The 55,151-nt window shown below is 68.6% G+C and carries 54 protein-coding genes and 1 other RNA gene (1 of these 55 running past the window's edge); 33 read left to right on the top strand and 22 right to left on the bottom strand.

What is annotated here, in order from left to right; all coding sequences use genetic code 11:
• The 6 genes in view from ACK4SE_RS10990 to ACK4SE_RS10965 are tightly spaced (at most 57 nt apart) and all read right to left on the bottom strand, a layout consistent with a single transcriptional unit that may run on beyond the window.
• Positions 1-348 carry the 5' end (the start) of a DNA recombination protein RmuC gene (locus ACK4SE_RS10990; RefSeq protein WP_409692429.1) on the bottom strand. Its footprint begins 885 nt before the window's first position, so the window shows 348 of its 1,233 coding nt (coding positions 1-348); the start codon lies at positions 346-348; the stop codon falls past the left edge of the window.
• A gap of 36 nt (positions 349-384) precedes the next feature.
• A complete protein-coding gene (gene recR, locus ACK4SE_RS10985) occupies positions 385-987 on the bottom strand; it encodes a recombination mediator RecR (RefSeq protein ID WP_409692426.1) in 603 nt (200 codons plus the stop codon).
• A gap of 6 nt (positions 988-993) precedes the next feature.
• A complete protein-coding gene (locus tag ACK4SE_RS10980) occupies positions 994-1,323 on the bottom strand; it encodes a YbaB/EbfC family nucleoid-associated protein (protein WP_409692424.1) in 330 nt (109 codons plus the stop codon).
• Positions 1,324-1,380: 57 nt separating this feature from the next.
• Positions 1,381-1,911, bottom strand: a complete 531-nt coding sequence (locus ACK4SE_RS10975; RefSeq protein ID WP_409692421.1) for a TadE/TadG family type IV pilus assembly protein — start codon at positions 1,909-1,911, stop codon at positions 1,381-1,383.
• 23 nt (positions 1,912-1,934) lie between these two features.
• Positions 1,935-2,495: a TadE/TadG family type IV pilus assembly protein gene (locus ACK4SE_RS10970; protein ID WP_409692418.1), complete on the bottom strand. Its 561-nt coding sequence runs from the start codon at positions 2,493-2,495 to the stop codon at positions 1,935-1,937.
• A gap of 20 nt (positions 2,496-2,515) precedes the next feature.
• Entirely contained in the window at positions 2,516-2,932 is a 417-nt protein-coding gene (locus tag ACK4SE_RS10965) for a pilus assembly protein N-terminal domain-containing protein (RefSeq protein ID WP_409692415.1), read from the bottom strand.
• Positions 2,933-3,213: 281 nt separating this feature from the next.
• Here ACK4SE_RS10965 and ACK4SE_RS10960 point away from each other — a divergent pair, with 281 nt between their 5' ends.
• The 9 genes from ACK4SE_RS10960 to ACK4SE_RS10920 all read left to right on the top strand — a co-directional run bounded on the left by ACK4SE_RS10960 (position 3,214) and on the right by ACK4SE_RS10920 (position 12,178).
• On the top strand, positions 3,214-3,384 hold the full coding sequence (locus ACK4SE_RS10960) for a Flp family type IVb pilin (protein WP_409692412.1): 171 nt from the start codon (positions 3,214-3,216) through the stop codon (positions 3,382-3,384).
• 109 nt (positions 3,385-3,493) lie between these two features.
• Positions 3,494-4,000 (top strand): prepilin peptidase, encoded by a 507-nt coding sequence (locus ACK4SE_RS10955; protein ID WP_409692410.1) that lies wholly within the window; start codon positions 3,494-3,496, stop codon positions 3,998-4,000.
• A gap of 100 nt (positions 4,001-4,100) precedes the next feature.
• Positions 4,101-5,042 (top strand): Flp pilus assembly protein CpaB, encoded by a 942-nt coding sequence (gene cpaB, locus ACK4SE_RS10950; protein ID WP_409692407.1) that lies wholly within the window; start codon positions 4,101-4,103, stop codon positions 5,040-5,042.
• The gene (locus ACK4SE_RS10945) at positions 5,039-6,436 is read left to right on the top strand and encodes a type II and III secretion system protein family protein (protein WP_409692405.1); all 1,398 of its coding nucleotides are present in this window, start codon (positions 5,039-5,041) and stop codon (positions 6,434-6,436) included. Before cpaB ends, ACK4SE_RS10945 begins: the two co-directional genes overlap by 4 nt.
• Before the next feature lie 9 nt (positions 6,437-6,445).
• Entirely contained in the window at positions 6,446-7,123 is a 678-nt protein-coding gene (locus tag ACK4SE_RS10940) for a CpaD family pilus assembly protein (RefSeq protein ID WP_409692403.1), read from the top strand.
• Positions 7,124-7,138: 15 nt separating this feature from the next.
• Entirely contained in the window at positions 7,139-8,599 is a 1,461-nt protein-coding gene (locus ACK4SE_RS10935) for a CpaE family protein (RefSeq protein WP_409692402.1), read from the top strand.
• Positions 8,600-8,616: 17 nt separating this feature from the next.
• Complete coding sequence (locus ACK4SE_RS10930) at positions 8,617-10,221, top strand: CpaF family protein (protein ID WP_409692400.1); 1,605 nt, start codon at positions 8,617-8,619, stop codon at positions 10,219-10,221.
• A 3-nt stretch (positions 10,222-10,224) separates the two neighbouring features.
• Positions 10,225-11,199, top strand: coding sequence for a type II secretion system F family protein (locus tag ACK4SE_RS10925; protein ID WP_409692398.1), 975 nt, complete (start codon positions 10,225-10,227; stop codon positions 11,197-11,199).
• Positions 11,200-11,209: 10 nt separating this feature from the next.
• Positions 11,210-12,178 (top strand): type II secretion system F family protein, encoded by a 969-nt coding sequence (locus ACK4SE_RS10920; RefSeq protein WP_409692396.1) that lies wholly within the window; start codon positions 11,210-11,212, stop codon positions 12,176-12,178.
• A 71-nt stretch (positions 12,179-12,249) separates the two neighbouring features.
• Here ACK4SE_RS10920 and ACK4SE_RS10915 read toward each other — a convergent pair whose 3' ends face one another.
• Entirely contained in the window at positions 12,250-13,035 is a 786-nt protein-coding gene (locus ACK4SE_RS10915) for a tetratricopeptide repeat protein (protein WP_409692394.1), read from the bottom strand.
• A gap of 80 nt (positions 13,036-13,115) precedes the next feature.
• On the opposite strand from ACK4SE_RS10915, the gene ACK4SE_RS10910 reads away from it, so the two are divergent.
• Entirely contained in the window at positions 13,116-14,498 is a 1,383-nt protein-coding gene (locus ACK4SE_RS10910) for a leucyl aminopeptidase family protein (protein WP_409692392.1), read from the top strand.
• A 73-nt stretch (positions 14,499-14,571) separates the two neighbouring features.
• Positions 14,572-15,408 carry an NlpC/P60 family protein gene (locus ACK4SE_RS10905; RefSeq protein ID WP_409692390.1) on the top strand — a complete coding sequence of 279 codons (837 nt, stop codon included), beginning with the start codon at positions 14,572-14,574 and terminating at the stop codon, positions 15,406-15,408.
• Between the two features lie 129 nt (positions 15,409-15,537).
• Here ACK4SE_RS10905 and ACK4SE_RS10900 read toward each other — a convergent pair whose 3' ends face one another.
• Both ACK4SE_RS10900 and nudC read right to left on the bottom strand, forming a co-directional pair.
• On the bottom strand, positions 15,538-16,248 hold the full coding sequence (locus tag ACK4SE_RS10900; RefSeq protein WP_409692388.1) for a c-type cytochrome: 711 nt from the start codon (positions 16,246-16,248) through the stop codon (positions 15,538-15,540).
• A 119-nt stretch (positions 16,249-16,367) separates the two neighbouring features.
• Positions 16,368-17,282: an NAD(+) diphosphatase gene (gene nudC / locus ACK4SE_RS10895; RefSeq protein WP_409692386.1), complete on the bottom strand. Its 915-nt coding sequence runs from the start codon at positions 17,280-17,282 to the stop codon at positions 16,368-16,370.
• A 78-nt stretch (positions 17,283-17,360) separates the two neighbouring features.
• Here nudC and ffs point away from each other — a divergent pair.
• Positions 17,361-17,456, top strand: an RNA gene (ffs, locus tag ACK4SE_RS10890) — signal recognition particle sRNA small type.
• Between the two features lie 169 nt (positions 17,457-17,625).
• Positions 17,626-19,500, top strand: coding sequence for a DNA polymerase III subunit gamma/tau (locus ACK4SE_RS10885; RefSeq protein ID WP_409692384.1), 1,875 nt, complete (start codon positions 17,626-17,628; stop codon positions 19,498-19,500).
• A gap of 78 nt (positions 19,501-19,578) precedes the next feature.
• Here ACK4SE_RS10885 and ACK4SE_RS10880 read toward each other — a convergent pair whose 3' ends face one another.
• Positions 19,579-22,434, bottom strand: a complete 2,856-nt coding sequence (locus ACK4SE_RS10880) for a M16 family metallopeptidase (protein ID WP_409692381.1) — start codon at positions 22,432-22,434, stop codon at positions 19,579-19,581.
• 83 nt (positions 22,435-22,517) lie between these two features.
• A complete protein-coding gene (locus ACK4SE_RS10875) occupies positions 22,518-23,180 on the bottom strand; it encodes a Fe2+-dependent dioxygenase (RefSeq protein ID WP_409692379.1) in 663 nt (220 codons plus the stop codon).
• Between the two features lie 120 nt (positions 23,181-23,300).
• On the opposite strand from ACK4SE_RS10875, the gene ACK4SE_RS10870 reads away from it, so the two are divergent.
• Positions 23,301-23,606, top strand: coding sequence for a hypothetical protein (locus tag ACK4SE_RS10870; RefSeq protein ID WP_409692377.1), 306 nt, complete (start codon positions 23,301-23,303; stop codon positions 23,604-23,606).
• An 84-nt stretch (positions 23,607-23,690) separates the two neighbouring features.
• Entirely contained in the window at positions 23,691-24,446 is a 756-nt protein-coding gene (locus ACK4SE_RS10865; protein ID WP_409692374.1) for a hypothetical protein, read from the top strand.
• 54 nt (positions 24,447-24,500) lie between these two features.
• Here ACK4SE_RS10865 and ACK4SE_RS10860 read toward each other — a convergent pair whose 3' ends face one another.
• Positions 24,501-24,854, bottom strand: coding sequence for a hypothetical protein (locus tag ACK4SE_RS10860; protein ID WP_409692371.1), 354 nt, complete (start codon positions 24,852-24,854; stop codon positions 24,501-24,503).
• 173 nt (positions 24,855-25,027) lie between these two features.
• Here ACK4SE_RS10860 and ACK4SE_RS10855 point away from each other — a divergent pair, with 173 nt between their 5' ends.
• Both ACK4SE_RS10855 and ACK4SE_RS10850 read left to right on the top strand, forming a co-directional pair.
• Positions 25,028-26,929, top strand: a complete 1,902-nt coding sequence (locus ACK4SE_RS10855; RefSeq protein WP_409692369.1) for a M1 family metallopeptidase — start codon at positions 25,028-25,030, stop codon at positions 26,927-26,929.
• Positions 26,930-26,993: 64 nt separating this feature from the next.
• Positions 26,994-28,871, top strand: coding sequence for an ABCB family ABC transporter ATP-binding protein/permease (locus ACK4SE_RS10850; RefSeq protein ID WP_409692570.1), 1,878 nt, complete (start codon positions 26,994-26,996; stop codon positions 28,869-28,871).
• Positions 28,872-28,886: 15 nt separating this feature from the next.
• Here ACK4SE_RS10850 and ACK4SE_RS10845 read toward each other — a convergent pair whose 3' ends face one another.
• Positions 28,887-29,447, bottom strand: coding sequence for a hypothetical protein (locus ACK4SE_RS10845; protein WP_409692366.1), 561 nt, complete (start codon positions 29,445-29,447; stop codon positions 28,887-28,889).
• Entirely contained in the window at positions 29,444-29,947 is a 504-nt protein-coding gene (locus ACK4SE_RS10840; protein WP_409692364.1) for an RNA polymerase sigma factor, read from the bottom strand. The genes ACK4SE_RS10845 and ACK4SE_RS10840 overlap by 4 nt, the downstream gene beginning before the upstream one ends.
• Before the next feature lie 119 nt (positions 29,948-30,066).
• Here ACK4SE_RS10840 and ACK4SE_RS10835 point away from each other — a divergent pair, with 119 nt between their 5' ends.
• A complete protein-coding gene (locus ACK4SE_RS10835; RefSeq protein WP_409692361.1) occupies positions 30,067-30,366 on the top strand; it encodes a hypothetical protein in 300 nt (99 codons plus the stop codon).
• Here ACK4SE_RS10835 and mutL read toward each other — a convergent pair whose 3' ends face one another.
• The 4 genes from mutL to ACK4SE_RS10815 form a co-directional block, all read right to left on the bottom strand.
• On the bottom strand, positions 30,367-32,217 hold the full coding sequence (mutL, locus tag ACK4SE_RS10830) for a DNA mismatch repair endonuclease MutL (protein WP_409692359.1): 1,851 nt from the start codon (positions 32,215-32,217) through the stop codon (positions 30,367-30,369). It lies immediately after the preceding gene.
• Positions 32,218-32,298: 81 nt separating this feature from the next.
• Positions 32,299-32,859, bottom strand: a complete 561-nt coding sequence (locus ACK4SE_RS10825) for a DUF3035 domain-containing protein (RefSeq protein WP_409692357.1) — start codon at positions 32,857-32,859, stop codon at positions 32,299-32,301.
• Between the two features lie 55 nt (positions 32,860-32,914).
• Positions 32,915-33,421: a signal peptidase II gene (lspA, locus tag ACK4SE_RS10820; RefSeq protein ID WP_409692355.1), complete on the bottom strand. Its 507-nt coding sequence runs from the start codon at positions 33,419-33,421 to the stop codon at positions 32,915-32,917.
• Positions 33,422-33,488: 67 nt separating this feature from the next.
• Positions 33,489-34,319, bottom strand: coding sequence for a 2-keto-4-pentenoate hydratase (locus ACK4SE_RS10815; protein WP_409692353.1), 831 nt, complete (start codon positions 34,317-34,319; stop codon positions 33,489-33,491).
• A 233-nt stretch (positions 34,320-34,552) separates the two neighbouring features.
• On the opposite strand from ACK4SE_RS10815, the gene ACK4SE_RS10810 reads away from it, so the two are divergent.
• A complete protein-coding gene (locus tag ACK4SE_RS10810) occupies positions 34,553-35,632 on the top strand; it encodes a LacI family DNA-binding transcriptional regulator (RefSeq protein ID WP_409692351.1) in 1,080 nt (359 codons plus the stop codon).
• A 22-nt stretch (positions 35,633-35,654) separates the two neighbouring features.
• Here ACK4SE_RS10810 and ACK4SE_RS10805 read toward each other — a convergent pair whose 3' ends face one another.
• Entirely contained in the window at positions 35,655-36,296 is a 642-nt protein-coding gene (locus tag ACK4SE_RS10805) for an RpiB/LacA/LacB family sugar-phosphate isomerase (protein ID WP_409692349.1), read from the bottom strand.
• 146 nt (positions 36,297-36,442) lie between these two features.
• Between ACK4SE_RS10805 and kduD the strand changes: the two genes are divergently transcribed.
• The 3 genes from kduD to ACK4SE_RS10790 all read left to right on the top strand — a co-directional run bounded on the left by kduD (position 36,443) and on the right by ACK4SE_RS10790 (position 41,571).
• Complete coding sequence (kduD, locus tag ACK4SE_RS10800; protein ID WP_409692347.1) at positions 36,443-37,201, top strand: 2-dehydro-3-deoxy-D-gluconate 5-dehydrogenase KduD; 759 nt, start codon at positions 36,443-36,445, stop codon at positions 37,199-37,201.
• Between the two features lie 184 nt (positions 37,202-37,385).
• On the top strand, positions 37,386-40,226 hold the full coding sequence (locus tag ACK4SE_RS10795; protein WP_409692344.1) for a TonB-dependent receptor: 2,841 nt from the start codon (positions 37,386-37,388) through the stop codon (positions 40,224-40,226).
• 238 nt (positions 40,227-40,464) lie between these two features.
• Positions 40,465-41,571 carry a PfkB family carbohydrate kinase gene (locus ACK4SE_RS10790; RefSeq protein WP_409692341.1) on the top strand — a complete coding sequence of 369 codons (1,107 nt, stop codon included), beginning with the start codon at positions 40,465-40,467 and terminating at the stop codon, positions 41,569-41,571.
• Between the two features lie 147 nt (positions 41,572-41,718).
• Here the strand turns inward: ACK4SE_RS10790 and ACK4SE_RS10785 are convergent, their stop codons facing one another.
• Entirely contained in the window at positions 41,719-42,204 is a 486-nt protein-coding gene (locus ACK4SE_RS10785) for a MarR family winged helix-turn-helix transcriptional regulator (RefSeq protein WP_409692340.1), read from the bottom strand.
• Between the two features lie 77 nt (positions 42,205-42,281).
• Here ACK4SE_RS10785 and ACK4SE_RS10780 point away from each other — a divergent pair, with 77 nt between their 5' ends.
• From ACK4SE_RS10780 to ACK4SE_RS10755, 6 genes are all read left to right on the top strand, one after another.
• Positions 42,282-44,057, top strand: coding sequence for an N-acetylglutaminylglutamine amidotransferase (locus ACK4SE_RS10780; RefSeq protein WP_409692337.1), 1,776 nt, complete (start codon positions 42,282-42,284; stop codon positions 44,055-44,057).
• Entirely contained in the window at positions 44,047-45,816 is a 1,770-nt protein-coding gene (gene ngg, locus ACK4SE_RS10775; RefSeq protein WP_409692334.1) for an N-acetylglutaminylglutamine synthetase, read from the top strand. The genes ACK4SE_RS10780 and ngg overlap by 11 nt, the downstream gene beginning before the upstream one ends.
• The gene (locus ACK4SE_RS10770; protein ID WP_409692332.1) at positions 45,725-47,014 is read left to right on the top strand and encodes an osmoprotectant NAGGN system M42 family peptidase; all 1,290 of its coding nucleotides are present in this window, start codon (positions 45,725-45,727) and stop codon (positions 47,012-47,014) included. The genes ngg and ACK4SE_RS10770 overlap by 92 nt, the downstream gene beginning before the upstream one ends.
• 55 nt (positions 47,015-47,069) lie before the next feature.
• Positions 47,070-47,273, top strand: a complete 204-nt coding sequence (locus tag ACK4SE_RS10765; protein WP_409692329.1) for a hypothetical protein — start codon at positions 47,070-47,072, stop codon at positions 47,271-47,273.
• Positions 47,274-47,297: 24 nt separating this feature from the next.
• Positions 47,298-48,485 (top strand): NAD(P)/FAD-dependent oxidoreductase, encoded by a 1,188-nt coding sequence (locus ACK4SE_RS10760; RefSeq protein WP_409692326.1) that lies wholly within the window; start codon positions 47,298-47,300, stop codon positions 48,483-48,485.
• Between the two features lie 180 nt (positions 48,486-48,665).
• Positions 48,666-49,037 carry a zf-TFIIB domain-containing protein gene (locus ACK4SE_RS10755; RefSeq protein ID WP_409692323.1) on the top strand — a complete coding sequence of 124 codons (372 nt, stop codon included), beginning with the start codon at positions 48,666-48,668 and terminating at the stop codon, positions 49,035-49,037.
• Between the two features lie 65 nt (positions 49,038-49,102).
• Here ACK4SE_RS10755 and ACK4SE_RS10750 read toward each other — a convergent pair whose 3' ends face one another.
• On the bottom strand, positions 49,103-50,824 hold the full coding sequence (locus ACK4SE_RS10750) for a hypothetical protein (RefSeq protein WP_409692320.1): 1,722 nt from the start codon (positions 50,822-50,824) through the stop codon (positions 49,103-49,105).
• 192 nt (positions 50,825-51,016) lie between these two features.
• On the opposite strand from ACK4SE_RS10750, the gene ACK4SE_RS10745 reads away from it, so the two are divergent.
• From ACK4SE_RS10745 to ACK4SE_RS10725, 5 genes are all read left to right on the top strand, one after another.
• On the top strand, positions 51,017-51,721 hold the full coding sequence (locus tag ACK4SE_RS10745; RefSeq protein WP_409692318.1) for a response regulator transcription factor: 705 nt from the start codon (positions 51,017-51,019) through the stop codon (positions 51,719-51,721).
• Positions 51,690-53,363, top strand: coding sequence for an ATP-binding protein (locus ACK4SE_RS10740; protein WP_409692316.1), 1,674 nt, complete (start codon positions 51,690-51,692; stop codon positions 53,361-53,363). The genes ACK4SE_RS10745 and ACK4SE_RS10740 overlap by 32 nt, the downstream gene beginning before the upstream one ends.
• Positions 53,350-53,811 (top strand): HPr kinase/phosphorylase, encoded by a 462-nt coding sequence (locus ACK4SE_RS10735; RefSeq protein ID WP_409692313.1) that lies wholly within the window; start codon positions 53,350-53,352, stop codon positions 53,809-53,811. Before ACK4SE_RS10740 ends, ACK4SE_RS10735 begins: the two co-directional genes overlap by 14 nt.
• Before the next feature lie 132 nt (positions 53,812-53,943).
• Positions 53,944-54,348 (top strand): PTS sugar transporter subunit IIA, encoded by a 405-nt coding sequence (locus ACK4SE_RS10730; RefSeq protein ID WP_409692310.1) that lies wholly within the window; start codon positions 53,944-53,946, stop codon positions 54,346-54,348.
• A complete protein-coding gene (locus tag ACK4SE_RS10725) occupies positions 54,345-54,623 on the top strand; it encodes an HPr family phosphocarrier protein (RefSeq protein ID WP_409692307.1) in 279 nt (92 codons plus the stop codon). Before ACK4SE_RS10730 ends, ACK4SE_RS10725 begins: the two co-directional genes overlap by 4 nt.
• A 3-nt stretch (positions 54,624-54,626) precedes the next feature.
• Here the strand turns inward: ACK4SE_RS10725 and ACK4SE_RS10720 are convergent, their stop codons facing one another.
• Positions 54,627-54,896 (bottom strand): PepSY domain-containing protein, encoded by a 270-nt coding sequence (locus tag ACK4SE_RS10720; protein WP_409692305.1) that lies wholly within the window; start codon positions 54,894-54,896, stop codon positions 54,627-54,629.
• Positions 54,897-55,151 lie beyond the last annotated feature (255 nt).

The raw sequence follows: 55,151 nt of genomic DNA, 5'->3' as shown, positions 1-55,151 counted from the left end.
CTCCTCGGAGCGCACCTTCTCCAGCGCCTGCACGTGCTCCTGAAACTTCGCCAGGGTCTCGCTGACCGGCTTCAGCTGTGCCTCCATGCGCTCCCGGGCCACCCGGTCCTGGGCCTGAAAGGTCTCGGTGGCGCGGGCCACCATCTGGTTGGCCACCGACTGGGCCGATTCCGCCGCCTGGGCCCGCAGATATTCGGCCATGGAGGCCCGGGCCTCCTCGATCACCTCGATCTTGTGGTGGGCGGCGTCAGCGGCGGATTTCGCCTTCTGCCAGCCCATGAAGGCCCAGACGAAGGCGGCTGAAGCCAGCACGAAAAGCCCGGCGAAGACGAGGATCAGGGTGTTCATGCTCCGTTCCTAGCCGGAGTCGCCGGCTTGGGAAAGTCAGGCCGGGCGGCGCTGGCGCATGGCCTGGACGATGGTGCCGTCGTCCAGCCAGTCCAGCTCGCCGCCGACGGGCACGCCGCGGGCCAGGCTGGTGATCTGGACCTCTGTTCCCGAAAGCCGGTCGGCCAGATAGTGGGCGGTGGTCTGGCCGTCGACGGTGGCGGGCAGGGCCAGCACCACCTCCTTGACCGCGCCCTCGCGGGCCCGGCCGACCAGCTCGCTGATGCGCAGGGCCTCGGGGCCGATCCCGTCCAGCGCCGACAGCAGGCCGCCCAGCACATGGTATTTGCCGCGAAAGGCGCCGGACCGCTCCATGGCCCACAGGGCCCCGGCCTCCTCGACCACGCAGATCAGGCCGCCATCGCGGGACGTGTCGGCGCAGATGGAGCAGGGATCGCGGGTGTCCGGCGCGCCGCAGACCGAACAGGACCGCACCTTGGCCGCGGTCTCGGCCAGCGAAGCCGCCAGCGGCTCAAGCAGTTGTTCGCGCCGCTTCAGCAGGGCCAGCGCCGCGCGACGGGCCGAACGTGGACCCATGCCGGGCAGCTTGGCCAGCAGGCCGATCAGGCGCTCGATCTCGGGTCCGGCGGACGCGGCCATGGGGCGTCAGAACAGTTTGGGCATGCCGGGGATGTTCATGCCCGCCATGGGACCGGCGGCCTCGCGCATCAGCTCGGCGTTGACCGCGTCCAGCTTGCGCTTGGCGTCGGCATGGGCGGCCACGATCAGGTCCGCCAGGATCTCGCCCTCGCCAGGCGCCATCAGGCTGTCGTCGATGCGCACATGGGTGATCTCGCCGGGCCCCTTGAGGCTCACGGTCACCAGACCGCCGCCCGAGCTGCCCTCGGCCGAGGAGTCCGCCATCTTCGCCTGGGCGTCCTGCAGCTTCTGCTGCATGGCCTGGGCCTGCTTCATCAGTTCGTTGAGGTCTTTCATGACGCCTATCTAATCACCCCCGTCCCGGGATGACAGAGGGCGTGGACGATTGCCGGCTCAACAGTCGGTGCAGGCCACCTGATCCACCTTGCGGGGCCGCAGATAATAGGTGTGGCTGAACCGCGTCAGGCCCGGCAGCAGTTCGCCGAAGGGCGATTCATAGTCGTAGATGATCTCGGTCATCACCAGGCTTTCGCCGGCGGCGATCAGACCCACCGGAATGTCGACGGCGGAGCCGACCCCCCGCGCCGGCAGGCCAGCCCCCTCGGCCCGGGACCAGTCGACCCGGACCTGCCCGTTGGTGTGCCGGGTTACGGCGGTCACGCGCTGTTCCAGCGGCGCGGCGGGGAACGGTCGCATCATAAGCACGCCGACCTCGAATACGTCGGCGATGTCGGCCCGGGTGACACTTTCGTTCTGGGTGACGAGATCGGCCACGGTAGCGGCGGTTCGGCCCATGCGCTTCTGGGCCATGAAGCCTTGGCAGAATTCGGCCAGACCGAAGTAGAACAGCAGGATTACCGGCGCGATCAGGGCGAACTCGACCGCTGACACGCCGCGCCGATCGCCGCGAAGGCGTGTCAGCAAGCCTCTGGAGTCCCGCTCGTTGGTCATGGCTGGGCCGGGGCGACGGGGTTGAACGGCTCGTTGCGGAACGCGGTGGTGACGTTCAGCACCCGGTGGCCCGCCACCCGTTCGGCGCCCTGGCTGACCAGGGGCGTGAACAGGGGCTGTGGATACCAGGCGCTGAGCAGGATGATGTCGCCCGGTCCGCCGATGGCGAACCGCAAGCCGCTTTCGGAAAGCTCGCCGTTCTCATCCAGCGGGTCCGGCGGGGTCTGGCCGGTGAAACGGGGAATGACGCGGACGTCCACGAGCAGGCGCTCGTCGCACTGGCTTTCGAAGACGCCCATGCGCCCGCACACCGCTTCCTTAAACTCCGATACGCTCATGGCGCGCTCATGGGCCTGCCCGGTGCGGACGAGCCGCCCGGTCTGGCTGACCGCCGACTCCAGGGCCACGTCGACCACGAACAGGACGCCCAGCTCGATCAGGGCGAACATCATCAGGAAGAAGGGCGCCGCGACGAAGGCGAACTCGATGGCGGTCGCCCCGCTCTGGTCACGCCGAAAGCGTCCCAGGCCCCGCCGCGTCGATGATGTCCGTTCCATCGTCCTGGCCCTCTGTCGGCTCAGGGGGTTCCGTCGGGCGCGACGGAGGCCGGCGCCGGCGCCTGATGCTGGCTCGGGGCGCAGCCGGTGGTGCACGACATTTCCGTCGCCACCCCGCCACGCCACATCCGCACATGGCCCGAGGCCGCGGGCGCCGTCACATTCACCACGGACTGGAACAGGGTGCGCCCGATGGCGTCAACCACCACCACCTCGGTGGAGCCGTAGCCGCGCCCGGTCACATAAAGGGTGGAGGCGTCCACCACCGTGACATCGGCCACCGCGGGGTTGGCCACGATGACGGATGAGGCGGCGCCCCGAAGCTGGATGCGCTGGGCGCGATCGATCTCCACGTCCATGCCGCGGCTCTGCGCCAGAGCCGGAAAGGCGGCGGCCACCAGGAGGGCCGCAGACAGGGTCGGGACGAGCAGACGCATAAGCGATCTCATTGGAGCAAGGCGCATGAGCGCGCGCGAGGGGAGAACAATCACCGCCAACCCTCAACAAATCCTGAAGCCGGCTTCAAAGCGCAAACCATGGTTAACGATCATTTACGGTAAATACTGGGTAACTATAGAAAATGCCCTCGCCGTTGCCCCATTTTACTTGGCATTAACACGAAAGGCCGCATGGTCCCTGGCGTAAACGGGGGTCTGGCGGGCAATCCGGCGGCCCTTACAACCGTCAAGTTGCTCGCTTGGATAAAAGGAAGATTCACATGAAGACGTTCATCAACAAATTCGCCAAAGACGAGTCCGGCGCCACCGCCATCGAATACGGCCTGATCGCCGCCCTTATTGCCGTGGTCATCATCGGCGCCCTGCAGCTGCTGGGCGGAAATATGGATACCGCCTTCACTTCGGTGGCGAACGCTGTCGGCGGCTCCTAAGCTTTCAGAAAAAACCGTGTAACGGGGGCCGCAGCGGAAACGCTGCGGCCCTTGCTTTTGGCCGCACGGCGAAACCCCTTTTTAAGGGGTGGGCCGCCACATCCAGGCCATGGATCTCCTGACCATCGCCTGTCTCGCCCTGCTGCCGGTGATCGCCGTGGCGGCGGGCGTGCGTGACCTGACCACCATGACCATTCCCAACTGGATGTCCCTGGCGCTGGTCGCGGCCTTCCTCCCCGCCGCTTTGCTGGCCGGACTGGGATGGCAGGGCCTGCTGGTTCACCTCGGCATCGGGGTGGGGGCGCTCATGATCGCCGCAGGGCTGTTTGCGCTGGGCGCCATCGGCGGCGGAGACGCCAAGCTGATGGCGGCCCTGGCCCTGTGGATGGGGCCGGACGGCGTTCTGATGTTCGTGCTGTGGACTGCGGTGGCCGGCGGCCTGTTCAGTGTGGCGCTCATCCTGGCCAGGGGTCGGCTGGTGGGGCTAGGGGCTTTCGGTCCGGCCTGGGTGCGCGGCCTGCTGCAGCCGAAGGGCGACATCCCCTATGGCGTGGCCATCGCCGCCGGGGCGCTTATGGCCTGGCCCGCCAGCGCCATGATGGCGTCAGCCTTCTGAAATCACCCGCTTAGGGGCGCGTTAACCCGGGCCCGGCATGTTCGTTAACGCCACGGGGGTCGGACTCTGACTCCGCCTGGCTTCTTCGGAGACGGACAGGATGAAACCCGCCCGCATCGCAGTCATCGGCATCGCCGCCGTCGCCGCCATCGGGCTGGCGCTGGTGGTGCGCGCCATGGGCAATTCCGGCGAGCCCGCCGCCTCGGCTTCGGCCGCTGTCGAGGCGCCGCGCCTGGCCAGGGTCCTGGTCGCCGCCCGCGACATCCCCGTCGGCAAGCGGCTGGACCCCGAGGATATGGAATGGAAGGACTGGCCCATCGACGGGCTGAACCCGGCCTATATCACCGACGGATCCGTGCCCCTGCCCGCCGCCGCACCACGCGCGGAGACCGAAGACGAGCCTGCCGCCGCCGCCGCCGTTGAGAATCAGGTGGAAGGCGTCGCCGCGACCGTCACGCGCGCCGTCAACGCCGTCGCGGGCATCGGAGCCCAGTCCGACTTCGTGGGCGCCGTGGTGCGCGAGGGTTTCGTGGCCGGCGAGCCCATCGTGACGCGCAAGATCGTGCGCTCGGGCGACGGCGGATTTCTGGCCGCCTATCTGGAGCCGGGCATGCGCGCCATGGCCATCCCCGTCTCGGTCGAGACGGCTGCGGGAGGGTTCATCCTGCCAGGTGACCGGGTGGATGTGATCGTCACCCGCGAACTCCGAAACAACAACAATCAGGAAGGCGGCGGGGGCCAGCGCCACACCACCACCACGGTCATGCAGAACGTGAAGGTTCTGGCCATCGATCAGACCAGCCAGGCCGTCAATGACGCCCAGACCGTGGTCGGCGCCACCGCCACCCTCGAGGTTTCGCCGGGGGACGCAGAGGTGCTGTCGCTCGGCCGGGCCGAAGGCGAGCTGTCTCTTGTGCTGCGCTCCTACGCGGACGCTTCCGGTCCGTCGGGACGCACCGGGCGCATGGCCTCCGGCGGGGGCGAGTCCCGCGTCGTGCGCATTCATCGCGGTGACCAGGTGGAAACGGTGGTGGTGCAATGAGACGATCCCTCGCCCTCATCCCGGCCCTCGCGCTGGCGCTGACCCCGCTGCTGGCTGGCCCGGTCGCGGCCCAGTCCAGCGTGCGCGTCGCCGTCGGCGGGGAAAGCCAGTCCCTGAGTCTGCCGCGCGGGCGCTCCGCCGCCGTGGACCTGCCCGTGGACGCCCGCGACGTCATTATCTCCAACCCGGCGGTTGCCGAGGCCATGCTGCATTCGCCGCGCCGCATCACGGTGGTGGGAATCGCGCCGGGCGAGACGGACGCCGTCTTCCTCGACGCCTCGGGCCGCGCCATCCTGAATCTCAGCATTCGCGTGGACGCCGGCGTCGGCGCCTTGTCCGACACCATCGCCCGCCTTCTGCCGGGCTCGTCCATCCGCGCCGAGGCGGTGAACGAGAGCATCATCCTGACCGGCTCGGCGCCCACGCCGGCCGAAGCCGACCGCGCCGTCCAGATCGCCCGCCAGTTCGTCAGCGACCCGCAGCGGGTGCTGAACATGATCGGCGTCGACAGCCCGGACCAGGTCACCGTGCGCGCCCGGATTGTCGAGGTGCAACGGTCCTCGGTGAAGCAGCTGGGCATCGATCTGGACGCTGTCATCGCCGACGCCAGCGACAATCTTTCCTTTGTCCAGGGCTCGACCTTCCCGATCAACTCCGGCCTGCAGGGCGGGGGCCTGCTCGGGTATGAGCACACCGGACCTGACGGCAGCGTCGCCGGCGCCCTGCGCGCCTTCGAACGGGTCGGTCTGGTCCGGACTCTGGCCGAACCCAATCTGACCGCAGTGAGCGGGGAAAGCGCCAACTTCCTGGCGGGGGGCGAGTTCCCGGTGCCGGTGGGGCGCGACGAGGACGGGAACATCCTTGTGGAGTTCAAGCCCTACGGCGTCTCCCTGTCGTTCCGTCCGGTGGTCCTGAGCGGCGGCCGAATCTCGCTTCAGCTGTCCACAGAGGTCTCCGAACTCAGCAATGACGGCGCGCTGACCCTGGGCGGCGGTGCCGACAACGCCATAACCCTCTCGGGTCTCAACGTGCGCCGGGCGCAGACCACCGTGGAGATGCCGTCGGGCGGCGCCATGATGATCGCCGGCTTGCTGCAGGAGTCCACGCGTCAGAACATCGACGCCCTGCCCGGCATGACCAGCCTGCCTGTGCTGGGTTCGCTGTTCCGGTCGCGCGACTATCTGATGGGCGAGACCGAACTGGTGATCATCATCGAGCCGTTCATCGTATCCCCGACAGGCCGCGGCGCCATGCAGACTCCGGCCGACGGCCTGCGGATCGCCGGCGACGCCCAGACCATCTTCTTCGGCCAGTTGAACCAGAGCTATGGCACCCCCGCCCCCTCCGCCGCCTCGTCGGGCTGGCAGGGGCCGGTGGGCTATGTGATCGAGTAGGAGACGGCCATGACCCACGTCCGCCCCCTGATGCTGATCGCCGGCATGGCCGCAGCTGCGCTGCTCTCTGCGTGCGCCGGCGGCGCGGGCACGACGACGCCCGTTCCCCTGACCCCGACGTCCCGCTGGGCCCTGCAGGTGGAGGAAGGCCACGACCGCATCGCGCTGGCGGTGCACGAAACCGGCCTGTCCGCCAATCAGCGCGCCGCGCTTTCAGCCCTGGCGGGCCGATTTGCGCACGCCGGTGGCGACGTCATCGTAGTCGAGGCGCCCGCCGGGGCCGACCCGGTCGCGAGCGACGCGGCGTGGAGCGCCCGCGCCGCCCTGCAGGACATGGGTGTGCCCGCCAACCGCATCCGCGTGGAAAGCTATCACGCCCCCGACCCCCGCGCGCCGATCGTGGCGGGCTTCACCACCGTCCAGGCGCGCGTGCCCCGGTGCGGCACGGCTTGGGAAAGCCTGTCGCAAACGGCGTCCAACCAGTCCCAGTCGAACTTCGGCTGCGCGATCAATGCCAACCTGGCCGCGCAGATCGCCGACCCCCGCGACATCGTCCAGCCTCGCACCATGACGCCCGCCGACGCGGGACGACGCACGGTCGTGTTCGAAAACTACCGCGCGGGCGAACTCACCTCGGCCCCTCAGGAAGATCTGGTTCGAAGCCGGGTCTCCCAGGCCGTTGACTAGGAGCGGGCAGGACTGATGAACAACGCTTTCGCGCCCCAGCCCTACGACGCGTTCGAGGACGACCTCGATCTTGACCTCGGTCCTCCGCCGGGGCCTGGCGCTGCGCCCGCCGCTGAGCGACAGCCCCTGCAGTTCACCGGACCGCAGGAACAAGCCGCCGCACCCGCCCCCGCCCCGGGACCCCAGGCTCCCACGCCCGCGTTCAATCCCGTGGGAGAGTTGGTGGCCGGCGCAGCCACCGCCTTGACGCCGGCGGGGGCCCAGGTAGCGGTCTCGGTGCCGCGTATCGCCATCCACATCTTTGCGGAACGTCAGGACACGCTCGCCGCCGCCGAGCGCGCGGGCCAGGACCGCCGCCTGTCGCGGGCCACCACCCAGGTGCGTCTGGGAGGCGTCGCCGCCGCCGTCGAGACCTACGGCCATGAGCCGACCCCGCCCCTGATCGTGGTGGAGTGCCTGGCCGGCGCGCAGGATCTTCTGAACGAGATCGATCATCTGGCCCAGGTCTGCGACCAGGGCACCAAGGTGGTGGTGATCGGGCCTACCAACGACATCCTGCTGTATCGCGAACTGATGCGGCGCGGCGTGAGCGAGTACCTGGTGGCGCCGATCCAGCCGCTGCAGCTGATCGCTGCTATCGGCGGCCTGTTCAACGATCCGGCGCAGCCCTTCGTGGGACGCTCCATCGCCTTCGTCGGCGCCCGCGGCGGCGCCGGCGCATCCGCCGTGGCCCACAACACCGCCTACGCCATGTCCGAAAGGATCGGCGCCAACACCGTCATCGTCGACTACGATTTGCCGTTCGGCACGGCGGGCCTGGACTTCAACCAGGATCCCCTGAACGGGGTGGCGGACGCCCTGGGGCAGCCCGAGCGGCTGGACCAGACCCTGCTGGACCGCATGATGGTGCGCTGCACTGACCGGCTCAGTCTGTTCGCCGCGCCCGCCACCCTTGACGTGGACTGGGACATCGCCCCGGACGCCTTCGAGGAAGTGACCACCCGCATCCGCCAGACGGCGCCCTTCGTGGTGCTGGACCTGCCCCACCTGTGGTCGGTCTGGATGCGCCGCACCCTGATCGCCGCCGACGAGGTGGTGGTCGTGGCCACCCCGGATCTGGCGTCGCTCCGCAACGCAAAGAACATGATGGATCTCATCCGGCAGGGTCGGCCCAATGACGCGCCGCCGCGGCTGGTCCTGAACCAGGTGGGCGTGCCGGGCCGTCCCGAAATTCCGGCCAAGGACTTTGGCGCGGCGCTGGGCGTGCACCCGAGCCTGACCATTCCGTTTGAGCCCAAGGTGTTCGGCGCCGCCGCCAACAACGGCCAGATGATTCTGGACGCCGCCGCCAGGTCCAAGTCCGCCGAAGCCTTCCAGACCCTGGCCCAGATCGTGTCGCGCCGCGAGATCGCGGCTCTGCCGTCCGCCAGAAAGCCGGGCGGCAAGTCGCTGTTCGGCAAGCTGTTCAGGCGCTAGGGAGGCAGGGCCGCATCGTGTTCGGCAAGCGCACAGGAACGGCCGGCCAGACCCTGGCGCCCGCACGCCCGGCGCCCATCCAGCCGGCGCCCGCCGAGACCTTCGGATTCGAAGACGCGGACGTGGCCCTGGCGCCCGGCCAGGGCCGTCAGGCCCAGCCCTATGTCTCGCCGCCGCTCGAGGATCCGCAGACGGACCGTCTGGACGCGCTGGCGGCCAAGCCACAGTCGGGCCGTCAGGCCTCCCCGTCCGGCGGCGCGCCGCGTGCGGCCGGCGCGGGACCGCGCGCCACCCCCGGGTTTGAGCAGCTGAAAAAGGCCCAGGCGGTCGCCGAGATCGTCAGCGAACAGTCCGACTATTACCACGCCACGAAGACCACCATCTTCAACGCGCTGATGAATACCATCGACCTGGCCCAGCTGGCGCAGCTGGACACCAAGGCGGCGTCCGAGGAAATCCGCGACATCGTCGCCGAACTGGTGGCGATCAAGAACGTCTCCATGTCGGTGGCCGAGCAGGAGCATCTGGTCCAGGACATCGTCAACGACGTCCTCGGCTATGGCCCGCTGGAGCCGCTGCTGGCCCGCGACGACATCGCCGACATCATGGTCAACGGCGCCGGCCGGGTGTTCATCGAGGTCGGCGGCAAGGTCCAGCTGACAAACGTCCGCTTCCGCGACAACACCCAGCTGATGAACATCTGCCAGCGGATCGTGTCCCAGGTCGGCCGGCGCGTGGATGAAAGCTCCCCGATCTGCGACGCCCGCCTGCCCGACGGCAGCCGGGTCAACGTCATCGCCCCGCCGCTGGCAATCGACGGCCCGACGCTGACGATCCGGAAGTTCAAGAAAGACAAGCTGACGATGAAGAATCTGGTGGAGTTCGCCTCCATCAGTCCCGAGGGCGCGCGCGTGCTCGGCGTCATCGGCGCCTCGCGATGCAACCTCGTCATCTCGGGCGGCACGGGCTCGGGCAAGACCACCCTTCTGAACACCCTGACGGCCTTCATCGATCCCACCGAGCGGGTCGTGACGTGCGAGGACGCGGCCGAACTGCAGCTTCAGCAGCCGCATGTGGTGCGGCTTGAGACCCGCCCGCCGAACCTTGAGGGCCAGGGCCAGATCACCATGCGGGACCTGGTCAAGAACTGCCTTCGGATGCGTCCCGAGCGGATCATCGTCGGCGAGGTGCGTGGCCCCGAGGCCTTCGACCTGTTGCAGGCCATGAACACCGGCCACGACGGCTCCATGGGCACTCTGCACGCCAACAGCCCCCGCGAAGCCATCAGCCGGATGGAGTCCATGATCACCATGGGGGGCTATGGCCTGCCCTCCAAGACCATCCGCGAGATGATCGTCGGCTCTGTCGACGTCATCATCCAGGCCGCGCGCCTGCGTGACGGGTCGCGCCGCATTACCCACATCACCGAGGTCGTGGGCCTGGAAGGCGACGTGATCGTGACCCAGGACCTGTTCGTCTACGAAATCACCGGCGAAGACGAGAACGGACGCGTCATCGGCCGCCACCGCTCCACCGGCATCGCCCGCCCCCGGTTCTGGGACCGCGCCCGATATTATGGGCTCGAGCGCGAGCTGGCCGAAGCCCTGGACGCGGCGGAGTAGGCCATGCTGGAGCTCACCGCCGCCGTTCTCGCCTTTGTCGTCATCGCCAGCCTCGGCTGGGTGTTCGTGGGCGGCGAGGATTCCTCGGGCCGGGCCGTCAAGCGCGCCCAGGCTTTCGGCAACCCCAGGAAGGCCCAGGCCGCCGCCCGCGCCGCTGCAGCCAACACGCCCGAGCAGCGCCGCAAGCAGATCATGGATCAGCTCAAGGAGGTGGACCGCAAGGAGCGCAAGGCCCGGGTCACCATGTCCGCCCGGCTGCGCCAGGCGGGTCTGTCCATGACCCTCCGCACCTTCATCATCTTCAGCGTGATCTCCGGCCTGATGTTCGGCCTGAGCGCCGTGGTGCTGGGGCTCAACCCGCTGCTGGCGATGGGCGTGGCGCTGATCGCCGGCGTGGGCCTGCCGCGTTGGGTGGTGGGCTTTCTGGCCCGGCGACGGATGAAGAAATTCTCGGGCGAGTTCGCTAACGCCGTGGACGTGATCGTGCGCGGCATCAAGTCCGGCTTGCCGGTGCACGACTGCTTCAAGATCATCGCCCGCGAGAGCCCCGCCCCGCTGGGCCCGGAGTTTCAGCGGCTGGTGGAAGGTCTGGGCGTGGGGCTGACCCTGTCCCAGGCCCTGGACCGTATGTACGAGCGCATGCCCACGCCGGAACTGCGCTTTTTCGCCATTGTCATCGCCATCCAGCAGAAGACCGGCGGCAACCTGGCCGAGGCCCTGGGCAATCTGTCCACCGTCCTGCGCGCCCGGCGCATGATGGGCGAGAAGATCAAGGCCATGTCCTCCGAAGCCGTGGCCTCTGCCGGGATCATCGGCTCGCTGCCTCCGGCGGTGATGCTGATCGTGATGGTCACCACCCCGGCCTACATGATGCTTCTGTTCACGGATCCGCGCGGGCAGATCATGCTGCTGATCTCGGCCATGTGGATGTCCATGGGGATCTTCGTGATGAAGCGCATGATCTCGTTCAAGTTCTAGGGGGCGCCGGATGGACCTGATCGCCTTCTTCACAGACGCCCAGAACCTGCTCTCCATCGGGGTCGGGGTGCTGGTCTTCGCCACCCTGGTCACGGTCATGGGCTCCATGACCCAGGGCGCCCAGCTCGAGGGCCGTATGAAGGCCGTGGCCGTGCGCCGCGAGGAGCTGCGTCGCCGCTCGCGCGAGGCCATTGTGCGCAACAGCCAGGGCGGCCTGCGGCACACCGACGACGGCTTCAAGAAGCGGGTGGTGGAACGGCTGAACCTCACCAAGTTGCTGGAAGACCCCAAGGTCGCCGACAAGATGGCCCAGGCGGGCTTCCGCGGTCCTGGACCCCTGACCACCTTCTACTTCTTCCGCTTCGCCACGCCGTTCGTCTTCCTGGCGGTGGCGATCTTCTATTTCTACGTCCTCGGCGTGATGGACCTGCCGTCCATGTCGCGGCTGGCGGTGACCGTGCTGGCGTTCGGCATCGGCTTCTACGCGCCGAACCTGTACCTTGAGAACCGCATCGCCAAGCGCCGGACCTCGGTCATGCAGGCGTTCCCCGACGCTCTGGACCTGATGCTGATCTGCGTGGAATCCGGCATGTCCGTGGACGCCGCCATCGCCAAGGTCAGCCAGGAAATCGGCGGCCGGTCCATTGAACTGGCCGAGGAGATGTCCCTGCTGTCGGCCGAACTCAGCTATCTTCCCGAACGGCGCATGGCCTACGAGGGCATGTCCCGGCGCACCAACCACCCGGGCGTCAAGGCGGTGATGACCTCCATGATCCAGTCCGAACAGTATGGCACGCCCCTGGGCACGGCCCTTCGCGTCATGGCCAAGGAGAACCGCGACCTGCGCCTGTCCGCCGCCGAGAAGAAGGCGGCGTCCCTGCCGGCCAAGCTGACCGTGCCGATGATCCTGTTCTTCCTGCCGGTGTTGTTCATCGTCATCCTGGGCCCGGCGATCATCAAGATCCAGGATACGATGTAGCGACCCTGTCGCTCGCCGCGGTGGCTCGCGACTTGAGGGCTCCTCTGCTCCCTGAGCCCCACATCTCTGGCCTAGCGCCCCGACAGCGACTCCCAGGTGCGCTGCGTGTTGGCGTTCGCCGGCGCGCCGGCTTGCTCACCCAGCCACCGAAGATTGCGGTCCGCCTGCTCGGGCGGCAGGTGGCGACGAAGGATCTGTTCGGCCTCGGCCCTGTTTCCGTTCAATCCGAGCACCAGAGCGAGGTTCTGGCGCATCTGAAGGCTCGCGCCCGCCTGGGCCACGGCACGGCGTAACAGGGGCTCCGCACCGGCGGAATCGCCTTGGGCGACCATGGCCATGGCCATGTTGGAAAGGACGGTCGGATTGTCCGGCGACAGGGCAAGGGCCGAGATCCAGGCGGCCTGGGCGTCGGCGGGGCGCCGCACCTGCTGATAGGCCACGCCCAGAAGCGACAGGGGCCGCCAGTCGTTCGGCGCCACATCGCGCGCCTGCTCCAGCGCCGCGATTCCGTAGAAGGCCTGACCGCGCGCGATATGAGCCCGGCCCACCTCCAGCATGGCGTCCACATTTCCCGGCTGGACCATCAGCACGCCCTGAGCGGTCTCCGCGGCGCGGTCGTGCCGTCCCAGTTCCCTCAAGGCCTGGGCCAGGCGTACGCCGGCGATCGGATCGTTCGGGTTCATCTCGGCCTCCCGGCCCCAGAACACCGAGCGGGCCAGGGGATCGGCCCGGTCATAGGCGGCGCGCTCCTGGGCCGTGGCGGGACGCTGGCCGGTCGCGGCGTCCTGCGCCAGCAGGGGACCGGCCGAGGTCAGAAACAGGGCGGCGGTTGCGGCGAGGGTCAGCTTGCGCGACATGGGGCGGGTCCAAACGGTTTCGTACACCCACGAGTCTCGTCCGTTCGCGTCAATCCTTGGTTAATCCGTGAAAGACCGCCATGCCCAACGCCGTCATCTCCTCTGCAGAAGGACACGCCGTTCCGATCCGCCTCGTGGCCGAGGGCGCCAAGATTACTGACGGCCGCGCCGCCGCCTGGGCCGAGGCCAACGGGTTCAGGGGCGCACGAGGCGCGTTGCTGGCGGTGCCGGACATGCAGGGCGAGATTCAGACGGTCCTGTGGGGCGCGGGCGAAGTCTTCGATCCCATGACCGCCCGAGCCCTGCCCGCGCGGTTGCCCGCCGGCGACTATGAATTCGAGGGGTTGGAGGACGGTCACGTGGCCCTGGCGGCGCTGGCCTTCGCCCTGGGGGCCTATCGCTTCGACCGCTACAAGCCGAAGACGGACGGGGGGCCTGTGCGTCTGGTCACGCCGGGTAGTGTTGATCTGGACGACCTGACCCGCATCGCCGCCGCCGCCGCCCTGGCCCGCGAGATGGTGGACACCCCCGCCGCCGACATGGGCCCGCTGCAGATCGAGACCATCGCTCGCGAGATCGCCGAGGAATCCGGTGCGGCGATCACCGTCACCACCGGCGACGCCTTGCTGGAGGCGAACTATCCGGCGGTGCACGCGGTGGGGCGGGCCGCCACGGCGCTGCGGGCGCCGCGCATGATCGAGATCGGCTGGAACCTCGACAAGGCCGACCTGCCGCTGGTGGCGCTGGTGGGCAAGGGCGTGGTGTTCGATACCGGCGGGCTGGACATCAAGCCTGCCGCCGGCATGCGGAACATGAAAAAGGATATGGGCGGTTCGGCTCACGCCCTGGCGCTGGGACGACTGGTCATGCAGGCCGATCTGACGGTGCGGCTGGTGGTTCTGGTGGCGGCCGTGGAGAACGCTATCTCCGCCGACGCCTTTCGGCCCGGCGACATCCTGCCAACGCGCGCCGGTCTGACCGTGGAAGTCGGCAATACCGACGCTGAAGGCCGTCTGATCCTGGCGGACGCCCTCGCCCGGGCCTGCGAGCACGAACCTGACCTGACCCTGGACTTCGCTACCCTGACCGGCGCTGCGCGAGTCGCCCTCGGCCCCGAACTGCCGCCGGTCTATACTGACGACGAGACCCTCGCCGCCGATCTGCTGGAGGCCGCCCGGCAGGTTCGTGACCCCTTGTGGCGCATGCCTTTGTGGCCGGGCTACCGGGACAGCCTGAACAGCGAGATCGCCGATCTGCGCAACGATTCCGCCGCCTGGGCCCAGGCTGGATCGGTGACCGCCGCCCTGTTTCTGCAACGCTTCGCGCCCAGGACCGGGGCATGGGCGCATCTGGACATCTTCGCCTGGAATCCGCGCGCCCGGCCGGGGCATCCCGAAGGCGGCGAGGCCCAGTCGCTGCGCGCCTGTTTCGCCATGCTGCTTTCCCGGTATGGCCGCCGGTAACCATCGATATTAACCGCCCCTTCGGCTTCGCGGTGTACAGAGTCAGGCTCCAGACTTACGGACGCTGCGCCTCTTGCCCCTGCCCTCTGCTCCCGACCCGCGCGTGACCCTGGCCCGGCCCGACCTGGCCGAGCTGGCGCTTGAGGGTGTATTTGAGTCCGGGCGATACCGGGCGGTCACGCCCATGCAGTGCATGCTGCCGACGGTGCCCGTACGCGCCGGGGACGATGACGCGTCCGCCCTGATCGACCAGCTGGCATTCGGCGAGATTTTCGACGTGTTGGAGATGTCCAGCGGAACGGCCTGGGGCCGGTCGCGCCGCGACGGCGTTGTCGGCCATGTGGCGGTCGCCGCCCTGTCCGACGAGGTGCTTGAGCCGACCCACCGGGTGGGCTCGGTTGATACGCCGATCTTCGACGCGCCGGTCTTCGAGCAGAGAGCCGGAGAGACGCCCATGGTTCTGGCGCTCAACACCCTCGTCACGGTTCTTGAGACGAAGGGCGCATTCGCCCGCCTCGCTCGCCTGGGCTGGATCGCCCTCGCCGATCTGGCCGATTTCCACGCCTTCGATCCGGAGCCCGCCGCGGTGGCCGAACGCTTCGTGGGCGCGCCGTTCCAGGTGGGCGGCCGCGACCGCACAGGCCTGGACGCGCCGGCCCTGGTCCAGCAGGCGCTGTATGCCTGCGGCCTTGGCTGCCCCAGAGCGGCGGACCAGCAGCAGGCCCTCGGGCGCGATGCGCCGGTCGAACACCTGATGCGCGGCGACCTGATCTTCTGGCCTGACCATGTGGCCATGATGCTGGATGCCCAGCGATTGATCCACGCAGACCCCGACCGGGGCGTGGCTGTGGAGACCTTCGCCGACGCGGTGGCCCGTCGCCATCAACCCAGCGCCTGCCGCCGCCTCTAGGGTCTGGATCGGTTGAAGGAGACCCGCCTCGCGGGTCAGCCGACGCGGTGACTTGCGCGCCCGCATGACGACGGCATGAAAAAGGCCCGGACCTTGCGGGCCGGGCCTTTTATCCTTGAAGAACCGGACTCAGTTCTGGGGAGAGCTGGTCGCTGCGGGCTGGGCCGGGCTGGTGGCTTCCTCGTCGGGCTGGGCGGCGACGCCCTCTTCCGGAGTCTGCTGCAGGCCTTCGCCCTCCACGGCCTCACCTTCAGCGAGGGGCTCCTCTTCGGCGCCGGGCTGGCGCGAGGGGTCCGGTGCCGGGATGGCGTAGCCGCCCGAACCCTGCGAGCGCAGATAGGCGATCAGGGCCACGCGCTCCTCGGTGTTGCGAATGCCGGCGAACGACATCTTGGTGCCGCGCACATGACGCGAGGGCGCCGTGATGAACAGATCCATCTCGTCGTAGGTCCAGGTCGGGTTCTGGGCGGCGTGTTCGCGCAGGGCGGGGGAATAGTCGAAGCCGGCGCTGTGCAGCATGGGACCGCCGACGACGCCGTACAGGTTCGGGCCGATGCCGTCGGCGCCGCCCTGATTGATGGTGTGACACGCCGCGCACCGGGCGAAGGCACGCTCGCCGGCCGTGAGGTCGGCAACCGGCAGGACCGTTCCCCAGTCCGGCGCGAGCACCACCTCGTCCGCTCCTCCGGCGACTTCCTCAGGGGCGTCGATGAAATAGCCCATCTTCTCTGGCGGGGCGCTGGAGAAGATGGCGCCAGACACCTGATTCACGCCCAGAATGACGAGCACGGTCGCCAGACCGGCGCCGAAAATCTTGTTCCACTTCAGATCGCCGCTCATGCGCGTGGTCGAGTCCCGTGTAGAGGGCCGAAATCCGGCCAAGGTCCATGGTTTGCGGCTGTCTTACACGGCCCGGCCGGGTGCGCAACCGCCTGGACGGCGTCCCGGCGTCGCAGGGGTCAGTCTTCGGCGTCGACCCAGGCCTGCAACAGGGTGCGGGCGATGGCGATGGGCGGCGGGGCCAGGACCTCGGGATGCGTGCCCGCCAGCACGGCGCGTGCTTCGTCGCGGGTCAGCCAGGTCACGGCCTCAAGCTCGGTCTGGTCCGGCGCGGCGCGGTCATGGCTGACGTCGCAGATCAGGCCGATCATCAGCTGGGACGGGAACGGCCAGGGCTGACTGGAGTGATAGCGCACGGCGGTGACCTCAAGGCCCGCCTCTTCCGCCACCTCGCGGGCGCAGGCCTCTTCGATGCTTTCGCCGGGTTCAAGAAATCCCGCCAGCGCCGACATGCGTCCGGCGGGCCATGAGGCCTGGCGGCCGAGCAGGCAGCGCCCCTCGAAGGTCGGCAACATGATCACAACCGGGTCAACCCGCGGGAAATGCTCGGCCCGGCACGCCGGGCAGGCCCGTCGCCAGCCCCCGCCCGAGTCGCGGGTCTCGGTCCCGCAGGCGGCGCAGAAGCCGTGCCGCCGCCGCCAGTCGAACAGGGCCTTGGCCGCCCCCGCCATGGCCGCCTCATGGCCCGGCAGCAGGGCGGCGGCCGCCCGCATCTCGTGAAAGACGCCCAGACCCATGACAGGCCCGGCCGCCGGATCGGCCGCGCCCTCGAACTCCACCGCGAACACCGGCGCATCCTTCCACAGCCCCAGGAAGGCGCGGCGGTCCCGGGTAAGGTCCATGGCGTGGGGCATGGACAGCCAGGTCAGACGCGGCCCGTCGGCAAGTTCCTCGATCAGCGGCCGACCCTCCCACAACGCCAGGGCCAGGGCGAGGGGATTCTGTTCCTGCTCTGCGATCCAGCCGGCGTCGTTGCGCCGGTCGCTGGCGCGCTCCAGCCGGTTGCCGGAAAAGGTGTTCTGGGGAAAGGCCATCCTGCCTGTCTAGAGCCGGGCGCCCGGCGCCGGAAGGCCCCGCTTGATCAATCGGCGTTTAGACGCCATATCCCCTCTCGGAGATCGGTGCGGGCGGAGGCTTCGCCAACCTGGTCAGGGCCGGAAGGCAGCAGCCACAACGAATTCACCTTCGGGTCGTGTCGGTCTCCACCTCTTTTCCTTAGCCCTATGCTCGCGTCGCGGACGCTCGCGACCTGAGGCGCGATTTTTGCCCTTAACGCGCGCCGCGCGGCGGCGCTCTGTTTGAGGGCGTTTTTCCGAAACTGTTGGAATTCGAGTGCGCCGTCTTCGCAGCGGCGGACTTCGCGCGCTATGACAGGGCATGAGCGATACGGACCTGAAATCGGACGGCCCTCCCTGGGAGGATGACGCCCTCGACGGCGACGGGGCGGGCTCCGACGTTCAGGAGCGCGATCCCAACACCGAAGACATGTTCGGCGCTCCTGCCGAAGCTGCCCCGGAAGCGCCGGTCAAGGCGGCTTTGGAAGCTTCCGCCCCCGCCCCTGCCGCCCCCGCAACGCAGCCGTCCGGCGACGTCGCCTACACCGTGCTGGCGCGCAAATACCGACCGCTCACCTTCGAGGACCTGATCGGTCAGGAGGCGATGGTGCGCACGCTCACCAACGCCTTTTCCAGCGGCCGCATCGCCCACGCCTTCATGCTGACCGGGGTGCGTGGGGTGGGCAAGACGACCACCGCGCGCCTGCTGGCCCGGGCGCTGAACAACGAATCCGACACCATCGACCGCCCCTCCCTGGCCCTGACGGCCAGCGGGCGCCACGACGCGGCCATCATGGAAGGCCGGCACATGGACGTCATGGAAATGGACGCCGCCAGCCACACCGGCGTGGGCGACATCCGCGACATCCTGGACAGCGTCCGCTACGGCCCGGTCGAGGCCCGCTACAAGGTCTATGTGCTGGACGAGGTGCATATGCTCTCGACCCAGGCCTTCAACGCCCTGCTGAAGACCCTGGAGGAGCCGCCGCCCCACGCCAAGTTCGTCTTCGCCACCACCGAAATCCGCAAGGTTCCGGTGACGATCCTGTCGCGCTGCCAGCGTTTCGACCTGCGCCGGGTCGAGCCCGAGATCCTGTCCGAACACCTGGCGAAGGTGGCGGACAAGGAGGGCATGAAGATCGACAGCGAGGCCCTGGCCCTGATCGCCCGCGCCGCCGAGGGCTCGGTGCGCGACGGCCTGTCGCTGCTGGATCAGGCCCTGGTCCAGGCCGAGGGCGGCCAGATGGTCAAGGCCGAGGTGGTGCGCGACATGCTGGGTCTGGCCGACCGCACCCAGACCATCGGCCTGTTCGAAAGCCTGATGGGCGGCCGCACCCCCGAGGCGCTGGAGATGTTCCGCCAGCTCTACGGCTTCGGCGCCGACCCGACCCAGGTGGTCAACGATCTGCTGGAGCACTGCCACGCGGCGTCGGTGTCCAAGATGCTCGGCCCGGCGGCCACCCGCCTGCCCAATGATCAGGCCCAGAGATTGGCGGCGCTTGGCGCCTCAATTTCGGCGGGCTCGCTGTCTCGGGTCTGGTCCATGCTGCTGAAGGCCCACGAAGAGGTGCGCCGCGCGCCCAATCCGGCCGATGCGGTGGAGATGGCCATCGTTCGCCTCGCCTACGCCGCCGACCTGCCCGGTCCGGAAGAGGCGCTGAAGAAGCTGCAGTCCGGCGACCCCATGGGCGGCGGCTCCGGCCCGTCCGCGCCCCGCGGTGGCGGCGGCGGCGGGGCCAGCGCCCAGATCGCGGCGCGGCCCGGAGCCCAGGCTGAACAACTGCCTGACCCCCAGACCTTCGACCAGACCGTCGCCCTGATCGGCGAGAAGCGCGACATCGGTCTGCAGATGGACGTGCAGCGCTATGTGCGCCTGATCGCCTTCAAGCCCGGCGCCATCACCTTCGAGCCGGTTCCGGGTGCGCCCCATGACCTCGCCCGGCGACTGGCCTCACGGCTGAAGGACTGGACCGGCCGCACCTGGCTGATCGCCGCCAACGGACAGGGCGGCGGTGAGACGCTGATCGAGCGCGACCGGCGTGAGAAAGACGTGGCGCGTCAGGCGATCCTCGACGATCCTTTCGTCCGGGCGGTGATGCAGACCTTCCCGGGCGCCGAGTTGGGCGAGGTCCGGGCCCTGGCGCCCGCCGCGCCCGAAACGCCTGCAATCCTTGACGATGAGCCCGACGAGGGCTGATTCCGCGGAGCCCACGACGGAGCCCTTCGGCCGACCCCCCTTTCCGCATCAGGGACGAAGGGCCGGCCGCGTCCAGTCTTATTGCAGGGTGGCGCTGTCGAGATTCAGGTCATCCAGCGCGATCACCTCAACGCCCGGATAGGCGGCGCGCAGGCCGTCAATGAACAGCGAGGCGTCGCCGACGATGACGAGGCTGATTCCGTCCACCCCCAGGGCCCGCCCGGCGGCGGCCTGTACTTCGGCTGGCGTGACGGCGTTGACCCGGCCCGCGTACTCGGCGAGTTCGCTCATGGGCAGGTCATACAGAGCCAGGTTGGCGACCCAGCTGCCCAGTCCGTCCACAGTCTCCAGCGAGCGGCCGAAGCCGCCCACCAGCGTGGCCTGACGCGGGCCCAGTTCAGCCTCCGACGCCGGCTCTGCAGAAAGCCGGTTCAGCTCGGCGAGGATCAGCCCGGCGACCTCGACGGCGTTTTCATTGGGGGTCTGGGTGGAGGCGGTGAACACCCCCTGGTCCGCCCGGACGCCCAGCGATGCGCCGGCGCCATAGGACAGGCCGCGCTTGATGCGGATTTCCTGATTGAGGCGTGACGAGTAGCCGCCGCCCAGAAGGTTTGTTCCGACCAGGAGCGGATAGTAGCCCTCGTCCGTGCGGGTGATGCTGCGACGCGCGGCGACAACCGCCGCCTGTCCGGCGCCCGGCTGGTCGATCACCACGATGCGCGGCGCGAGCGGGGCGCCCGCCGGGTCGGCGACCGTCGCCGCCGGGGCTGCGGGCTCGGCCCAGTCGCCGAAGGCCTGCTCGGCCAGGGCGTAGGCGGTCTCGGGCGTGATGTCGCCCGAAAACACAAGGGTCGCCGTGGAGGGACGCCAGTTGGCGGCATGGAAAGCAGCAAGATCGTCGCGGGTGATCGTCGGCACTGTGGTCAGGGTGCCTGATCCCGGCGCGCCATAGGGCGCATCCCCGTAGATCACCCGGCCCGTCGCCTGGGAGGCGATGGAGCCAGGCTCGCTCAGCGCCACGCGCAGCCCGTCCAGGGTCTGGCTCTGCTGACGCTCCAGCTCTTCGGCGGCGAAGGCGGGATCCCGCACCAGCTCGGCCATCAGGGCCAGGGTCTGGCTGAACACGTCGGCCGGCGCGTTGGCGTAGACATTGGTGAAGTCCACGCCCGCGCCGGCGCCGATCGAGGCGCCCAGCTGCTCGATCTGGGTGGCGATCTCCGGCGCCGACAGGCGCGACGTGCCCTGGTTGACCATGGAGGCGGTCAGGGCCGCCACACCGGCGCGGCCCTGCGGGTCATCGGCGGAGCCGGCCTCGAAGCTGAGGCGGGCGGAGATCAGCGGGAGACCGCCCGTGGGCGCCACCAGCACGCGCACGCCGTTGGCCAGGGTGCGCTCGCTGATCTGCGGCGTGGCCGGCTCCAGCGGGGCGCCCGGCTCGGGAATGGGCACGCGCTCGGCTTCGGGCGCCAGGGTCACCAGCTCGCCTGCCGGCGCCAGATCGTCCAGGGTCACCGGCGCCGTCACGTTCAGCACCTGTTCGCTGGGCGGATTGGCGTCATCTGCGTTCAGATAGCGGACGGTGATGGTGCGCTCGGGCGTCAGATACCGGCGCGCCACGCGCTGCACGTCGGCGGCGGTGACGGCCTGGATGGCGGCGATCTCGGTATCTGCCGAAGCCGGGTCGCCGGTCATGATCAGCGCCCAGCCGAGCGCCGAGGCGCGCTGGTCGGTGGTCTCCCGCTCGCGCAGGGCGCCGGCCACCAGCTCATTCTTGGCTTCAGTCAGTTCAGCCTCGGTGACCACTTCGTCGCGGAAGCGGGCTACCTCTGCCTGGATGGAGGCGATGCCCTGCTCGGGCGTGGCGTCCCCGGCCATGATGGAATAGGCCGCCAGATAGCCTGCCTGCTGGGCGAAGTCCGGCATGGACGAGGCCTGGGCGGCGATCTGCTGATCGTAGACCAGCGAACGATACATACGCGAAGATTCGCCGGTGGACAGGATGCCGTCGAGCACCGTCAGGGCCGCCCGGTCCGGATGGTCGTAGGCGACCGTCGGCCAGGACAGCACCACCGCCGGCAGCGGCACGTTGGGGGCGTAGAACGTGGCCTCGCGCGGGCCGGTGATGTCAGGCTCGGCCACGTCGTTGGCGGGCATGGGCCGATCGGGGCGCTCGAGCGGGCCGAAATACTGGTCGATCCAGCCGTCCAGTTGGGGCTGATCGAAATTGCCGGCCACGATCAGGATGGCGTTGTCGGGGCGGTAGTACGTCTCGTGGAACCGCAGCACGTCGTCCAGGGTCGCGGCGTCAAGGTCCTCAATGGAGCCGATGCCGGGGCGGCGATACGGATGCTCCTGATAGATCATCTGGGGCATGAACAGCCCGAACAGGCGACCGTAAGGCGAGGCCAGGATACGCTGGCGGTACTCGTTCTTGACCACGTCCCGCTCGGAGATGAACGTGTCCTCGTCCACCACCAGCGAGCCCAGGCGCTCGGCCTCGGCGAACAGGATCCGCTCCAGATGATTGGCGGGCACCACCTCATGATAGGCGGTCACGTCGTCGGCGGTGAAGGCGTTGTTGAAGCCGCCTACGTCTTCCGTCAGCCGGTCCAGCGTCTCTTCCGGCATGTTGCGGGTCGCCTTGAACAGCAGGTGCTCGAACAGGTGCGCGAACCCCGAACGACCCTGCGGGTCATCCTTGGAGCCGACCCGGTACCAGACCTGCACCGCCACGTTGGAGGTGTTGCGGTCCTGGGCCGTATAGACCTCCATGCCGTTGTCCAGCACCCGGCGCTGGAAGCCCAGCGGCGGCACCGCGACCCCGGCAGGGGCCTGGGTGGCGGCAGGCGCGGGAGCCTGGGCGAGGGCGGGCAGCGCGGCGCCCATCAGAAGCGCCGTGGCGGCGGCGGTGACGATCAGGCGACGTTTGAACATGGAGGCTCCCCTTGCAGATCAGCGGCGACCATAGGCGCGGGACGGCGCGGTCGCACCTTACCGACCTGTAATGTGATGCGGCCTCAGGTCTCCGCCCACATCCGCAGCAGATTGCCGATGGTCTTGTCGGCAAGCAGGCGGGGCTCCCCCTCGGGCGTGGACCAGCGCACGCGCTCCAGATCGAACAGGACTTCGCGCTGGTCCTGACGGCGGACCAGAGACTGGATCCAGCCCACGGCCGCCATGCGTTCGCCGGCGGTGACCGGCGTGACCCGGTGCAGGCGACCGGTCTGGTAGATCACAGCTGACCCTGCGGCGGGGCGGAACTCGCGCTCGCCGTCCAGGTCGTCGAGCAGCAGGGCTCCGCCCTCGTAGGTTTCGGTATCGGACAGGAACAGGGTGAACGACAGGTCGGTGCGCAGGCGCTGGCCGTCCTCGCCGCGCATGGCGGCGTCGTCGGTGTGCAGGCCGTACTGCTGACCGCCGGAATAGCGAGAGAAGATCAGGTTCGACCACCGGGCCGGGCGCACCAGCGGGTGGAACACCGGATGCCGCTCCAGCGCATCGCGTACGAAGCGGGCCAGGGCCTGGACGCCGGCGTCGTCGCCCCGGGCCTGGAGATTATCCTTGACCATGCGGGCCGCCGGGCCTGCCGTTGCCCTGCCGTCGCGGAACGGGGCCTTGGCCAGCCCGGCGCGGACACGCTCCAGGTCTTCGGCGGAAAGGATGTCGGCAAGGACAATCACAGCGGGGCTCCGGAGGGGATACGCGGGACCGTTAGCGCTCCATCGCTCCGGGCGAAAGGGCGCAACCCCGGCCCAGCTTGAGCGTTCCGCCGACTGGACTCATTCGAGGAGGGCTCGCCCATGACAATTCGCACCAAAGCCTGGCCCGCTCTTGCGGCCGTCGCCGCCCTGTCTCTGGGCGCCGTAGCCTGTACGGACGCGGAGCAGGCGCAGGCTGAACGGGACGCGGCTGTCGCGGGCGAGAACATCGAGCAAGGCGCGGCCGAACTGGGCGAACGCATCGAGTCGGGCGCGGCCGCCGCTGCGCGAGGGGTCGAGAGCCTCGCCTCCGACGCCGCAGAACGGCTGGAGGAAAATCAGCGCGAAGCGGCCGCCGAGGGCCGTGAGGGCGCCGTCGATCCAGATACGGGCGAACGGGTCGAATAAACCTCGCTTCGCTCCTGCGAACCATTTGCATCTTTGGCGCTCCGGTCTATGGTCCCGCGACCTTTCCCGACCGGAGCGCCTTTCATGTCCGACACCCGCCTGTTCCGCCCCCGACTGTGGACCGCCGCCGGCTCCGCCCTGCTCATCGCGGGCGTCGCCGCCTGTTCGGATCAGGGCGCTGAGGCCCCGGCCGCGCCCGCCTCCCCGCCCGCCAGCGCCGCCGGTGAAGGCGAGGGGGAAGGCGGCGAAGCGGGGGCGGTCAGCGCCTACGGCGCGGTCCCGGCCGAAAGCCTGACGGCCCTGCGGCTGCAGCATCTGAAGGGCTTCTTCCTGGTGGCCCGGGCCGCCGCGCCGGTGGAGGGGGAAGAATCCGCCGCCGCCCTGGCCGGCCAGGGCATGCTGGAGGTCTACGACCCGTCAAAGGCCGACTATGACGCCGCGGGGGTGGACGAGGTTGTGCTGCGCCGCGCCGCCGAAAGCGGGGCCACCGGCGCGCTGAACGCCGCCATCGCCGAGCTTGACCGCGCCGCTCGCCAGGCGGGCGGCGACGCCGGGGACGTGGTCAAGGGTCTGCTCGGCATCTCCACCGGCCTGTACGCCCTGGTGGTGACCGCCGACGGCGTCGATCCGATCGAGTGGCAGCACTCTTACGGCGCGGCGCTGGCGGCACAGCAGGTTGCGGCCCGCGACGGCGCCCTGCGTCCGGTGCGCGAGGAGATCGACGCTTTCGTGGCAAACTGGACCAACGTCACCGCCCCGACCGATCCCGCCGAGGCCACGGCGCCGGGCGCGCTTCAGGCCCAGGCCTCGCGCATCGAGCTGAGCCTGTCGGGCGTCTGAAGCACAGGCCAGGGTCACACCCTCGCCAACCTCCGGTCAGCCGGCCGGAGTGCCTCAGCCGCGCGTGACCGGTTTCGGGCGGCGCTCGCCCGCTTCGGTCAGCAGGGCGTCGCGGTTGCGGCCGCCCACAGCGTCCCGGATTTCGATCAGGCGCAGTTCCACCGTCCCCAGCGCCCAGAGCACGGCGCCCAGGCCCACGACGCCAAGGCACAGGATAACGAAGGCCGACATGGCGAATTTGGCCGAGAGCAGAAGAACGAACAGGGTTCCGAACCCGGCCCCGATGGCGATCACGCGTCCCGCGTCGCGCATCAGCGAGCGGTGGCCCGGCGCGTAGAGCACCGGTTCCGCCTCCGGCTTCGTTCGGGTCTTGCCGTCCATCGATCCCGTCGTCGTTCGTCCCGTCATCCTGGGCTCCGGTCTGTTGAAAAACAGCGGCGTGTCTGGCGCCGTCTGAGGGTGATCCTATGGCGAAGCTCGACCAGATGCACCCCTTCGCCTGTTTGAACCGTTCGGGCTCCGCGCCTAAGACAGATCACCACGACGCCCGGAAGGGCGCGCCGTTCCAGGAAACGCCCAGCATGATCCGCCCCTCCGCCCTGGCCATCGCAGCCGCCCTGGCCCTGTCCGGCGGCCTGTCCGCGTGCGCCAATCTGCCCGTGACAGAAGTCGCCGGGCCGCAGATTTCCACACAGGTGCAGTACGTGGCCGACGCCCATTCCCATGCCCGCCCCGAAATCGCGCGCGTCCACCATGTGGACCTGAACCTGATGGCGGACTTCGACCGGCGCATGCTGGCAGGCACCGCCAGCCTGGACATCACGGCTGAGCCGGGCGCGGACGAGATCATCCTCGACATCCGCGACCTGGACATCCACGGCGTGCGCTCCGAAGACGGCCCGCTGGACTACACCATCGGCGACGAAAGCCCCTTCATGGGCAAGCCGCTGATCATCGCGATCCCCTTCACCGAAGGGCGCATCCATATCGACTATTCCACCCGGCCAGACGCGGCGGCCCTGCAGTGGCTGACGCCGGAACAGACCGCGGGCGGGCGACTCCCGTATCTGTTCAGTCAGGGTCAGGCGATCCTGACCCGCACCTGGATCCCGACCCAGGACAGCCCCGGCATCCGCCAGACCTATTCGGCCCGCATCAGCGTTCCCGAAGGCATGACGGCGGTCATGAGCGCCGAGATGCTGACGCCCCAGGGCGAGCCGGACCCGCGCGGCCGCGCTTTCCGCTTCCGTCTGGATAATCCGGTGCCGCCCTATCTGATCGCCATTGGCGTAGGCGACATCGCCTTCCAGCCGCTGGGCGCGCGCACCGGGGTCTATACCGAGCCGTCCATGCTAACGCGCTCAGCCGCCGAGTTCCCAGAGGTCGAGGCCATGGTCGAGGCGGCCGAGAATCTCTACGGGCCCTACATCTGGGGCCGCTATGACATGCTGGTCCTGCCGCCCAGCTTCCCGTTCGGCGGCATGGAGAATCCGCGCCTGACCTTCGCCACCCCGACCATCATCGCGGGTGACCGTTCGCTGGTGTCGCTGGTGGCCCACGAGCTGGCCCATAGCTGGTCCGGCAATCTGGTCACCAACGCCACCTGGGACGACTTCTGGCTCAACGAGGGCTTCACGGTCTATTTCGAGAACCGGATCATGGAGGCCATCTACGGCCCCGAGCGGGCCGAGATGCTGCGCGCTCTGGAGTGGACTGATCTCCAGGCCGAGCTGGCCGAACTGCCGGAGGCGGACCAGAGCCTGCACCTGAACCTGGCCGGGCGCGATCCGGACGAGGGCATGACCGCCATCGCCTATGACAAGGGCGCCTTCTTCCTGCGCACCATCGAGCGAACCGTGGGCCGTGAGCGCTTCGACGGCTGGCTACGCGGCTATTTCGACCGCAACGCCTACCGCCCCATGACCACGGCCATGTTCCTGGCCGACATCCGCCAGCATCTGATCGCGGGCGACGCGGCGCTGGAGGCTTCGCTTCAGATGGACGCGTGGATCTATGGTCCCGGCCTGCCCTCCAATGCCGTCCAGCCCGCCTCGAACGCTTTCACGGCGGTCGGGGCCCAGGTGCAGGCCTTCGCGAACGGAACCCCGGCCGCGCGACTGAACACCGGCGACTGGGTGACGCAGGAGTGGCAGCACTTCCTCGGCTCCCTGCCCCAGACCCTGACCGACGCTCAACTGGCCGATCTGGACAGCACCTTCGGCCTGTCCGAAGCGGGCAACAGCGAAATCGTGTTCGCCTGGCTGATGATCGCGGTGAGTCACCAGTACGAGCCCGCGGTTCCGGCGCTGGAGCAGTTCCTGACCGGCATGGGGCGGCGCAAATTCACCCAGCCCCTGTATGTGGCCCTGATGGCCGAGGGCGACTGGGGCCGGCCGCTGGCCCGCCGCATCTATGAAGAGGCCCGCCCCGGCTACCATCCCATCACCACCGGCTCGGCTGACCCGGTGGTTCGCGGGCAATAGGGGGATCAACACGTCCGGCCGCCTTCCTTAAGGCGGTCGGCCGCGCCATATAGGCCCCATGGCGATGCGTGGTGAGCGCTCGGGCCGCCGACGCGCCGACCCCGAGGTCCGCGCCCAGCTGGCCGGGGTCGAGATGAAGGCGGAGGGACCGGGGACGCTGGGCGCGCTCATGGACCTGGCGCGTCTCGTGGGCCGGTCGCGCGCGCCGTGGCTCAGAACCCGCCTGACCGGCGCGATCCTTCTGACGCTGATCGGCAAGGCCCTGGGCGTGCTGGCGCCCCTGGCCCTGGGCGCGGCAGTCAACCGTCTGGCGGCCGATCAGGGCGCGGCCGTGGGCGTGGCGGCGGGCTTCGTGGCCTTCGCAGTGGGCTGGGCGCTGATCCGGTTCCTGTCCTCCGCCGCGCCGCAGCTGTCGGACATGGTGTTCGCCCCGGTGCGTCAGGCGGCCCAGCGGACCACGGCGGCCGAAACCTTCGCCCACGCCCTGAACCTGTCGCTGGACTTCCACCAGACCAAGCGCTCCGGCTCCCTGTCCCGCACGGTGGAGCGCGGCTCGCGCGCCGTGGACTTCCTGCTGCGCATCCTCGCCTTCAACCTTATCCCCACCGGACTTGAGCTGATCCTCGCGGCGGGGGTTCTGGCGGGCGCCTACGACTGGCGCTTCGGGGCCGTGGCCGTGGCGGTGGTGGTGATCTATGCGGTCATCACCTTCGCCATCTCCAACTGGCGGCTTGAGCATCGCCGCATCATGAACGCGGCGGATTCCGAGGCCGCGGGCCAGGCGGTGGACGCCCTGCTGAACTACGAGACGGTCAAGGCCTTCGGGGCCGAAGCCCGCGCCGCCGACAGCTACGAGCGGGCGCTGGGCGTCTATGGCGACGCGGCGGTCAAGGCCAACAACTCCCTGGCGGTCCTGAACATGACCCAGGGCCTGATCATGAACATCGGCCTCGGGGTGATGGCGGTCATGGCCGGGTTCGAGGCGGCCGCCGGGCGCATGGGGCCGGGCGACGTGATGGCGGCCGTGCTGATCCTGATTTCGCTCTACGCGCCCCTGAACATTCTGGGCTTCGCCTATCGCGAGATCCGCCAGTCCTTCATCGACATGGAGGAGATGCTGAAGGTCACGCGCCAGTCGCCCCAGGTGGCCGACGCGCCGGATGCGATCGACCTGCCACCGCCCGCCGACAACCGCGGCGGGGCGGTGACCTTCGAGGGCGTGGGCTTCCAGCATTCCTCGCGCGCCACGGGTCTGGACGACATCAGCTTCATCGCCGCGCCGGGCACAACCACGGCTCTGGTCGGACCGTCGGGGGCGGGCAAGTCCACCATCGTCAAACTGGCCCTGCGCCTGCTGGACCCGCAGATCGGCCGGGTGCTGATCGATGGGCTGGACGCCCGCGCGGTGACCCAGGCGTCCCTGCGCCGGGCCGTGGCTCTGGTCCCCCAGGACGTGGCCCTGTTCAACGACAGCCTGGCAGTCAACATCGCCTTCGCCCGGCCGGGCGCATCCGAGGCCGAGATCTGGGCCGCCGCCGACGCGGCCGAGCTGGGCGACTTCATTCGGGGCTTGCCCGAGGGCATGGAGACCAGGGTGGGCGAGCGGGGCCTGAAGCTGTCCGGGGGCGAGCGCCAGCGCGTCGGCATCGCCCGCGCTCTGCTGGCTGATCCCCGCATCCTGATCCTGGACGAGGCCACCAGCGCCCTGGACAGCCGCACCGAACAGGCCATCCAGAAGACCCTGCGCAAGGCCCGCACCGGGCGGACGACGCTGGTGGTCGCCCACCGCCTGTCCACCATCGCCGACGCCGACCAGATCCTGGTGCTGAAGGACGGCCGCATCGTCGAGCGCGGAACCCACATGGAGCTGGTCGCCCGTCAGGGCGGCGAATACGCCTCCCTGTGGCGCAAACAGACCCGCGGCGCCCGCAACCCGGCCTGACAGCGCTGGTTGACGCTAGGCCTGCAAGTCCTCCAGCGCGCGCCTGTGTTGTGCGATGCGCTGGGCGCAGCGGTCTTGATGGCGCAGGTAGAAGGCCAGTGCACCCAGCAGGAACACGGCCGCCCCCGTATAGAGGAAGGTCAGATCGTCCTCGACCCGGTACGCCGCCACGGCGACGCCGAGGAACACGGCCGCGCCGACCGTGACCGCGGTGCCCGCCCGGGCCCAGCGGCGCCCGGTCTCGGCCTGACGGATGGCGGCGGCCAAGGCCTGTTCCGGCGTCTCCAGATCATCGGGCGCCTGTCCGCCGCGCGCCCAGAGAGTCATGGCGGCGCCGAACAGGCCGAACAGCACGGCCGCCGCGCCCAGAAGCCACTGGTCCGCCGGCCTCGCCACCAGCACCCAGACGCCCATGGCGCCGGCGAGCAGGCACCCGACCATCTCGAACACAAAGTTCAACCGCCCCAGCCGGCTGCGACGGCGCACCTGTCGGGCCATCTCGGCCAGTTCCTGATCGTCGCGGCCGGGCGTGGTCCAGGCGTCGCTCAGTTCGGTCCAGTCTTCGTTCGGCGTCATGACGAGGCCTCCGGGTTCATCAGGTCTTTCAGGGCCGCCCTGGCGCGGGTCAGGCGGATGGAGACGGCGTTGGCGTTCAGCCCCAGCATGGGGCCGATCTCCGCAGGGCTGAAACCCTCCAGCGTCAGGACCGCGGGCTGGCGCAGCGACAGGGGCAGGGCCCGCACCGCCTCGGTCAGCCGCGCCCGAAGATCCTCGGCCTCCACCTGATCGTGGGGCGTGGGATCGTCGGACGGCATGGCGTCGTCCAGCGGCGCGCGGCGCGGCTGCACGGCCTCTTTCGAGACATGGGTCACGGCCCGGTTGTGAGCTACCCGCGCCAGGAACGCCTTCACAGGCGCCTCGCCGCGAAAGCGGGGCAGGGCGCGCCAGACCGCCAGCAGGATGTCCTGCTCCAGCTCGCGGCGCCGTTCGGGGTCCGCCTCATAGCTGCCGGCGATGCGGCGCAGCATCGGGCCGTGCTCCGCCACCAGCGCCTCGAATCCCCTGTCCCGTCCCAATCCCATGCTCCAGATCATCGGCGATGCGATTTTCGCCGTCACCTCTGAAAGACTCTCGACGCCGGCGAGACTTTCATTTCCGGAGGCGGATTTCCGCCGATTGAAAAAGGAGACCCGCCATGACCATCGAAACCCCCGTCGCCACGCCGGACAAGAAAAGCATTCTGACGAAGGGCCGCGGCTTTCTGATCGCGCTGAGCATCGCCGTGGGCGTCGCCGCCGTCGCCGCCTGGATCGCCCTTGGCGTCGGGCTTTACATGGATGTCTCGCGCCAGACCCGCATCATCCTGGCCGTCGTCGCCGCCGTCGCCACCGAGGCCCTGTTCTGGAGCATCGCCGCGACCCTGGGCCTGTCGGTGCTCGAGGCGCGCAAGCGCATCTGGAAGAAGATCACGGGCCGGGGCCGCGCGGAGGCCTGATCACCGGCGCCCGAACAGCTTCTCCAGGTCGTGCAGCTTCAGCTCCACATAGGTTGGGCGGCCATGGTTGCACTGACCGGAGTGGGGCGTGGCCTCCATCTGGCGCAGCAGGGCGTTCATCTCGGGCGCCGACAGCACCCGGCCCGAGCGCACCGAGCCGTGGCAGGCCATGGTGCCGCACACCTCGCCCAGTCGCTCGGTGAGGGCCAGGGCCGAGCCGTGTTCCGACAGGTCGTCGGCGATGTCGCGGATCAGTCCCTGTACGTCGCAGTCGCCCAGCAGGGCCGGAGTCTCGCGCACCAGCACGGCGCCGGCCCCGAACGCCTCGACGATCAGGCCCAGCGCGGCCAGTTCGTCGGCGCGGTCCGCCACCCGCTCGGCCTCGGCCGGGTCCAGCTCGACCACCTCGGGCGTCAGCAGCGCCTGACGTGTCACCGCGCCCTCGGCCATCTGGGTCTTCATGCGCTCATAGACCAGGCGCTCGTGGGCGGCGTGCTGGTCCACGACCACCAGACCGTCACGGGTCTGGGCCACGATGTAGTTGGCGTGCAACTGCGCGCGGGCCGCGCCCAGCGGATAGTCCAGCGGGTCGATGAACCCTGCGGCTTCGCCCGACGGCGGTGCGTCGGAGGGCGCTGGCCAGGCCGACTCCACGCGGGCCGACCGTTCGTTGAGGCCGGGAATGATCTGGGCGGCGGCCTCGGGCTGGCTCCAGCCGGTCCAGCCGCTCCATCCCTCGGCGGCGGGCGTAGAGGGGCTGTAGGGGTCGGCTACGCCAGCATGGGCCTGGAACCCGGATATGGCGTCCGCCGCCACGGTGGTGGAGGCCCGGTGTCCCGCCGCCGCCAGGGCGTGGCGCAGGGCGCCGACGATCAAGCCGCGCACCATCGCCGGGTCGCGGAACCGCACTTCCGTTTTGGCCGGATGCACGTTCACGTCCACCGACAGCGGATCGATGTCGAGGAACAGGGCCGCCGCCGGATGCCGATCCCGCGCGAGGAAGTCGGCGTAGGCGCCGCGCAGCGCGCCCTGCAGCAACCGGTCCTTCACCGGGCGGCCGTTGACGAACAGGTACTGGTGCGCGGCGTTGCCCCGCGAATAGGTGGGCAGGCCCGCATAGCCCGACAGCCGGATGCCGTCGCGGGACTGGTCAATGAGCAGGGCGTTGTCCTCGAAATCCCGCCCCAGCAGGGCCGCCAGCCGCTTCAGCCGTCCCTCATCACCGGGATGCTCCGCGGGCAGGCGCAGGGTGGTCTTGCCGTCCAGAGTCAGGGTGAAGGCCGTCGCTTCATGAGCCATGGCCTGGCGCTTGATCTCATCGGAGATGGCCATGGCCTCGGCGCGCGCCGATTTCATGAACTTCAGCCGCGCGGGTGTGGCGTAGAACAGGTCGCGCACCTCCACTCGCGCGCCGTGATCGCCGGGAAAGGCGCCGGGCGCGATGGCGCGGTGGTCACCGCCCTCCACCGCCACGGCCCAGGCTTCCGGCGCGCCCATGGCCCGGCTGGTGATGGTCAGGCGCGCCACCGAACCGATGGACGGCAGGGCCTCGCCCCGAAATCCCAGCGTCAATATCCGCAGCAGGTCCACGTCGCCTGCGTCGTCGGCTTCCAGTTTTGAGGTGGCGTGCCGCTCGACCGCCAACGGCAGCTCGTCCTTCGGGATGCCCTTGCCGTCGTCGGCGATCAGGATGCGCGACAGGCCCCCGCCGTCGGCCTGGATGTCGACCCGGCGCGCGCCTGCGTCCAGCGCGTTCTCGACCAATTCCTTGACGGCGCTGGCCGGGCGCTCGACCACCTCGCCGGCGGCGATGCGGTTGACGGTTTCGGGGGGGAGGCGACGGATCGGCATGCGAACAGCCAGTCTATAACGAAACCGGCCCGGGTGCGATTGCGCCCGGGCCGGAAATGTCTGGGATTGAGGGTCGGCGGTTCAGAGCCCCGGCAGCTTCATGCCGCCGCCGCCTCGCTGGATCACCACGTCGCGTCCGCCGGTCAGGGCGCTGAGGCGCGCGGCCTCGCTGGCCTCGTCGATGGTGGTGACGCCCTCGACGGTGCGCACCTGGGTGGCCGTCTGGGATGCGGCGTCGCCGCGGCGCCAGAACATGACGCGGTTGGCCCAGCCTTCTTCCTTGTGGGCAAGGTCGCCGAACTCATCGTCGACCACATAACGCGCCAGCGGATCGGCCTGGGCTGCGCCGGCGGCGGCGACCAGGGATTCCTCGCCCGCCGAGCGGGTGATGGCCTGACGCTGACCCAGCAGAATCTGGCGGGCCGAGCTTTCCGGGGCCAGTTCGGCCGGGCGCGGCTGGCCGGGCGCCGGCGGGCGCAGGCCGTACTCCGGCGGCACGCTGAGCGGCGCCTGGGAGATGACGCGGAATTCGTCGGGTGTGACCCGCTCCAGACCCACGCCCTGACGGATGCTGTTGCAGCCGGTCAGGACGACGGCGGCGGCGGTGATGGCGCCGAGAGTGAAGGCGGAGTTCAGTCGCATGGTCAGCTGCTCTTTCAGGCGGTCGTGCGTTCGCGCTTGCGATTAACCGGGGTGATTACGACTTTTCATGGGCCGCGCCAACCTTGGCGGCGCGTTCGGAAAGGAAGCTGTCGGCGACCAGCAGCACAATTCCGACCGAGATGGCGCTGTCGGCCACATTGAAGACCCAGGGAAAGTAGGCTCCTGAGAAGTCCAGGAAGTCCACCACCCCGCCGAAGCGGATGCGGTCGATGGCATTGCCCAGCGCCCCGCCCATGATCAGACCGATGGCGGTGATCAGCAGGCGTCGGTCCGCCCGTGTGGCCCAAAAGGCCAACAGCCCCGACACCCCTATCGAGAACACCGTCAGCAGCCAGCGGCTTGTCTCTCCGCCGGTCAGCAGACCGAAGGACACCCCCCGGTTCAGCACGAAGGTCAGGTTGAAGACGGGCTCCAGCACGCGGATCTGGCCGACCTCGCGGATATGCAGGCCGTACAGCATCCAGGCCTTGGTGATCTGGTCCAGTACGATCACGGCGGCGGCGAAGGCGTAGGCGGCCCAGGCGATGCGGGGAATGGTCATGCGCGTTCCGTAGGGGTGGGAACGGCGTCGTTAGCAGGCGCCGAAGCCGGGGTGAAGGCCCCGGTGATCAGGCGCCTTTCGCAGGGACCGCGCGGCACAGGATTTCGCCCACGCCGTTGAACACCACCCGCGAGGACTGGCCCGCGACGATATCATGGATGCCCGTGGCCGCGCCGGTGGAGATCAGGTCGCCGGCTTTCAAGGGTCGGCCCCGACGGGCGTTCAGGCCCAGCAGGAAGACCAGGGCCTCCAGCGGTCCTCCCGGGATGGTCGCGGCGCCGCCCTTGCCGACGCTTTCGCCTTCGATGAAGGTTTCGCACGTCAGGTCCATCAGCCGGTCGCGCCAGTCCGGCACCTCGTGGCCCAGGATCAGCCCGGCGTTGTTGCCGAAGTCCGAGGCTACCACCGGCGGTCCCAGAACGTTGATGGTGGCCAGCGGGCTGCCCGCCGGTTCAACGCCCACGATCAGGGTCTCGACCAGAGCAGCGGCCTCGTCAGCGGTCCAGTCGGTGCGGTCTGCCGGAGCGTCCTTGGCCAGTTTCAGGATGAATTCGGCTTCGACGGCTGCGAAGCCGCCCTCGAACACCGGGAAATCCATGACTTCACCTTCGACCGCCCTCCACACGGCGCGCCGGAAGATGGGGCCGGTCAGGCGGGGAGCCTGGAGGCGTTCGAGCCAGGCGTCGGGAATGCGGCCGATCTTCCAGCCGGCGACCTCGTCGTCCCACAGGCTGATGGCCGCATCCTGAATGGCGTAGGCCGCGTCCATGCCGCCCGGTACGTCCCCGGGGTAATCGGGCAAGGCCTGGGCCCTGCGACGCGCGTCCACGAATGTGTGCGCGATCGCCCGTCCGGAATCGCTGCTGGTGTCGGCCCCGCCAAGGGGTTTGGTCGCCATGGTCACGCTGTTCTTGTCCGTCTGTTTCACGCTGTCGGGATCGTCGTCCCGCGACCCGGGCGTTCATTGCGCCGGTGTCCGCACTCCCCATGGCTCCCAACATTGCGCCATGGGAAACCGGTGTCAATTTCATTTCGCCACCGGTGGACATTTGCTGGACGCCTCGCAGGTGGCGCGGCGCGTCCCACGCGGCTATGCAAGGGTTGGGAGACGCGAGAGGGACGGGACTGCAGTTGAGCACGATCGAAGACGAAGGCGATGCAGCCGGCCCGGCCGACCACGGGCTGACGCCAGGGCGCGCCGCCACCATCAACGACATCGCCCGCATCGCGGGGGTGTCCAAGAAGACCGTGTCCCGGGTCATCAACCAGTCGCCCTTCGTCAAGGCGGACACTCGCGAGAAGGTCGAGGCGGTGATCGCCGAGCTGGGCTTCTCCCCCGATCCCCAGGCCCGCGGCCTGGCGTTCCGGCGCTCGTTCCTGATCGGCATGATCTATGACAACCCCAGCCCCAACTATGTCGTGAACATGCAGCAGGGGATTCTGGACGCGGTGCGCGGATCGGGGCTCGAGCTGGTGGTGCACCCCTGCGACCGGACCAGCGACGACTTCATGGCCAATGTCCGCGGCTTCGCAGTGCGCCAGAAGCTGTTCGGCGCCGTCCTGCCGCCATCGGTCTCCGAGGACGAGCGCGTCACCGGCATGCTGACGGAGGTGGGCTGTCCCTATGTGCGCATCGCCTCCGTGTCGCTGGATGCGCCCGAACGCATGGTGGTGACCAATGACAGCCTGGGCGCGGCCGAGGCGGCGCGGCATCTGGTCGGGCTGGGACACCAGCGAATCGCCATGATCACCGGCCCGGATCTGTTTCGCTCGACCCATGAACGGGGCGAGGGGTTCCGCAGCGGTCTGGCCGAGGCGGGCATTGCGCTCGCTGACGAGATGGTCGTTCGGGGCGCCTACACTTTCGAGTCCGGTGTGGGTGCGGCGCGCGAACTGTTGTCGCGCAAGGCCCGGCCCACGGCCATCTTCGCCGGTAACGACGAAATGGCCATCGGCGTCTACCAGGCGGCGCGCGACGCGGGGCTGGATGTGCCTTTCGACCTGTCCATCGTCGGGTTTGACGACGCGCCCATGTCGTCGCGCATCTGGCCGACCCTGACGACGGTCAGGCTGCCCATTCGCGACATGGGCCGCATGGCGGCGGAAAAGCTGCTGGCCAGGAGCCGGGGCCTGGATCCCGCGAAGCTGGATCAGCCTGAGGTCATCCCCACCCTGATCGCGCGGGATTCCAGCGCCCCGCCGCGCCGGTGACGGCGGGCGGGGCCTGCGGTATTCAGCGCCCGACGAGGCCCTCGATGTAGGCGCGGATGTCCTGATCCTGGGCGTTGGCGAAGAAATACTCGGAGAACCGCTCGCCGGCGACGGCGGCCTTGAGCAGGTCCTGGTCGACGGACTTCAGCACCGTCAGCATGTCCTTGCAGGTCACGGCCTTCAGATCCTTCAGGATGCCGCGGTTCCTGGCCATGATTTCGGCCCGCTCCTTGGGGTAGCCGAGGCCGCGCTCGCCCTCGAACAGCTTGCGGTAGACGTCCTGCAGGTTCAGTTCGGCCGCCCAGCCGAAGCCCTTGGCGTAAGGCATGGAGATGGCGTTGCCGTCGTTGATCTGACCGAACAGGAAGGCGTCGGTCGGATCGATCACCAGGCCGCAGAAGACGCCCGGCATGGCGTTGCAGGCCAGCATGGAGCCCATGCCCGTGCCGCAGCCCGTCACCACGAAATCGGCCGCCTTGGAATTGATCAGAATGCCCGCCAGCAGTCCGTTCATCACATAGGTCAGCGAGGCCTTATCCTCCGCCGTGTACATGCCGTAGTTGAAGACCTCATGGCCCAGAGGTTCGGCGACGGCTGTCAGCGCGGTGTGAATTGTCTCGTTCTTGGCAGCCTGGCTGTTCTCGGTGATCAGGGCGATTTTCATGGGAGTCCTTCAAGGCAATGAGGATGGGAGTGAATGGCCGTGCGCTCTGGCGCCGGAGCCTTCCATCGGTTGCATCATAGTATGACACCGGTTACCACTCGAGACAAATCCGCGCGCCACGACGGCGGCCTGCAGGGAAAGCCGAGATGTCTGTTTCTTTCGATCTTTCAGGGCGCTGCGCCCTGATCACCGGCGCAAACACCGGCATCGGCCAAGGCATGGCCGTGGGCCTGGCCGAGGCCGGCGCCGACATCGTGGCCGTGGGCCGCTCCGACGCTGACGAGACCGGCGACAAGGTCCGCGCGCTGGGTCGCAACTTTCACTTCATCAGGGCGGACCTGAGCTCCATCGCCCCGATCGAGGCGGTGGTGGCGGAGGCCTGGGACACGGCGGGCGGCGTCGACATTCTGGTCAACAACGCCGGCATCATCCGCCGCGCCGACAGCCTGGACTTCTCGGAAGAAGACTGGGACGCGGTGATGGACACCAATCTGAAGGTCCTGTTCTTCCTCAGTCAGCAGGTCGCCCGTCGTTGGGTGGCCGGCAGCCGCAAGGGCAAGATCATCAATATCGCCTCGATGCTCAGCTTCCAGGGCGGCATCCGCGTGCCGTCCTACACCGCATCCAAGTCGGGCGTGGCGGGGCTGACCAAGCTGATGGCCTGTGAGTGGGCATCCAGGGGCATCAACGCCAACGCCATCGCGCCCGGTTACATCGCCACCAACAATACCGAGGCCCTGCGCAACGACGAGACCCGCAACCGCGACATCCTCGCGCGCATCCCTGCGGCGCGCTGGGGCGATCCTTCGGACATGGCCGGGGCGGCGGTGTTTCTGGCGTCGTCGGCGTCGGACTACATGCACGGCGCCATCGTGCCCGTGGACGGGGGCTGGCTGGCCCGCTGAGGACGGATGGAAAGCCGTACTTGCGCCCCAATCTGTTTTGGAGTTAGTCTCTCGCATTGATACCGGTGTCAGAAATGCCTCAAGCGGACATGACACCGGTGTCAGATTAGCCAATCAAATGACCGGAGGGCGATGATCCTTCCGGCGCAAGGCCGACCAAGGCCGAACATGGGAGGAGGATACGATGACCCAACAGAACTTGTACCTGCGTGCGCGCAAATTCGGCGTCTCGCTGGGCGCCATGAGCATTGCCCTGGCTTCGGCCGGAGCTGTCGCGGCGCAAGACGCGCCGGGAGCCACTGAAGTCGAGGAGGTCATCGTCACCGGCTTCCGCGCCAGTCTGGCCAACTCGCTGAACATCAAGCGCAATGAAGCTGGCGTCGTCGACGCCATCAGCGCCGAGGACATCGCGGATTTCCCGGACACCAATCTGGCCGAATCGATCCAGCGGATTCCCGGCGTTTCCATTGATCGCGATGCTGGCGAAGGACGTTCGCTGACCGTTCGCGGCCTGAGCTCGGACTTCACCCGAACCCGCATCAACGGCATGGAGGCGCAGGCCACCACCGGCGCCACCGATTCATCGGGCGGCACCAACCGCGGCCGTGGCTTCGACTTTAACGTTTTCGCTTCCGAGCTGTTCAACAACATCACCGTCCGCAAGACCGCTTCGGCCGAGACCGAAGAGGGCTCGCTGGGCGCTACGGTCGACCTGCGCACAAGCCGCCCCTTCGACTACCCCGGCTTCACCGCCGGCGGCTCGCTGCAGTACGGCTACAATGACATGTCCGAGGAGTGGGCGCCGCGCGCCGCCTTCCTCATCAGCGACACCTGGATGGACGGCCAGTTCGGCGCGCTTCTCTCGGTGGCCTACAGCGAGCGGAGCCTTTACGAGGAAGGCTTCAGCTCCGTGCGCTGGGGACCGGCCAGTGGCGACAGCGGGTTCGCCAATCCGGAAGCCCTTCCGGGCGGGGCGACAAACGCGGCGAACCTGTTCCATCCGCGCATTCCCCGTTACGGCCGCCTTGTGCACGAGCAGGAGCGCACCGGCGCGACCCTGTCGCTGCAGGCGCGTCCCGGCAACGGCGCGACGACGTTCACCTATGACGCGCTCTATTCGCATCTGGACGCCACGCGCCAGGAGAACTTCCTGGAAGCCTGGTCGCTGAGCCGGAACGCCTCCCAGGGCGGCAAGCCGGAAGTGGTCATCGTCGATGCAATCGCCGAGGGCGCCGAGCTGGTCTATCTCGAGCTCGACAACATGGACATGCGGACCGAGCAGAGGTTCGACCGTCCCAGCACCGAGTTCATCCAGCACACCTTCACCCTCGAGCATGAATTCAGCGACGACTTCCGCATGCGCTTCCTGATTGGTCGTGCGGAATCTGAATTCGAAAACGCCGAGCAGACGACCGTCATCATCGATCGCCAGAACACCGATGGATACTCCATCGACTTCCGGGGCAATCGCAACCTGCCGCTGATCGACTATGGTTTCGACGTCACGGATCCGAACGCCTGGACCGTTGTCGGCCCGACGGGCGCGAACCCCCGTTCGGAAATCCGGATGAATCCGAACGGCCAGACCAATGTCTACAACACGGCCCAACTGGACTTCGTCCATGAAATCAATCCGACTTTCACGCTGAAGACGGGTCTGAACTACAAGGAATCAGAGTCCGAAGGCTGGGGCCTTGTTCGCGCGGCCGCCAACGACTCCATGCCGGCGCTGCCGGCCGGGGTCTCCATGGCCGATCTGACGACCTTGCTGACCGGGTTCGGCGGCAACCTCGACCTGCCGGCGGGCAACGCCACGTCATGGGTCGTTCCTGACCTGCAAGCCTTCGCTGAACTGTTTAACATCTACTGCAACTGCGACACCGGGGTGCCCGGCGGCGACTTCCGCCTGACGGGCCTCACCAACTCGCGGGCCCTCGGCAACTTCCGGCAAGTCACGGAGGAAGCCCGTGGCGCCTATGTGCAACTGGACTGGGACTCGTTCGTGGGTTCCATGCCCTTCCGTGGCAACATTGGTGTCCGCCACGTGCGCACCAGCGTCGAGGCGACGGGCTACTCAACCTCGACCGGAGCGACGCCGGTTACGGGAGAGAACAGCTACGAGGACACCCTCCCCTCGCTGAACCTCTCCATCGAGCCGGTTCAGGATCTCGTCGTGCGCTTCGGGGCCGCCCAGGTCATGTCGCGTCCCCCGGTGACCAGCCTTGTGCCGGTGTTCAATCTGAGTGCGGATGGTGCGCCGAACCCCAGCGCCAGCCTGGGCAACGTGAATCTGGAGCCTTACCGGGCTGACACCTTCGATCTGAGCGTGGAATGGTATTTCGCCCCGGAGTCGCTGCTGTCTTTCGCCTTCTTCTACAAGGACATCTCGTCCTTCGTGCAGACGACCCAGCAAACCCTGACCTACGCCCAACTGACCGCCCTGAACCCCACGGCTTTCCCGGTGGGCGCGCGTCCGGCCGGCCTGGAGCACGTGTTCTCGACCCCGACCAACACTCCTGGTGGCCCTCTGTCCGGATTCGAGATCAGCTACCAGCAGCCGTTCTACTTCCTGCCCGGCGTTTTCCAGAATCTGGGCGGAATCGTGAACTACACCTTCGTGGCGTCGGAGATCGATTACTGCCAGACCTCGTCCTGCACCGCCTTCGCGACCGAGGACCTGGTGAATCTGTCGCCTCAAGCCTGGAACGCCACGCTGTACTACGATGACGGTCGCTTCAACGCCCGCGTTTCGGCGGCCTATCGTGACGGCTATTTCCAGCAGATTCCGGCGGCCAACGCTGGAGGCCTCGGTATTGTCGCCAACGGCAAGTCGGAAACACTGACGTTTGACGCGTCGGCGTCCTATGAAGTGACGGATAACGTTATCCTGACCTTCGAGGGCCTGAACCTGACCGACGAACCCAACCGTCAATGGCACGGCGAAGTCGGCGGCGATCGCCAGAGCACCGCCGTCTACCACCAGACCGGCCGCCAGTTCTATGCGGGCGTCCGCTACCGGTTCTGATCAAGTAACTTCCTGAGCAGACTGGGCGTCGGACCTTCGGGTCCGGCGCCCTCTTTTTTGCGTTGACACCGGTGTCATTTTCCAGTTGTCTGAGGTCAACGAGAGCCCCGCTCGAACGGCGGCTTCGCAGGGACGGTTGAAGACTCCGAACCACGCCTGTGCTGAATGCACCCGATGGGCGCCGCCCGGCGCGCCTGTCGCATCCTGACGGCCGGGCCCGAAACACGAGGGAACCGCCGTGGCCGAGAACATCCTGAACATCCGCCCCGCCAGCGAGACGCGCTGGGACTGCGCGTCGTTCGGCGAGGTCATGCTGCGCTTCGACCCCGGCTTCGGCCGCGTCCGCAACGCCCGCACCTTCCAGGTCTGGGAAGGCGGCGGCGAGTACAATGTGGCCCGCGCCATGCGCAAATGCTGGGGCAAGCGCTCCACCGTCGTGACCGCCCTGCCGGTCAACGATCTGGGCTGGCTGGTCGAGGACTGCATCATGCAGGGCGGCGTGGACATGAGCCATGTGGTCTGGCGCGAGTTCGACGGTCTGGGCCGCAACACCCGCGTCGGTCTGAACTTCACCGAAAAGGGCTTCGGCGTCCGCCCGGCCCTGGGCTGTTCCGACCGGGGCCATTCGGCGGCGTCGCAGATCCGTCCCGGCGAAGTGAACTGGGAAAAGCTGTTCGGCGAGGAAGGCGTGCGCTGGTTCCACACCGGCGGCATCTTTGCGGCTCTGGGCTCCAACACCGCCGAGGCGGTGATCGAGGCGGTCGAGGTGGCGCGCAAGCACGGCACCATCGTCTCCTACGACCTGAACTACCGCCCCTCATTGTGGAAGTCGCAGGGCGGCAAGGAAGGGGCCCAGAAGATCAACCGCAACATCGCCCAGCATGTCGATGTCATGATCGGCAACGAGGAGGATTTTACCGCCTGCCTCGGCTTCGAGGTCGAGGGTCTGGACGAGCACATCTCCTCCATCGACCCGGCCAACTTCAAGAAGATGATCCAGACGGCGGTGAAGGAATTCCCCAACTTCAAGGTGGCCGCCACCACCCTGCGCAACGCCAGGACCGCCAGCGTCAACGACTGGTCGGCCATCATCTATGCCGGCGGCCAGTTCTATGAATCCATGATGCGCGAGGACCTGGAGATCTATGACCGCGTCGGCGGCGGCGACGGCTTCGCCTCTGGCCTGGCCTACGGCTTCATGGAGGGCAAGGGGCCCCAGGCGGCGGTGGACTACGGCGCGGCCCACGGCGCCCTGGCCATGACGACCCCCGGCGACACCTCCATGGTCAAGGCCGCCGAGGTCGAGGCGGTGATGAAGGGCAAGGGCGCCCGCGTCATCCGCTGATCCCGCACCTTTCCCGAAACCCGCCCGCGCAATGTCCTCTCCCAGGCGTGCGGGCGGCGCCGGAACCGGTCCTTTGTCCTCCCCGAAGGCCGGTCGCCCCGACGCCCGCTCTCCCTCACCGGAGAGCGGGCGTTGTTGCATTCCGCTTCAGTCTGTCCGCGGCGTCGCCATGTGGGCGGTCATCATGTCGGCGAGCTCGGCCATGGCGTCCAGCAGCACGTCGCGCCGGTCCGCCGGCAGGGCGGCGAAGGCGTCCTCGAACCCCCGGCTGAGAAGGCCCGGGGCCTGGCCCAGCGCCGTCTGCCCCGACGGCGTCAGGCGGGTGTGCACCACCCGCCGGTCCACCTCGGAGCGATAGCGTTCGATCAGTCCCTTGACCTCCAGCTTGTCCATCACCGCCACCACCGTGGCGGGGGACATGGAGGCCGCTTTCGACACCGCCTGGGTGGTGACCTGACCAAGGTCGCGGATCGACTGCATGACGATCAGCTGGGGGATCGTGAGGCCGCTGCTGCGGGCGATTTCGCGCGACCGCACCTCGATGGCCTGGGCGATCCGGCGCATCGATTTCAGCACAGCTGCGTTGGGGTCAGCACTGCGGGAGTTCTTCGGTGTGTCGGTCTGCGTGACCATGCGGGTTGAAATCCTTAGTGTGCAAACTATTTGTGCGCGCTGTTTCCATAATGCAAGACGATGTCCGGGGAGTGCCCATGTGCGGCCTGAATGGCGAGATCAATTTCGACGGCAAGCCGGCTGACGCCGGAGCCCTGCAGCGCATGTGCGATTCCTTGGCCCCACGCGGACCCGACGGCTCGGGCGTGGTGCTGCGCGGCAACGTCGGCCTCGGCCATCGCCGCCTGAAGGTCATCGACCTGTCCGAAAGGGCGCAGCAGCCCATGGTCGATTCCGACCTGGGCCTGTCCATCGTCTTCAACGGCTGCATCTACAACTACCCCGAACTGCGGGGCGAGCTGGAGGCCGCGGGCCACCGGTTCTTCTCCCACGGCGACACCGAGGTGATCCTCAAGGCCTGGCGCCAGTGGGGCGTGGAATGCGTGGACCGCTTCAAGGGCATGTTCGCCTTCGTCATCCACGAGCGCGACACCGGCCGGGTGGTGATCGCCCGCGATCGCTTCGGCATCAAGCCGCTGTATCTGGCGGAAAAGGGCAAGCGCCTGCGCTTCGCCTCCACCCTGCTGGCCCTGCTCGCGGCGGGAGACCTGGACACCGCCATCGATCCGGTGGGCCTGCACCACTACATGACCTTCCATGCGGTGGTGCCGCCGCCGCACACCATCATCAAGGGCGTGACCAAGTTTCCGCCCGCCACCATCCGGGTGATCGAGCCCGACGGCACGTCGAAAGACCGCCTGTACTGGACCCCGGTGCTGGAGCGCGGCCCCGGCGACGCCGAACGCCCGGCCGAGGAATGGCGCGATCTGGTGCTGGACAGCCTGCGTACGGCGGTGAAGCGCCGCATGGTGGCGGACGTGCCGGTGGGCGTGCTGCTCTCGGGCGGGGTGGATTCCAGCGTCATCGTCGGCCTGCTGGCCGAGATGGGCCAGAAGGACCTGATGACCTTCTCCGTCGGCTTCGAGGAGGCCCACGGCGAGAAGGGCGACGAGTTCGTCTATTCCGATCTGATCGCCAGGCATTTCGGCACGAAGCACCACAAGATCTTCGTGCCCCACGACCGGCTGCTGGACGCCCTGCCGGGGACCATCGGCGCCATGTCCGAGCCCATGGTCAGCTACGACAATGTGGGCTTCTACCTGCTCAGCCAGGAAGTCTCGAAACACATCAAGGTGGTCCAGTCCGGCCAGGGCGCCGACGAGGTGTTCGGCGGCTATCACTGGTACCCGCCCATGCAGGACTCGGCCGATCCGGTCGACACCTACGCCAAGGCCTTCTTCGACCGCAGCCACGACAAGCTGAAGACCCATCTGAATCCCGAGTGGATGGCCGACACCGACGTCAGCCGCGCTCTGGTGGCGGAGCACTTCGCCCGCGCCGGGGCCGAAACGCCGGTGGATCAGGCCCTGCGGCTGGACAGCCAGGTCATGCTGGTGGACGACCCGGTCAAGCGCGTGGACAACATGACCATGGCCTTCGGTCTGGAGGCGCGGGTGCCGTTCCTGGACCACGAGCTGGTCGAGCTGGCCGCTCGCATCCCGCCCGAGCACAAGCTGAGCCAGAACGGCAAGGGCGTGCTGAAGGAGGCCGCGCGTCTGGTGGTCCCGCACGAGGTGATCGACCGCAAGAAGGGCTATTTCCCCGTTCCCGCCCTGAAATACATCCAGGGTCCCTACCTCGACATGGTCCGCGACGCCCTCGGCTCGCAGGCGGCCCGGGAGCGCGGCCTGTTCCAGCAGGGGTATCTGGATCAGCTGTTTGACAAACCCACCGACCACATCACCCCGTTGCAGGGCTCCGAGCTGTGGCAGGCGGCCCTGCTGGAAATGTGGCTCCAGAACCATGGCGTCTGACTCCCGGCCGCGCTTCAAGGGGCACCGCCTCAAGCGTCTTCGCGACGAAGGCCTGAAGCCGGTGGTGGGCGGTCAGGACGGCCCGGCCCTCACCGAGAACGCCATTCTTGACTGTGGCTGGGGACGGCTGCTGTTCGCCCAGACCTATCCCGAGGCCGGGCCGCTGATCGAGGCTCTGCGCGCCGAGGGGCCGGACCGACGCGACATCGCCTTCTATGTCCGCAACCCCCACGTCCTGCTGGCCCACGCGCCGCAGGAGGTGTTCCTCGACCCGTCCCACACCTACCGGCTGGACCTGTCGGTGTACCGCGCCGCCCGCCGCCAGCCGCGCGGCTTCACCGTGCGCCGTCTGGCCTCCCAGGGTGACGCCGAGGCCATCAATCGCATCTATGCGGCGCGCAAGATGGTGCAGGCCCGCCCTGACTTCATGTGGTCCCAGCGCGAGGGCTCGGCCCTGACCTATCTGGTGGCCGAGGACGGCGCGAGCGGCCAGGTCATGGGCACGGTGACCGGGGTCAACCACCAGCGCGCCTTCAACGACCCGGAGAACGGCTCCTCCCTGTGGTGTCTGGCGGTGGACCCCCAGGCGACCCAGCCGGGCATCGGCGAGGCGCTGGTGCGGCGGCTGGCCGAGCATTTCCAGGCGCGCGGGCTGGCCTACATGGACCTGTCGGTCATGCACGACAATGAGCAGGCCATCGCCCTGTACGAGAAGCTGGGCTTTCGCCGGGTCTCCTTCTTCGGCATCAAGCGCAAGAATCCCATCAATGAGTCGCTGTTCACCGGGCCGGCGGCCGACGAAGCCCTCAATCCCTACGCCCGCATCATCGTCGACGAGGCGCGCCGGCGGGGCATCCAGACCGACATCATCGACGCGGAGGGGGGTCTTTTCCGCCTGACCCACGGCGGCCGCTCGATCCGTTGCCGCGAAAGCCTGTCCGAGCTGACCTCGGCGGTGGCGCTCAGCATCTGCGACGACAAGCGCATGACCCGCCGCATCGTCGAGCAGGCGGGCGTCATGGTCCCGGAGAGTATCGATTCCGATGATCCCGACGAGATCCAGGCGGCGCTGGAGCGCCACGGAGCCCTTGTGGTCAAGCCCGCCCGCGGCGAACAGGGCAAGGGCGTGGCCGTCGGCCTGAAGGACATGGACGCGATCGACAAGGCGGTCGCCGCCGCCCGCAGGATCTGCCCCGAGGTGCTGATCGAACAGCATGTGGAGGGCGAGGACCTGCGGCTGGTGGTCATCGACTTCAAGGTGGTGGCCGCCGCCATTCGCCGCCCCCCGCGCGTCATCGCCGACGGCCGCTCCACCTTCCGCGCCCTGATCGAGCGCCAGAGCCGCCGCCGCGCCGCCGCCACCGGCGGCGAATCCCGCATCCCGCTGGACGGCGAGACGAAACGCTGCCTGGCCGAGGCCGGATACGGCCTCGATGATATCGCCCCCGAGGGGCTGGAGGTGGTGGTGCGCAAGGCGGCCAATCTGCACACCGGCGGCACCATCCACGATGTCACCGAAGAGGTTCACCCCGCCCTGATCCGCGCGGCCACGGCGGCGGCGCGCGCCATCGACATTTCGGTCACCGGCGTCGATCTGATGGTGAAATCCTGGCGCGAAGCGGACTATGCCTTCATCGAGGCCAACGAGCGCCCCGGTCTGGCCAATCATGAGCCGCAACCTACGGCCGAACGCTTCGTGGACCTGCTGTTTCCCCTGTCCATGCCCGCCGCGGCCGCGCGGGTCGTGCGCGCACCGTAAGATCACTGAACGGAGGCTTCCCCTGGCCCGCCTGACCATCGACACCGAATATCTGACCGGACGTCTTGAGCGCCTGCTGGGGATCGCCAGCCCCACCGGCTACACCGACGAGGTGGTCTGGGAGGTGTGCCGAGAGCTGGGCCGGCTGGGCGTGGACTATGAGCTGACCCGGCGCGGGGCCATCCGCGCCCGCATCCCCGGCGAAGAGCCCCGCCCCGCCCGCGCCGTGGTCGCCCACGTGGACACCCTCGGCGCCCAGGTGAAGGCGGTCAAGGACAACGGCCGGCTCGAGGTCGTGCCCATCGGTCACTGGTCCTCCCGCTTCGCCGAGGGCGCCCGCGGCACGGTGTTTTCGGAAAAGGGCGGCTGGCGCGGCACCATCCTGCCGCTCAAGGCCTCGGGCCACACCTTCAACGAGGAGGTGGACGAACAGCCCGTCAGCTGGCGTCAGGTGGAAATGCGCATCGACGCCCGGGTGCGGAATCGCCACGACGTGCTCAAGCTGGGCATCGACGTGGGCGACATCATCGGCATCGACCCCCAGCCGGAGTTTCTGGACAACGGCTTCATCGTCTCGCGCCATCTGGACGACAAGGCGGGCGTGGCGGTCATGCTGGCGGCCATGAAGGCCATCATGGAGGATGCGCAGACCCCCACGGTGGACACCTACTGGCTGTTCACCATCGCCGAGGAGGTGGGCTCGGGCGCCTCGTCGGTGCTGGTCCCCGACGTGGCCTCCATGATCACCGTGGACAACGGCACCACTGCGCCGGGCCAGAACTCCGACGAGTTCGGCGTCACCATCGCCATGGCCGACCAGACCGGCCCGTTCGACTTCCACCTGACCCGCAAGCTGGTGAAGCTGGCGCGCGAGGAGGACATCCGCTTCCAGAAGGACGTGTTCCGCTATTACCGCTCGGATTCCGCCTCGGCGCTGGAGGCGGGGGCCGACATCCGCACCGCCCTGGTCACCTTCGGCGTGGACGCCAGCCACGGCTATGAGCGCATCCATGTGCACGCCCTGCGCTCTCTGGCCGAGCTGCTGACCGCCTATGTGCTGAGCCCGGTGGAGATCGAGCGGGACGCCAGCCCCATGGCCGGGGTCGAGGGCTTCACCCATCAGGACCAGAGCGAGGCCCACGAGAAGGCCGCCGCCGACAAGCCCGCGCCGGAGCGGGACGGCTCCAGGCCGCGCTGACGGAACAGGGGCGCTTCCCCGCCCGTTGGTCTTTCAGACCTGAAAGGAGACCGACATGTTGGCATGGGAGCTGATTTTTCCGCTGGGCGCCCTGGCGCTCGGCATCGTTCTGGCCGTGATGCTGTGGCGCAACCACAACCGCAACAAGCGCGTGGACCCCGTCACCGAGGCCGCGACGCGCGAGCAGTACGACCACCCCGATCGCTACGACAACAAGACCCACGACCAGTTCGAGGCCGAGGCCGAGCGTCGCAAATAGGTCTCGCCCTGCTATAGGGCGCGGATGAAGAGCGAAGAGTTCGATGTCCTGATCGTCGGCGCGGGCGCCGCAGGCATGATGTGCGCCATCGAGGCGGGCAAGCGCGGCCGCCGCGTGCTGATCGTCGACCACGCCCGGGCCCCGGGCGAGAAAATCCGCATCTCCGGCGGCGGGCGCTGCAATTTCACCAATCTGGGGACCGGTCCGGCCAATTTCCTGTCGGAGAACCCCCGCTTCGCCACCTCGGCCCTGCGTCGCTACACCCAGCACGACTTCATCGCCCTGATGAACCGCCACGGCATCGCCTGGCACGAAAAGACGCTGGGCCAGCTGTTCTGCGACGACAGCGCGAAACAGATCATCGCCCTGCTCACCAGCGAGATGCGTCAGGCGGGTGCGACCCTGCGTCTGAGCACCGGCGTCGAGGCCGTGGCGCGTGACGGCGACGGCTTCCGGTGCCGTCTGTCAGATGGCGGCACGGTGCGCGCCGCCTCGCTGGTGGCGGCGACCGGCGGGAAGTCGATCCCCAAGATGGGCGCCACCGGCTGGGCCTACGATCTGGCGGCGCAGTTCGGCGTGCGGGTGGTCCCCACGCGCCCCGCGCTCGTGCCCCTGACCTTCGAACCGGGCCTGCTGGAGCAGCTGAAGCCGCTGGCGGGCATCTCGGTGAACGCGATGGTGGCCCATGGACGAACCCGCTTCGCCGAAGGCCTGCTGTTCACCCACCGGGGCCTGTCCGGCCCCTCGATCCTGCAGATCAGCTCCTACTGGCGCGAAGGCGACGAGGTCACTGTGGCCATGGCCCCGGGCGCAGAGGTGTTCGAGATGCTCAAGACCGCGCGCGGCGAGAACGGACGGCAGGCGGTGCACACGGCGCTGGGCCGCCTCATCCCCGCCCGCCTGGCCGAGAGCATCACGGTGCGCGAAGGCGTCACCGGCAATCTGGCCGACCAGCCCGACAAGACGCTGAAACGGCTGGATCAGGCGGTCAACGCCTGGACCGTCAAGCCGGTGGGCTCCGAAGGCTACCGCACCGCCGAGGTCACACTGGGAGGCATCGACACCGCCGCCCTGGACCAGCGCACCCTGGCGGTGACCACCGTCCCCGGCCTCTATTTCATCGGCGAGGCGGTGGACGTCACCGGCTGGCTGGGCGGCTACAATTTCCAGTGGGCCTGGTCATCGGGCTGGTGCGCGGGCCAGGCCTGCTGAGCAGGGTTGCGTCCGACGCGGCCGAGGCTCTATTTGTGGCGTGCGGTACGGGCCCCTCTGGCGCGGTCTTCAGGGACCACGTGATGTCGGACCGCATCGGGCGCAGCCCGGTGTCGACGGCCTGTCCACGTCTCCGGCGCCCCCGCGTTCGATCCCTCCCATGATCTTGCGAGACCGCCCATGCCCCTTCTGATGTGCCCCAATGACAACGCTCCCATGCAAACGGTGGAGCGCTCCGGCGTCCAGTTCGACATGTGCCCCACCTGCCGGGGCGTCTGGCTGGACCGGGGCGAATTGGAAAAGCTGATGCAGGCCGCCGTTGAAGCCGCCCCGCCCCCCGCCGCCCCGCACGCGGCGGCGCCCCAGGCCCCCTGGTCCCAGCCCGCGCCGCGCCCGGCGCCGCCACCGCAGCATGGCTACGGCGAGCGGGGCGAATACGGAGAACGGGGCGAATACGGAGAACGGGGTGAGCGGGGCGAATACGGGGAGCGCGGGGATTACGGCCACGGCGGACGCCGCAAGCGCCCCAGCATCTTCGATATCTTTGACTAGGCCCGATCGGGTGAGGTGGGGTCGCTTCGCGGTTCCACCTGCCGTGAATCCGGCTCCTGCGTGATCTAGGCGGCCAGCCCGGCCGCCTTCATCAGCGGCCGCAGCGGCGCGAGGGCCTCCGGCTCGGCGGACAAGGCGGCGCGCGCCTCGGGCGCCTTGAAGATGCGGATGGCTTCCGCGCGGGCCCGCTCGGCCGCAGGGCCGAAGGGCGCCGTCTCGCCCGCCGCCATCTTCAGCAGGACAGACAGGCGCCGAACCGGCGGCAGGGCCGCCTTCGCCACCTGCGCCACCAGCCGGGCGTCGGCCTCCACCAGCCCGCCGACCACCCCGATGCGTCCGCTGATCTCCTGTTCGTCCTTTTCGCCCAGGGCTGCGACGCGCACCCCTTTCTGCACGGCGGCCAGCGCCGCCAGTCGCTGGGCCGCCAGATTCGGGGCTCCGCCCCGCAGCTCCGTCTCGAACCTCAGCGCCCCGACGCAGGCCGACAGCCAGCGCGCGGCCGAGCGCTTGTTGGCGGCCCCCGTCACGTTCTCGCACAGTCGCACCAGCGCCATGGCCTCGTCCGCCGCGCCGTTACAGCCGGCCGCATAGGCGCCGACGAAATCGGCGGTGACCAGACTTCGGGAGCGCTGCACGAAAGCGTCCTGGACTTCTTCCAGTGACAGCAGTCGGCCGGTGGTGGCTGTCAGGGCCATGGCCAGCGTCCGCAGGATGTCGATCTCGCCGGCCGCGTCGCCGGGGCGCAACCGGCGCGTTCCCTTCAGTTCGCGGATGACCTCGCGGGCCATGGCGGCGGCCAGAAGGCGGAACTCCCCGGCGGCAAGGCGGCGCGCCAGACGCTGGGCCGGACCGTCGACGGGCGGCACGTGGGCGGCCAGCCGCGGCTCCATCCGGATCAGCGCCTCCATCTCGTTGGGCGCCACCATGCGCACGATGGCGGCGAGATTTCCGCCCAGGTCCAGCGAGGGGCCGAGGATTTCCGCCCGTCGCGGGGGGGCGGCGAACAACTCGCAGAGGATCTGTTCGACCGCGACCAGAACCATGGCCCGCGGCGCCCCTTCGGACGGCGCGGCGTCCACCAGCTCCATCATGCGCTCCAGCCGCGCGCGGCCGCCCCGGACACCCTTCAGCGCCCCACAGACGGCGCCGCCCATCAGGAAGCCCCGCTCCGGGTCGCCCTGAAGCTTTTCCGCCAGTTTCGCGACCCCGGCCCCGTCCGGCCCAAGATCGGCGAACCGCCCCTTCTGGCCGGCCTCGATGATGCGTTCGCTCGTGGCCTGGGCAAGTTTCTGATAGTGCCGGATCAGGTCGTGCACGGACCTGCCCGTCGCCTGGCTTTCCGGGACGGCCACCTTCTGCACGGCGTGCTGAAGCTCCACCCCCGAGGCCTCGAGCATCTCCGCAAGATCGGGTCGGTGCAGGAGTTCGAAGGGCGTGGTCTGATGCCGCGCCAGCCAGTCCTCCAACACCCGCCCGATGAGCTCCCGGGCATGGGGCGCGTAGAGGTCTTGCGGCGTCAGGCAGCTGGACGATTGTTCGTCCTGGCGCACGATCCGCTTCTGCTTCACCTCGGGCGCGCCCAGGCTCAGGACCGTGATGCTCTGGAACTCCATGGTTTCGGGGTCCAGCGTCTCCTTGGTCACGCGCACGGCCGCGGCCCGCTTGTCCGCGATCAGGTCCTCGGCGGTCTCGACGGCCTGTTTGCGGTTTTCTGTCGCCTGCAGCAGCCCCCACGAGTCCTGGGGCGTTTTGCGGGTGTAGATCTCATAGTGGACCGGTCCGGCCATTCGAGCCTCGAAAAGTGCGCTTCTTCGCCTTTATGCGGCCCAGCCTTTAAGGTGGCGTGAAACTGCGACGGTGAAACAACAGCAACTGGTCGAGAACGGTTACGCTTGCGGGGCGTTCAGGGGTGTCAAGTTTCGTCGCGCCGCACTATCTGTGATTATGAACGCGGACTTCGGGACGCATGAGGAGACACCATGGCCAATATCACCCTGGTCGATGACGACGAGAACATCGTCGCGTCCGTTTCGATGGCGCTGGAAAGCCACGGCCACAAGGTGACCGCCTATCACGACGGCGCCTCGGGTCTGGAGGCGCTGGAAGCCAGTCCGCCGGACCTGGCCATCCTCGACGTCAAGATGCCCCGCATGGACGGGATGGAGGTGCTGCGTCGTCTGCGCCAGACCTCCGCCCTGCCGGTCATCATCCTGACCTCCAAGGACGAAGAGATCGACGAGATTCTGGGCTTCAACCTCGGGGCGGACGACTACATCCACAAGCCCTTCAGCCAGCGCCTGCTGATCGAACGGGTCAAGGCCCTGCTGCGTCGCTCCGGCGCCGAGAGCCTCGAGGCCGACACGCCGGGCGAGGTGGCCGGACGGGCTATCAAGCGCGGCAAGCTCAGCATGGATCCGGCCCGCCACGAGTGCACATGGGAAGGCCGGGCGGTAAAGCTGACCGTGACCGAGTTCCTGCTACTGCAAGCTCTGGCCCAGCGGCCCGGCTTCGTGAAGAGCCGCGACAATCTCATGGACGCCGCCTACGACGATCAGGTCTATGTGGACGACCGCACCATCGACAGCCACGTGAAGCGGATGCGAAAGAAGTTCCGCGTGGTCGATCCCGAGTTCGACGCAATCGAGACCCTGTATGGCGTCGGATATCGATACAGAGAGAGCTAGGACCGCGCACAATCAGCCGTCCAGCTGGAAGGCGCGCCTTGCGGCCCTGCGCCCAAGGCTGGCGGGGTCGCGTCTGGGCGGGCTGATTCTGGCCCTCAACCTGCTCAGCCTGCTCATTCTGTTCGTCGGCGCCCTGGCCCTGAACGAATGGCGCCGCAACCTGATCGACGCGCGGCTGGATTCGCTGACGTCCCAGGCCGAGCTGCTGGCCAACGTGCTCGGTGAACTGGGCATCACCCAGGGCGAGCCCACCCCCTATCTGGACGCCCTCGCCGCCTCCCAGTGGTTGCGGGACAACTTCATTCCGCGCGGCCAGCGCGTGCGGCTCTATGACCAGAGCGGCCTGTTGATCATCGACAGCTACATGGTCACCGAACAGATCCCCGGCGAGGTGCTTGATCCCGCGCTGCCTGCCGATGTGGCGCCCCCGGCCCCCGCGGATCCCGAACGGGAAGGCGCGCGGATCGAACAGGCGCGACAGGCCCTCAGCGAGGAGGTCGACCGCGCCCTTGCCGGTGATCCCCAGACCAGCATCCGGCGCGCCGAGACCGGCGAGCGGGTGGTGTCGGTGTCCCTGCCCGTGCGCCATGTGCGCGATGTGCTGGGTGTTCTGACCCTCGAGGCCGGCGACGTGGACGAAACCCTGGCCGCCCAACGCCGGGCCCTGATGCCCTTCGCCTTTGTGGCCCTGGCGGTGTCGCTGCTCACCGCTCTCTTGATCCACATGTTCGTGGCCCGGCCGATCCTTCGCCTGTCGGCCGCGGCGGACCAGGTCCGGCTTCAGCGCGCCCGGGCCATCTCCCTGCCCGATCTGGAGGGACGCAAGGACGAGATCGGCGATCTCGCCCGGTCGCTGGAGACCATGACCGCCACCCTGTCGGACCGCATGGACGCCATCGAGCGCTTCGCCGCCGACGTCAGTCACGAAATCAAGAACCCCCTGACCTCCATCCGCTCGGCGCTGGAGACGCTGGAACTGGTCAAGGCGCCCCAGGACAAGGCCCGTCTGACCGCCCTGCTGCAACAGGACGTCAGCCGCCTGGATCGCCTGATCACCGACATTTCCAATGCCTCTCGTCTGGACGCCGAGTTGTCGCGGGACCGGCCGCGTCCGGTCGACCTGTCCAGGCTGCTGGGCGACATCGTCACCGTCTACGAAACCACGGCCAGGCCCGGCGACGTGGCGGTGCGCTACGAGATCGGGCCCGGGGAACCGGGTCTGGTCCTCGGTCGCGAGGGGCCGCTGGGGCAGGTGTTCCGCAACCTGATCGACAACGCCCGCTCCTTCAGCCCGGCGGGGGGCGGCGTGCGCGTGTCGCTGACCGGCGGCGACCGGGTGCGGGTCATGGTGGACGATGACGGCCCGGGCATCCCGCCTGACAATCTCGAGACCGTTTTCCAGCGCTTCTACACCTCGCGTCCCAAGGGTGCGGCCTTCGGCGGCAACTCCGGTCTGGGCCTGTCCATAGCCCGCCAGATCATCGAGGCGCACGGCGGCGCCATCTACGCCGAGAACCGCACAGATTCCGACGGCCGTGTCGCGGGGGCCCGCTTCGTGGTCAGCTTGCCGCGCGCGCGGGCCGGGGCTCTGGCCCGGGCGGCGAAGCCGGCGCGGCCGAAAGGCGACGATGCCGACGGCTGAGCTGATCCACGCCAACGCCGTGGCGGTCCGGACGCCCGGTCCCGACGGCGGCTGGCGCGGCGTCCTGCTGGCGGGCGCATCGGGCTCCGGCAAGAGCGACCTGTCCCTGCGCCTCATCCAGGCCGGCTGGCGGCTGGTGGCCGACGACTATGTGCAGGTGTGGCGCTCGGGCGCTGATCTGTACGCCCGGACGCCCGATACCCTCGCCGGCCGTATCGAGGTTCGGGGGCTGGGAATTCTCGGCACGTCCCATCTGGATGTGGCGCGCATGGTTCTGGTGGTCCGCTGCGTGGACCGTCCCCCCGAACGCCTGCCCGAACCGGCCTTTGAGACCTTCGCCGGCGTCCGGCTGCCGATGGCGGAGATCGAGGCGCTCCAGCCCTCGGCCCCGGCCAGGCTCGCCGCCGCGTTGAGGAGTCTTGGACAGGGCGGTCCTTTGGCCTATTGAAGCCGGTCTGGTCGACGGGCGCAGCGCGCCCCGCCAGCGAAACCGGGCCGCTTGCCCCGGCGGGGCGCGGAGTCACATGAGGCGTTTCATGGCCAGGTCTGGCATCTCATCATCGGTCGCGGACGGATTCGCATGATCGGACTGGTGATCGTCACCCACGGGGGGCTGGCGACGGAATTCCTCTCGGCCATGGAGCATGTGGTGGGGCCCCAGCGGGGCACGGCCGCCATCTGCATCGGCCCCGACGACGACATGGAGCGCCGCCGTCAGGACATCGTCGACGCGGCCGCAGCGGTGGACGAGGGCGACGGCGTCATCCTGCTGACCGACATGTTCGGCGGCACCCCCTCCAACCTGGCCATCTCGGTGATGGAGCAGACGAAGGCCGAGGTCATCGCCGGGCTCAACCTGCCCATGCTGATCAAGCTGGCCAGCGTGCGTCAGCGCGAGAGCCTTGAGTCCTGCGTGGCCCACGCCCAGGACGCGGGCCGCAAATATATCGCCGTCGCCTCGTGGGTGCTGGCGGGCGAGAAATGACCGAGACGGCCGCCGTCACCGTGGACATCTGCAACGCGCGCGGCCTGCACGCCCGCGCCTCGGCCAAGTTCGTCAAGCTGGCCTCCAGCTTCCAGTCCGAGGTCAGGGTCACCCGCGAAGGCGTCACCGTGGACGCCCGCTCGATCATGGGCCTGCTGATGCTGGGCGCGGGCCAAGGCTGTCCCATCGACATCGCCGCCGAGGGCCCCGACGCCGCCGAAGCCGTCGCCGCCCTCAGCGATCTTGTCGGCTGCCGCTTCGAGGAAGATCAGTAGAAATCAATCGTCCAGGTCGCGCCGGACGATTTCCAGCGTGTCGGGGCGCAGCTTCAGATCATACTCGCGGCCGTCGCGGCTGATCGCGTCATCCACTTCCCAAAGCCCGTCGTCCAGCTCGATGTCATCCCACCGCACGAAGCCCTCGGCGCGCAGCTTCGCCTCGATCGCCGTGCGTTCCTCGGCCGTCGGCGGACGGTCGTCGTCGGCCATGGCCGGCGTGGCCAGGGCAGCGGTCAGGGACAGGGCGGCGAGGAGCTTCAGTGCGGACATGGTCATCTCCGTAACGGTGAACGTTACGCAACCAACGTCGAAGCGGTCCGATCGTTTCCGGCGAGATACGATCGCCGATATTCTCGAAAAACGCCTGGTGGAGCCGAGGGGATCGCATTGGGGTCGGTTTCGTCGGTCATGGCAAGTGCTGCGAGTCGGTTGATCGAGCCGCAGCTTCCGCGCTGGCGAGCGCAGGTCAACGCGCGGTCGGCTGATTACGCGGGGACGCTCTCCAGACGGTCTTCCTCGACCGTG

The organism is Brevundimonas sp. (assembly GCF_046293315.1).
Classification (GTDB): Bacteria; Pseudomonadota; Alphaproteobacteria; order Caulobacterales; family Caulobacteraceae; genus Brevundimonas.
Note: the sequence above shows the minus strand (reverse complement) of the source record. Positions and strands in the feature narration are given on the sequence as shown.

Bases quoted from the DNA above. Each gene is read 5' to 3' on its own strand.
- recR (WP_409692426.1), bottom strand. From the start codon at position 987: ATGGCCGCGTCCGCCGGACCCGAGATCGAGCGCCTGATCGGCCTGCTG.
- ACK4SE_RS10980 (WP_409692424.1), bottom strand. From the start codon at position 1,323: ATGAAAGACCTCAACGAACTGATGAAGCAGGCCCAGGCCATGCAGCAG.
- ACK4SE_RS10970 (WP_409692418.1), bottom strand. From the start codon at position 2,495: ATGGAACGGACATCATCGACGCGGCGGGGCCTGGGACGCTTTCGGCGT.
- ACK4SE_RS10965 (WP_409692415.1), bottom strand. From the start codon at position 2,932: ATGCGTCTGCTCGTCCCGACCCTGTCTGCGGCCCTCCTGGTGGCCGCC.
- ACK4SE_RS10960 (WP_409692412.1), top strand. From the start codon at position 3,214: ATGAAGACGTTCATCAACAAATTCGCCAAAGACGAGTCCGGCGCCACC.
- ACK4SE_RS10955 (WP_409692410.1), top strand. From the start codon at position 3,494: ATGGATCTCCTGACCATCGCCTGTCTCGCCCTGCTGCCGGTGATCGCC.
- cpaB (WP_409692407.1), top strand. From the start codon at position 4,101: ATGAAACCCGCCCGCATCGCAGTCATCGGCATCGCCGCCGTCGCCGCC.
- ACK4SE_RS10945 (WP_409692405.1), top strand. From the start codon at position 5,039: ATGAGACGATCCCTCGCCCTCATCCCGGCCCTCGCGCTGGCGCTGACC.
- ACK4SE_RS10940 (WP_409692403.1), top strand. From the start codon at position 6,446: ATGACCCACGTCCGCCCCCTGATGCTGATCGCCGGCATGGCCGCAGCT.
- ACK4SE_RS10935 (WP_409692402.1), top strand. From the start codon at position 7,139: ATGAACAACGCTTTCGCGCCCCAGCCCTACGACGCGTTCGAGGACGAC.
- ACK4SE_RS10925 (WP_409692398.1), top strand. From the start codon at position 10,225: ATGCTGGAGCTCACCGCCGCCGTTCTCGCCTTTGTCGTCATCGCCAGC.
- ACK4SE_RS10920 (WP_409692396.1), top strand. From the start codon at position 11,210: ATGGACCTGATCGCCTTCTTCACAGACGCCCAGAACCTGCTCTCCATC.
- ACK4SE_RS10915 (WP_409692394.1), bottom strand. From the start codon at position 13,035: ATGTCGCGCAAGCTGACCCTCGCCGCAACCGCCGCCCTGTTTCTGACC.
- ACK4SE_RS10910 (WP_409692392.1), top strand. From the start codon at position 13,116: ATGCCCAACGCCGTCATCTCCTCTGCAGAAGGACACGCCGTTCCGATC.
- ACK4SE_RS10900 (WP_409692388.1), bottom strand. From the start codon at position 16,248: ATGAGCGGCGATCTGAAGTGGAACAAGATTTTCGGCGCCGGTCTGGCG.
- nudC (WP_409692386.1), bottom strand. From the start codon at position 17,282: ATGGCCTTTCCCCAGAACACCTTTTCCGGCAACCGGCTGGAGCGCGCC.
- ACK4SE_RS10885 (WP_409692384.1), top strand. From the start codon at position 17,626: ATGAGCGATACGGACCTGAAATCGGACGGCCCTCCCTGGGAGGATGAC.
- ACK4SE_RS10880 (WP_409692381.1), bottom strand. From the start codon at position 22,434: ATGTTCAAACGTCGCCTGATCGTCACCGCCGCCGCCACGGCGCTTCTG.
- ACK4SE_RS10870 (WP_409692377.1), top strand. From the start codon at position 23,301: ATGACAATTCGCACCAAAGCCTGGCCCGCTCTTGCGGCCGTCGCCGCC.
- ACK4SE_RS10865 (WP_409692374.1), top strand. From the start codon at position 23,691: ATGTCCGACACCCGCCTGTTCCGCCCCCGACTGTGGACCGCCGCCGGC.
- ACK4SE_RS10860 (WP_409692371.1), bottom strand. From the start codon at position 24,854: ATGACGGGACGAACGACGACGGGATCGATGGACGGCAAGACCCGAACG.
- ACK4SE_RS10855 (WP_409692369.1), top strand. From the start codon at position 25,028: ATGATCCGCCCCTCCGCCCTGGCCATCGCAGCCGCCCTGGCCCTGTCC.
- ACK4SE_RS10850 (WP_409692570.1), top strand. From the start codon at position 26,994: ATGCGTGGTGAGCGCTCGGGCCGCCGACGCGCCGACCCCGAGGTCCGC.
- ACK4SE_RS10845 (WP_409692366.1), bottom strand. From the start codon at position 29,447: ATGACGCCGAACGAAGACTGGACCGAACTGAGCGACGCCTGGACCACG.
- ACK4SE_RS10835 (WP_409692361.1), top strand. From the start codon at position 30,067: ATGACCATCGAAACCCCCGTCGCCACGCCGGACAAGAAAAGCATTCTG.
- mutL (WP_409692359.1), bottom strand. From the start codon at position 32,217: ATGCCGATCCGTCGCCTCCCCCCCGAAACCGTCAACCGCATCGCCGCC.
- ACK4SE_RS10825 (WP_409692357.1), bottom strand. From the start codon at position 32,859: ATGCGACTGAACTCCGCCTTCACTCTCGGCGCCATCACCGCCGCCGCC.
- lspA (WP_409692355.1), bottom strand. From the start codon at position 33,421: ATGACCATTCCCCGCATCGCCTGGGCCGCCTACGCCTTCGCCGCCGCC.
- ACK4SE_RS10815 (WP_409692353.1), bottom strand. From the start codon at position 34,319: ATGGCGACCAAACCCCTTGGCGGGGCCGACACCAGCAGCGATTCCGGA.
- ACK4SE_RS10805 (WP_409692349.1), bottom strand. From the start codon at position 36,296: ATGAAAATCGCCCTGATCACCGAGAACAGCCAGGCTGCCAAGAACGAG.
- kduD (WP_409692347.1), top strand. From the start codon at position 36,443: ATGTCTGTTTCTTTCGATCTTTCAGGGCGCTGCGCCCTGATCACCGGC.
- ACK4SE_RS10795 (WP_409692344.1), top strand. From the start codon at position 37,386: ATGACCCAACAGAACTTGTACCTGCGTGCGCGCAAATTCGGCGTCTCG.
- ACK4SE_RS10785 (WP_409692340.1), bottom strand. From the start codon at position 42,204: ATGGTCACGCAGACCGACACACCGAAGAACTCCCGCAGTGCTGACCCC.
- ACK4SE_RS10780 (WP_409692337.1), top strand. From the start codon at position 42,282: ATGTGCGGCCTGAATGGCGAGATCAATTTCGACGGCAAGCCGGCTGAC.
- ngg (WP_409692334.1), top strand. From the start codon at position 44,047: ATGGCGTCTGACTCCCGGCCGCGCTTCAAGGGGCACCGCCTCAAGCGT.
- ACK4SE_RS10770 (WP_409692332.1), top strand. From the start codon at position 45,725: ATGAGCCGCAACCTACGGCCGAACGCTTCGTGGACCTGCTGTTTCCCC.
- ACK4SE_RS10765 (WP_409692329.1), top strand. From the start codon at position 47,070: ATGTTGGCATGGGAGCTGATTTTTCCGCTGGGCGCCCTGGCGCTCGGC.
- ACK4SE_RS10760 (WP_409692326.1), top strand. From the start codon at position 47,298: ATGAAGAGCGAAGAGTTCGATGTCCTGATCGTCGGCGCGGGCGCCGCA.
- ACK4SE_RS10755 (WP_409692323.1), top strand. From the start codon at position 48,666: ATGCCCCTTCTGATGTGCCCCAATGACAACGCTCCCATGCAAACGGTG.
- ACK4SE_RS10750 (WP_409692320.1), bottom strand. From the start codon at position 50,824: ATGGCCGGACCGGTCCACTATGAGATCTACACCCGCAAAACGCCCCAG.
- ACK4SE_RS10745 (WP_409692318.1), top strand. From the start codon at position 51,017: ATGGCCAATATCACCCTGGTCGATGACGACGAGAACATCGTCGCGTCC.
- ACK4SE_RS10740 (WP_409692316.1), top strand. From the start codon at position 51,690: ATGGCGTCGGATATCGATACAGAGAGAGCTAGGACCGCGCACAATCAG.
- ACK4SE_RS10735 (WP_409692313.1), top strand. From the start codon at position 53,350: ATGCCGACGGCTGAGCTGATCCACGCCAACGCCGTGGCGGTCCGGACG.
- ACK4SE_RS10730 (WP_409692310.1), top strand. From the start codon at position 53,944: ATGATCGGACTGGTGATCGTCACCCACGGGGGGCTGGCGACGGAATTC.
- ACK4SE_RS10725 (WP_409692307.1), top strand. From the start codon at position 54,345: ATGACCGAGACGGCCGCCGTCACCGTGGACATCTGCAACGCGCGCGGC.
- ACK4SE_RS10720 (WP_409692305.1), bottom strand. From the start codon at position 54,896: ATGTCCGCACTGAAGCTCCTCGCCGCCCTGTCCCTGACCGCTGCCCTG.